This window comes from Pseudoxanthomonas sp. USHLN014 (genome assembly GCF_037153335.1).
GTDB lineage: Bacteria > Pseudomonadota > Gammaproteobacteria > Xanthomonadales > Xanthomonadaceae > Pseudoxanthomonas_A > Pseudoxanthomonas_A winnipegensis.
Genome location: NZ_JBBCKO010000015.1, coordinates 1 through 49,358 on the forward strand (window position 1 = coordinate 1; position 49,358 = coordinate 49,358).

At 67.5% G+C, this 49,358-nt stretch carries 63 protein-coding genes, 1 tRNA gene and 2 pseudogenes; 44 read left to right on the plus strand and 22 right to left on the minus strand.

Translation table 11 applies throughout. From position 1 onward, the window contains the following. Positions 1-132: 132 nt before the first annotated feature. The 17 genes and pseudogenes from WFQ05_RS19360 to WFQ05_RS19440 all read right to left on the minus strand — a co-directional run bounded on the left by WFQ05_RS19360 (position 133) and on the right by WFQ05_RS19440 (position 7,764). Positions 133-1,248, minus strand: coding sequence for a tyrosine-type recombinase/integrase (locus tag WFQ05_RS19360; RefSeq protein ID WP_337054983.1), 1,116 nt, complete (start codon positions 1,246-1,248; stop codon positions 133-135). 6 nt (positions 1,249-1,254) lie between these two features. Continuing rightward, complete coding sequence (locus WFQ05_RS19365) at positions 1,255-1,452, minus strand: hypothetical protein (RefSeq protein ID WP_337054984.1); 198 nt, start codon at positions 1,450-1,452, stop codon at positions 1,255-1,257. Further along, the gene (locus WFQ05_RS19370) at positions 1,452-1,628 is read right to left on the minus strand and encodes a hypothetical protein (RefSeq protein WP_337054985.1); all 177 of its coding nucleotides are present in this window, start codon (positions 1,626-1,628) and stop codon (positions 1,452-1,454) included. Before WFQ05_RS19370 ends, WFQ05_RS19365 begins: the two co-directional genes overlap by 1 nt. Beyond that, the gene (locus tag WFQ05_RS19375; RefSeq protein ID WP_337054986.1) at positions 1,621-2,346 is read right to left on the minus strand and encodes a phage antirepressor KilAC domain-containing protein; all 726 of its coding nucleotides are present in this window, start codon (positions 2,344-2,346) and stop codon (positions 1,621-1,623) included. Before WFQ05_RS19375 ends, WFQ05_RS19370 begins: the two co-directional genes overlap by 8 nt. After that, positions 2,334-2,771, minus strand: a complete 438-nt coding sequence (locus tag WFQ05_RS19380) for a hypothetical protein (protein ID WP_337054987.1) — start codon at positions 2,769-2,771, stop codon at positions 2,334-2,336. Before WFQ05_RS19380 ends, WFQ05_RS19375 begins: the two co-directional genes overlap by 13 nt. Then, positions 2,771-3,019 (minus strand): hypothetical protein, encoded by a 249-nt coding sequence (locus WFQ05_RS19385; RefSeq protein ID WP_337054988.1) that lies wholly within the window; start codon positions 3,017-3,019, stop codon positions 2,771-2,773. The genes WFQ05_RS19380 and WFQ05_RS19385 overlap by 1 nt, the downstream gene beginning before the upstream one ends. Then, the gene (locus WFQ05_RS19390) at positions 3,019-3,507 is read right to left on the minus strand and encodes a DUF1643 domain-containing protein (RefSeq protein ID WP_337054989.1); all 489 of its coding nucleotides are present in this window, start codon (positions 3,505-3,507) and stop codon (positions 3,019-3,021) included. The genes WFQ05_RS19385 and WFQ05_RS19390 overlap by 1 nt, the downstream gene beginning before the upstream one ends. Further along, positions 3,507-4,262, minus strand: coding sequence for a hypothetical protein (locus tag WFQ05_RS19395; protein WP_337054990.1), 756 nt, complete (start codon positions 4,260-4,262; stop codon positions 3,507-3,509). Before WFQ05_RS19395 ends, WFQ05_RS19390 begins: the two co-directional genes overlap by 1 nt. Positions 4,263-4,489: 227 nt before the next feature. Continuing rightward, positions 4,490-4,684, minus strand: a pseudogene (locus WFQ05_RS19400) (DNA translocase FtsK); the annotation flags it as partial. Positions 4,685-4,789: 105 nt separating this feature from the next. Continuing rightward, a pseudogene (locus WFQ05_RS19405) lies at positions 4,790-5,686 on the minus strand (recombination-associated protein RdgC); the annotation flags it as partial. Beyond that, entirely contained in the window at positions 5,686-5,832 is a 147-nt protein-coding gene (locus WFQ05_RS19410) for a hypothetical protein (protein ID WP_337054991.1), read from the minus strand. The pseudogene WFQ05_RS19405 and the gene WFQ05_RS19410, both read right to left, overlap by 1 nt. Beyond that, positions 5,829-6,080 carry a hypothetical protein gene (locus WFQ05_RS19415; RefSeq protein ID WP_337054992.1) on the minus strand — a complete coding sequence of 84 codons (252 nt, stop codon included), beginning with the start codon at positions 6,078-6,080 and terminating at the stop codon, positions 5,829-5,831. The genes WFQ05_RS19410 and WFQ05_RS19415 overlap by 4 nt, the downstream gene beginning before the upstream one ends. Then, entirely contained in the window at positions 6,068-6,283 is a 216-nt protein-coding gene (locus WFQ05_RS19420) for a hypothetical protein (protein WP_337054993.1), read from the minus strand. Before WFQ05_RS19420 ends, WFQ05_RS19415 begins: the two co-directional genes overlap by 13 nt. Next, on the minus strand, positions 6,280-6,639 hold the full coding sequence (locus WFQ05_RS19425; RefSeq protein ID WP_337054995.1) for a hypothetical protein: 360 nt from the start codon (positions 6,637-6,639) through the stop codon (positions 6,280-6,282). The genes WFQ05_RS19420 and WFQ05_RS19425 overlap by 4 nt, the downstream gene beginning before the upstream one ends. After that, positions 6,636-6,983, minus strand: coding sequence for a hypothetical protein (locus tag WFQ05_RS19430; protein ID WP_337054996.1), 348 nt, complete (start codon positions 6,981-6,983; stop codon positions 6,636-6,638). Before WFQ05_RS19430 ends, WFQ05_RS19425 begins: the two co-directional genes overlap by 4 nt. Further along, entirely contained in the window at positions 6,980-7,324 is a 345-nt protein-coding gene (locus WFQ05_RS19435) for a helix-turn-helix domain-containing protein (RefSeq protein WP_337054997.1), read from the minus strand. The genes WFQ05_RS19430 and WFQ05_RS19435 overlap by 4 nt, the downstream gene beginning before the upstream one ends. Continuing rightward, complete coding sequence (locus tag WFQ05_RS19440) at positions 7,321-7,764, minus strand: hypothetical protein (RefSeq protein WP_337054998.1); 444 nt, start codon at positions 7,762-7,764, stop codon at positions 7,321-7,323. Before WFQ05_RS19440 ends, WFQ05_RS19435 begins: the two co-directional genes overlap by 4 nt. Before the next feature lie 293 nt (positions 7,765-8,057). On the opposite strand from WFQ05_RS19440, the gene WFQ05_RS19445 reads away from it, so the two are divergent. Further along, positions 8,058-8,597, plus strand: a complete 540-nt coding sequence (locus WFQ05_RS19445) for a DUF4124 domain-containing protein (RefSeq protein ID WP_337054999.1) — start codon at positions 8,058-8,060, stop codon at positions 8,595-8,597. Here WFQ05_RS19445 and WFQ05_RS19450 read toward each other — a convergent pair. Beyond that, positions 8,594-8,950: a hypothetical protein gene (locus tag WFQ05_RS19450; RefSeq protein ID WP_337055000.1), complete on the minus strand. Its 357-nt coding sequence runs from the start codon at positions 8,948-8,950 to the stop codon at positions 8,594-8,596. The genes WFQ05_RS19445 and WFQ05_RS19450 overlap by 4 nt on opposite strands. A 17-nt stretch (positions 8,951-8,967) precedes the next feature. Continuing rightward, positions 8,968-9,720 carry a helix-turn-helix transcriptional regulator gene (locus WFQ05_RS19455; RefSeq protein WP_337055001.1) on the minus strand — a complete coding sequence of 251 codons (753 nt, stop codon included), beginning with the start codon at positions 9,718-9,720 and terminating at the stop codon, positions 8,968-8,970. 81 nt (positions 9,721-9,801) lie between these two features. On the opposite strand from WFQ05_RS19455, the gene WFQ05_RS19460 reads away from it, so the two are divergent. The 17 genes from WFQ05_RS19460 (at position 9,802) to WFQ05_RS19540 (ending at position 21,861) form a co-directional block, all read left to right on the plus strand. After that, a complete protein-coding gene (locus WFQ05_RS19460) occupies positions 9,802-10,020 on the plus strand; it encodes a hypothetical protein (RefSeq protein WP_337055002.1) in 219 nt (72 codons plus the stop codon). A gap of 121 nt (positions 10,021-10,141) precedes the next feature. Beyond that, positions 10,142-10,777: a hypothetical protein gene (locus tag WFQ05_RS19465; protein WP_337055003.1), complete on the plus strand. Its 636-nt coding sequence runs from the start codon at positions 10,142-10,144 to the stop codon at positions 10,775-10,777. 113 nt (positions 10,778-10,890) lie between these two features. Beyond that, positions 10,891-11,085 (plus strand): helix-turn-helix domain-containing protein, encoded by a 195-nt coding sequence (locus WFQ05_RS19470; protein ID WP_337055004.1) that lies wholly within the window; start codon positions 10,891-10,893, stop codon positions 11,083-11,085. Next, entirely contained in the window at positions 11,082-11,993 is a 912-nt protein-coding gene (locus tag WFQ05_RS19475) for a helix-turn-helix domain-containing protein (RefSeq protein ID WP_337055005.1), read from the plus strand. Before WFQ05_RS19470 ends, WFQ05_RS19475 begins: the two co-directional genes overlap by 4 nt. Then, on the plus strand, positions 11,990-12,715 hold the full coding sequence (locus tag WFQ05_RS19480; protein WP_337055006.1) for a DUF6475 domain-containing protein: 726 nt from the start codon (positions 11,990-11,992) through the stop codon (positions 12,713-12,715). The genes WFQ05_RS19475 and WFQ05_RS19480 overlap by 4 nt, the downstream gene beginning before the upstream one ends. After that, a complete protein-coding gene (locus WFQ05_RS19485) occupies positions 12,715-13,236 on the plus strand; it encodes a hypothetical protein (protein WP_337055008.1) in 522 nt (173 codons plus the stop codon). Before WFQ05_RS19480 ends, WFQ05_RS19485 begins: the two co-directional genes overlap by 1 nt. Beyond that, entirely contained in the window at positions 13,233-13,721 is a 489-nt protein-coding gene (locus WFQ05_RS19490; protein WP_337055009.1) for a hypothetical protein, read from the plus strand. Before WFQ05_RS19485 ends, WFQ05_RS19490 begins: the two co-directional genes overlap by 4 nt. Positions 13,722-13,807: 86 nt before the next feature. Then, a complete protein-coding gene (locus WFQ05_RS19495) occupies positions 13,808-14,377 on the plus strand; it encodes a hypothetical protein (RefSeq protein WP_337055011.1) in 570 nt (189 codons plus the stop codon). Then, on the plus strand, positions 14,370-16,208 hold the full coding sequence (locus WFQ05_RS19500) for a DNA cytosine methyltransferase (RefSeq protein WP_337055012.1): 1,839 nt from the start codon (positions 14,370-14,372) through the stop codon (positions 16,206-16,208). Before WFQ05_RS19495 ends, WFQ05_RS19500 begins: the two co-directional genes overlap by 8 nt. After that, positions 16,205-16,672, plus strand: a complete 468-nt coding sequence (locus WFQ05_RS19505; RefSeq protein ID WP_337055013.1) for a hypothetical protein — start codon at positions 16,205-16,207, stop codon at positions 16,670-16,672. Before WFQ05_RS19500 ends, WFQ05_RS19505 begins: the two co-directional genes overlap by 4 nt. Next, positions 16,669-17,520, plus strand: coding sequence for a DNA adenine methylase (locus tag WFQ05_RS19510; RefSeq protein WP_337055014.1), 852 nt, complete (start codon positions 16,669-16,671; stop codon positions 17,518-17,520). Before WFQ05_RS19505 ends, WFQ05_RS19510 begins: the two co-directional genes overlap by 4 nt. Then, positions 17,517-17,696 carry a hypothetical protein gene (locus tag WFQ05_RS19515; RefSeq protein WP_337055015.1) on the plus strand — a complete coding sequence of 60 codons (180 nt, stop codon included), beginning with the start codon at positions 17,517-17,519 and terminating at the stop codon, positions 17,694-17,696. The genes WFQ05_RS19510 and WFQ05_RS19515 overlap by 4 nt, the downstream gene beginning before the upstream one ends. After that, complete coding sequence (locus WFQ05_RS19520) at positions 17,693-18,622, plus strand: phosphoadenosine phosphosulfate reductase family protein (protein ID WP_337055016.1); 930 nt, start codon at positions 17,693-17,695, stop codon at positions 18,620-18,622. Before WFQ05_RS19515 ends, WFQ05_RS19520 begins: the two co-directional genes overlap by 4 nt. After that, on the plus strand, positions 18,622-18,936 hold the full coding sequence (locus WFQ05_RS19525) for a hypothetical protein (protein WP_337055017.1): 315 nt from the start codon (positions 18,622-18,624) through the stop codon (positions 18,934-18,936). Before WFQ05_RS19520 ends, WFQ05_RS19525 begins: the two co-directional genes overlap by 1 nt. Then, positions 18,936-19,358 carry a hypothetical protein gene (locus tag WFQ05_RS19530; RefSeq protein ID WP_337055018.1) on the plus strand — a complete coding sequence of 141 codons (423 nt, stop codon included), beginning with the start codon at positions 18,936-18,938 and terminating at the stop codon, positions 19,356-19,358. The genes WFQ05_RS19525 and WFQ05_RS19530 overlap by 1 nt, the downstream gene beginning before the upstream one ends. Further along, on the plus strand, positions 19,355-21,100 hold the full coding sequence (locus WFQ05_RS19535; protein ID WP_337055020.1) for a DEAD/DEAH box helicase: 1,746 nt from the start codon (positions 19,355-19,357) through the stop codon (positions 21,098-21,100). The genes WFQ05_RS19530 and WFQ05_RS19535 overlap by 4 nt, the downstream gene beginning before the upstream one ends. Continuing rightward, positions 21,097-21,861, plus strand: a complete 765-nt coding sequence (locus WFQ05_RS19540; RefSeq protein ID WP_337055021.1) for a hypothetical protein — start codon at positions 21,097-21,099, stop codon at positions 21,859-21,861. The genes WFQ05_RS19535 and WFQ05_RS19540 overlap by 4 nt, the downstream gene beginning before the upstream one ends. Here WFQ05_RS19540 and WFQ05_RS19545 read toward each other — a convergent pair. Continuing rightward, on the minus strand, positions 21,858-22,400 hold the full coding sequence (locus WFQ05_RS19545; RefSeq protein ID WP_337055022.1) for a YfbU family protein: 543 nt from the start codon (positions 22,398-22,400) through the stop codon (positions 21,858-21,860). The two genes, WFQ05_RS19540 and WFQ05_RS19545, sit on opposite strands and share 4 nt — an antisense overlap. Positions 22,401-22,664: 264 nt before the next feature. Here WFQ05_RS19545 and WFQ05_RS19550 point away from each other — a divergent pair. From WFQ05_RS19550 to WFQ05_RS19670, 25 genes are all read left to right on the plus strand, one after another. Further along, positions 22,665-22,741, plus strand: a tRNA-Met gene (locus tag WFQ05_RS19550). 108 nt (positions 22,742-22,849) lie between these two features. Further along, positions 22,850-23,410 carry a hypothetical protein gene (locus tag WFQ05_RS19555; protein WP_337055023.1) on the plus strand — a complete coding sequence of 187 codons (561 nt, stop codon included), beginning with the start codon at positions 22,850-22,852 and terminating at the stop codon, positions 23,408-23,410. Between the two features lie 8 nt (positions 23,411-23,418). Then, positions 23,419-23,724 carry a hypothetical protein gene (locus tag WFQ05_RS19560; RefSeq protein WP_337055024.1) on the plus strand — a complete coding sequence of 102 codons (306 nt, stop codon included), beginning with the start codon at positions 23,419-23,421 and terminating at the stop codon, positions 23,722-23,724. Further along, positions 23,721-24,161, plus strand: a complete 441-nt coding sequence (locus WFQ05_RS19565; protein WP_337055025.1) for a hypothetical protein — start codon at positions 23,721-23,723, stop codon at positions 24,159-24,161. The genes WFQ05_RS19560 and WFQ05_RS19565 overlap by 4 nt, the downstream gene beginning before the upstream one ends. Next, on the plus strand, positions 24,158-24,592 hold the full coding sequence (locus WFQ05_RS19570; protein WP_337055027.1) for a hypothetical protein: 435 nt from the start codon (positions 24,158-24,160) through the stop codon (positions 24,590-24,592). Before WFQ05_RS19565 ends, WFQ05_RS19570 begins: the two co-directional genes overlap by 4 nt. Before the next feature lie 8 nt (positions 24,593-24,600). Then, on the plus strand, positions 24,601-25,038 hold the full coding sequence (locus WFQ05_RS19575) for an XF1762 family protein (RefSeq protein WP_337055029.1): 438 nt from the start codon (positions 24,601-24,603) through the stop codon (positions 25,036-25,038). After that, complete coding sequence (locus WFQ05_RS19580) at positions 25,035-25,322, plus strand: hypothetical protein (protein WP_337055030.1); 288 nt, start codon at positions 25,035-25,037, stop codon at positions 25,320-25,322. The genes WFQ05_RS19575 and WFQ05_RS19580 overlap by 4 nt, the downstream gene beginning before the upstream one ends. A 224-nt stretch (positions 25,323-25,546) precedes the next feature. Continuing rightward, on the plus strand, positions 25,547-26,050 hold the full coding sequence (locus tag WFQ05_RS19585) for a DUF1441 family protein (RefSeq protein WP_130534499.1): 504 nt from the start codon (positions 25,547-25,549) through the stop codon (positions 26,048-26,050). Further along, positions 26,025-28,121, plus strand: a complete 2,097-nt coding sequence (locus WFQ05_RS19590) for a terminase gpA endonuclease subunit (protein WP_337055032.1) — start codon at positions 26,025-26,027, stop codon at positions 28,119-28,121. Before WFQ05_RS19585 ends, WFQ05_RS19590 begins: the two co-directional genes overlap by 26 nt. A gap of 3 nt (positions 28,122-28,124) precedes the next feature. Beyond that, the gene (locus tag WFQ05_RS19595) at positions 28,125-28,352 is read left to right on the plus strand and encodes a hypothetical protein (RefSeq protein WP_130534496.1); all 228 of its coding nucleotides are present in this window, start codon (positions 28,125-28,127) and stop codon (positions 28,350-28,352) included. Further along, positions 28,349-29,860: a phage portal protein gene (locus tag WFQ05_RS19600; protein WP_337055036.1), complete on the plus strand. Its 1,512-nt coding sequence runs from the start codon at positions 28,349-28,351 to the stop codon at positions 29,858-29,860. The genes WFQ05_RS19595 and WFQ05_RS19600 overlap by 4 nt, the downstream gene beginning before the upstream one ends. 3 nt (positions 29,861-29,863) lie before the next feature. Further along, positions 29,864-31,273 (plus strand): S49 family peptidase, encoded by a 1,410-nt coding sequence (locus WFQ05_RS19605; protein ID WP_337055038.1) that lies wholly within the window; start codon positions 29,864-29,866, stop codon positions 31,271-31,273. Beyond that, positions 31,264-31,956, plus strand: a complete 693-nt coding sequence (locus tag WFQ05_RS19610; protein ID WP_337055040.1) for a head decoration protein — start codon at positions 31,264-31,266, stop codon at positions 31,954-31,956. Before WFQ05_RS19605 ends, WFQ05_RS19610 begins: the two co-directional genes overlap by 10 nt. A 74-nt stretch (positions 31,957-32,030) precedes the next feature. Then, complete coding sequence (locus WFQ05_RS19615) at positions 32,031-33,029, plus strand: major capsid protein (RefSeq protein ID WP_337055042.1); 999 nt, start codon at positions 32,031-32,033, stop codon at positions 33,027-33,029. Positions 33,030-33,033: 4 nt separating this feature from the next. Further along, complete coding sequence (locus tag WFQ05_RS19620) at positions 33,034-33,420, plus strand: hypothetical protein (RefSeq protein WP_337055044.1); 387 nt, start codon at positions 33,034-33,036, stop codon at positions 33,418-33,420. Further along, complete coding sequence (locus WFQ05_RS19625) at positions 33,413-33,892, plus strand: hypothetical protein (RefSeq protein WP_337055046.1); 480 nt, start codon at positions 33,413-33,415, stop codon at positions 33,890-33,892. The genes WFQ05_RS19620 and WFQ05_RS19625 overlap by 8 nt, the downstream gene beginning before the upstream one ends. A gap of 15 nt (positions 33,893-33,907) precedes the next feature. Continuing rightward, on the plus strand, positions 33,908-34,705 hold the full coding sequence (locus WFQ05_RS19630) for a hypothetical protein (protein ID WP_337055048.1): 798 nt from the start codon (positions 33,908-33,910) through the stop codon (positions 34,703-34,705). Between the two features lie 77 nt (positions 34,706-34,782). Next, complete coding sequence (locus WFQ05_RS19635; RefSeq protein WP_337055049.1) at positions 34,783-35,397, plus strand: hypothetical protein; 615 nt, start codon at positions 34,783-34,785, stop codon at positions 35,395-35,397. Further along, positions 35,397-39,185 carry a tape measure protein gene (locus tag WFQ05_RS19640; RefSeq protein WP_337055051.1) on the plus strand — a complete coding sequence of 1,263 codons (3,789 nt, stop codon included), beginning with the start codon at positions 35,397-35,399 and terminating at the stop codon, positions 39,183-39,185. Before WFQ05_RS19635 ends, WFQ05_RS19640 begins: the two co-directional genes overlap by 1 nt. After that, positions 39,182-39,604, plus strand: coding sequence for a hypothetical protein (locus WFQ05_RS19645; protein WP_130534480.1), 423 nt, complete (start codon positions 39,182-39,184; stop codon positions 39,602-39,604). Before WFQ05_RS19640 ends, WFQ05_RS19645 begins: the two co-directional genes overlap by 4 nt. 3 nt (positions 39,605-39,607) lie before the next feature. Further along, positions 39,608-43,204, plus strand: coding sequence for a hypothetical protein (locus tag WFQ05_RS19650; RefSeq protein ID WP_337055054.1), 3,597 nt, complete (start codon positions 39,608-39,610; stop codon positions 43,202-43,204). Next, entirely contained in the window at positions 43,201-44,199 is a 999-nt protein-coding gene (locus WFQ05_RS19655; protein ID WP_337055056.1) for a hypothetical protein, read from the plus strand. Before WFQ05_RS19650 ends, WFQ05_RS19655 begins: the two co-directional genes overlap by 4 nt. Beyond that, positions 44,190-45,356, plus strand: a complete 1,167-nt coding sequence (locus WFQ05_RS19660) for a hypothetical protein (protein WP_337055058.1) — start codon at positions 44,190-44,192, stop codon at positions 45,354-45,356. Before WFQ05_RS19655 ends, WFQ05_RS19660 begins: the two co-directional genes overlap by 10 nt. 638 nt (positions 45,357-45,994) lie before the next feature. Beyond that, the gene (locus WFQ05_RS19665; protein ID WP_337055060.1) at positions 45,995-47,170 is read left to right on the plus strand and encodes a hypothetical protein; all 1,176 of its coding nucleotides are present in this window, start codon (positions 45,995-45,997) and stop codon (positions 47,168-47,170) included. Continuing rightward, positions 47,160-47,393 carry a hypothetical protein gene (locus WFQ05_RS19670; protein WP_337055062.1) on the plus strand — a complete coding sequence of 78 codons (234 nt, stop codon included), beginning with the start codon at positions 47,160-47,162 and terminating at the stop codon, positions 47,391-47,393. The genes WFQ05_RS19665 and WFQ05_RS19670 overlap by 11 nt, the downstream gene beginning before the upstream one ends. 205 nt (positions 47,394-47,598) lie before the next feature. Here WFQ05_RS19670 and WFQ05_RS19675 read toward each other — a convergent pair whose 3' ends face one another. Beyond that, on the minus strand, positions 47,599-48,333 hold the full coding sequence (locus WFQ05_RS19675) for an SOS response-associated peptidase (protein WP_337055064.1): 735 nt from the start codon (positions 48,331-48,333) through the stop codon (positions 47,599-47,601). Further along, positions 48,333-48,674, minus strand: coding sequence for a hypothetical protein (locus WFQ05_RS19680; protein WP_337055066.1), 342 nt, complete (start codon positions 48,672-48,674; stop codon positions 48,333-48,335). Before WFQ05_RS19680 ends, WFQ05_RS19675 begins: the two co-directional genes overlap by 1 nt. Positions 48,675-48,793: 119 nt before the next feature. Between WFQ05_RS19680 and WFQ05_RS19685 the strand changes: the two genes are divergently transcribed. Continuing rightward, entirely contained in the window at positions 48,794-49,138 is a 345-nt protein-coding gene (locus tag WFQ05_RS19685; RefSeq protein WP_337055068.1) for a hypothetical protein, read from the plus strand. Positions 49,139-49,358 lie beyond the last annotated feature (220 nt).

Below are 49,358 nucleotides of genomic sequence, written 5' to 3' on the forward strand. Positions count from 1 at the left end.
CTGCCTGGGGGGCAGAGGGTCGTCGGTTCAAATCCGGCCGTCCCGACCAATCGCAGCTTCAAAATCAAAGGGTTGCCGGTGCAACGCCGGCGGGCTGAAAGACCATCACCTTAATCTCACCCTATCTCCACCCTACGATATGCGCACCGCGCCGGTGCTGACCTCGCTCCACGGCACTTCGTGGCCGTCGAGATATACACGCGTCATTGCCTCCGAGCTGTGGCCCATCAGCGCCTGCACCTGCTTCTCGGTCCAACCCTTCTCGCTGCGCAGCAGCGCGCCGCCCAGGCTGCGGATCTCGTGGAACGTGGGCGGGTGGTCCTCGGGGATGTCGGCGCCGGCGGCGCGCGCGGCGTCCCGCGCTACGGCGAATGCGCGGCTGAGCTGCTCGGGCAGCACCTGGGTGTGGTGGTCCCGCTCCTTCGCGCGCTTGTCGCTCGGCCGGGCCTTTTCCGGTAGCCGGTGGACGATGTAGGGCGACACGACCGCGTCGCGCGCGCCCGCGATCAAGGCGGCCAGGTCCTGGTCCACGGCGATCTTGAGGCGCAGGCCTGTCGAGTCCTCGGTTTTCGCTGGCACGACCCAGAGGTGGCCATCTCGCTGGTCCGAGAACTTCAGCAGCACCACGTCCTCGCGGCGCAGGAGGGTCATCAGGCTGATGTCCATCGCCAGGCGCACCCACGCCGGCGCGGCGGCGTGGATCGCGCGATAGGTCTCCTTCGTCAGCCGCTCCCGCTTGCGCGTGTGGTGGAACTTGCGCGTCACCAACGCTGGGTTCGTGTCGATCCAGCCTTCCTCGACGGCGCAGGCCAGGATCCAGCCCAGCACGAGCCGGAACTGCTGTCGCCCGCGCTCGCTCTCGGTCACCTCGCGGATGAACGTCGCGCAGTCCTTGACGCTTAGCGTGTCCAGGGACATCGCGCCGAATCCCTTCCGGATCCGGTTGATGATGGAGGTGTAGTTCTCGGCCGTCTTCGGCGCCCAGTTCCGTGCCGGCACGTCATCCTTCAGGAACACATCGATCGCGTCGGCCACCGATGCGCCGGCGCCTGCGACCTTCGCGACCAGGTCCACCGACTGCTCGAGCAGGGCATTGAGCTGGCGCGCGGCGGCGAAAGCCTTAGCTTTGTCCCGGCCCATCCACGTCTCTTTTCGGGAGACCGGATGCCGGTACTTGTACCCGTCCCGATTGGGGTACAGGTTTGCGGGCCATCCTGCCCTGGTCTTTGATCGTGTGCGTCCCATCATCTGAAATTACCCCGTTTGCAGGACCCGGGCGACCAGTTCATCGCCGTTGGCCAGCCACGCGTGCTCGTCGACATACCATTCGCCGCCGATCTTGCGGCCGGGCACCTTCCCCGCGCGCATCCATCGCTGGGCCGTGATCTCGCACGGGCGGCTCTCCTCGGCGAAGTACTTTTGGACCCAGACGCGGAGCGTGATGAGCTTCATCAGGCCCCCTCGATCACCAGGCCGCGCAGCTCGGCCGGAAGGATGGCCGTGTCCGGGTCGAGCGGCACAGGCCAGAACCGGCCCACCTCCTGCCAACCGTCAGCGTGCTGTTCCTCACAGATCACGGTCCAGACGTCCACTTCGTCGCGGAAGTAGCGGCGCTCCTGCTCAGGCACGAGCCACCTCCGCGCGCTGAAGCAGCTCGGCCAGCCTGGCGAGGCCCTTCGGGGTCACCAGCACCTGCCCGAAGATCCTCGTCTCGGCGCCCTCGCCGCGCGGGATCACCTTGTGCACGAGCAGGCCGCTGGTGATCCGCGGCTGGTAGGCCAGCCAGGCGGTACCGGGCCGCTTGTGGATCCAGGCATGCTCCTGCATCCACCCGATCAGGTCGCTGGGGCGCATCTGCAGGGCCTTGGCCGCGTCGGTGAGGCACATGGCGCCGCGCGCCGCGGCCAGACGGTCCAGCGCCTCGACCTTCGGCGCCTGGGCGGCCAGCTGCTGCTGCAGGCCTTCCTCGCGCTCGGCGTACCGCGCCAGGAGACTGCGCAGAGCCGCCGGATCGTTCAGCACGGCCATCGGGTCGGCCTTTTGGGTGACCAGCGCGTCATAGGCGCGGATGACCGCCAGGTGGAAGGCGGCGCTGATCCACATGGCGTAAGCGTAGACCAGCTCTTTCACCACGTAGGTGCCCTGGTCGGCGCCGCCGCGGATGACCGATAGCGGATTTCCGCTATCGCCCAGCGCGGCGACCAGCTCTGTGGTCTGCTGGTTGGCCAGCCAGTAGCGCGGCTGGTGCCGCTGCTCGCCGCCGGCCGCGCGGTGCAGGTCGTTCAGGCTGTAGCGGCCGGTGCTGTCCTGCCGAATGGTGTTGCTGGCGATGATCAGGTTGGACACGGGCTCTCCTTCTCGCCCGGGCATCCGTTCCCTTCGTCGGCGGCCACCTCTGCGGCCGTGGCCAGGTGCGCGTGCTGCGCGACCCAGTCCGGGTTTTCGTCGCGCCAGCGCTGCCAGCTGTCGTCGGTCAGCTTCCACTGCACCCACTCCAGGTGATCGGCGCTGGGCTCGAACGGCAGTTCATTGCACCTGCAGCGCTCGCACAGCAGGACGTTGATGCGGCCTCGGCTCCGCCGGGCATAGGCTAGGTGCTGCTCGCAGAAAAACAGGCCGCAGCCGTGAGGCCCGCCGTATGGCTCTTCGCCGCACACGTGCGTCAGCCCACGATCGATCTCGGCGTTGCATCTGGGGTGATCGCAATGCGCCGGCACGCCGTAGCCGATGTCGCGGCTCCAGCGGGTGTCATATCCGATTGACCAGCCCATCAGGGAGCCTCCTGCGGTTGCGTATGCCCCGGGCATCCGTGCCCGCTGTAGTCGAAGCCTTCACAGGCGGGGCCGCAGGGGATGACTTCATGCCCCTGGGCGAGGTGGTCAAAGAGAACCTCCCGGCACTCGTCCGGGCTCAGGAGTTTTCCCGTCGACGCGCTCCGGAACATGCCCCGCAGCTCCCGCTTCGGCCAGCGCAACGCGCCGCGCACGGAGAGGTGGCAGTGGATGATCGTGTTGGTCATCAGACCCACTCCTGCGGCTCGGTCGCGGCGGCGAGGTAGAGCGGATGCTTGGGATGTCCATCTTTCGTCAGGCCGAGATGGTGCAGGCGATGTCCGGCGCCGGTGAGCATGGCGCGCACGCGCCCGGCGCGCTGCAGGTGGCGTCCGTTCACGCCCCAGGCGCACACGATGCGGTCAGCGCGCGCTGCAGCCGCGAGCAGGTGCGCGTTGTTCTCCGGCCCGATCGGGTCGAACGCATTGAGCATGGCCACGGGGTCCGTCGCGCGGAAAGCGAACAGGTTGGCCACCTCCAGGCGGTTGAAGCCCCAGCCGGCGGCGAAGCTGACGCACCGGCGGATCGTGGGGTCATCCACGTCGGCGTCTGCCGTGCTTGGATTGAGCATGACGAACAGGACCGTGCCCGAACCCAACAAGCCGGCCCGACCCAGCGAGTAGCGATAGCGGCCGCATGGGGAAACCATGGCGTCGCGGATGTGGAACTCGGCCATCAGCTTGCCTCCGGAAACAGGATGTCGCGCGCGCGCACCTGGCCGGCCTGGTACTCGACCAGTCCCAGCGTGCGCAGGCGACTGCGCGGGTTGTTGTAGGCACCGCCCTTGGGCGCGTAACCCGCGCGTGCGGCCAGCTCGTCGTTGGGCAAGCCACGCGGGTGGGCCTCGATCAGGACCGAGAGCAGCTTCCGCTCGGGCCCAGGCAGGCGCGCCATCACGGCTTCGTGCAGCGCCGCAGTGCCTGGCGCCACCTGCGGCGCGCGCGCAGCGGCGCGGCCGGCGTCGGTCAGCGTGAGCCCGACAGCGCTGTACTCGATCAGCCCCTTGGTACGCAGCGAGCTGCGCGGGTTGTTCCATGCGCCCCCGCCGATTGTGTAGCCGGCCATGAACGCGACGGCTGTCTGCTCGGGCTGGGGCACGCCGATGGCGTTCATCCACGCGATCGCGTCCAGGATGCGCTGCTCGGGACCGGTCAGCCCGGCCGCCGGCGCCGTGCGAGGCGCGCGCGCGGCGCGAGGGGGCGCGGCCGCCGCCGTCGCGGGCGCGGCAGGGCCGGCCGGCTGCTCGCAGCTGGCCAGGATCTGCTGAGCCAGCCCGGCGATGCGGCGCAGCGCGGCGGACCCATCGCCGGCGGCGCGCGGCGAGGCCGCGGCGACCGCCGCGCGGATTCTCTGCTGCACCTCGGCCTCCGAGACACCGGGAGCGCCGGAGGCTTTCTCCGCGCGGCGCAGTTGGACGGTCAGCTCGACCACGCCGCACGAGGGGCCGGCGTGCGGAGATGCACAGGGCGCCGCCGAACGTTGTGGCGTGACGCGCGGGATTGCGCTGCCAGTGCTTCCGGTCGAAGCCCACCGTGCTCACGCTCCCGTCCTCGCCATCGCGGGTGATGTAATGGGTCAGGTTGTGGTGGGCCACCAGCTTCTCGAGCAGGGGCCGCGCGCGCTTCGACAGCTTCTTGAGGATGCGGAGGTTCATCGGCTCAGGCCTCCACCAGCACGTGACGCTGGCCGCGCGCGTCATGGCGCGAGACGACGCCAGCAGCCTCGAGCGCTTCGATCAGCCAGGCCGCGCGGTTGTATCCGATCTTGAGTACGCGCATGAGGTTGCCGACGCTGGCTCTGCGAGTAGTGACGACGTGCGCGCGCGCCTCAGCCAGGAGCGGGTCGGACTGGTCCTGATCGAGGATTGAGGACGCCTTGCCGACGCGCGCCGGCGGCGCGGCGCCCGGCTCCCCCGCGGGGCGCGCAGCCGCACTCTGCGCGCTCCCCCGCGGTTCGACGTCGGCGCTGATGATCTTCAGCGCCGGTGCCAGCACCTCGAACAGCCTCCGGATCTCCGTCGCCATGAGGGCGAACTGGGCGTCGAGCTCGGCGCGGTGGTCGTCGATGTTGTCGTCCAGCTGCTCGACGGCGCCATCCAGGAACTTCAGCTTCCGGATGATCAGGTCCTCGCCCAGGACGAAGGACAGGTGGTCATCCAGGTTCAGCGCCAGGTGCGTGCACTGCTTGCCGGCCTCCAGGTGCTTGTCGATCTCCTCGCTGCGGATCTCCTGCCGCACGCACCGCACCGCGGCGCCGCCCTCGATCGGATCGGCGAGCTGGCACTCCTCGCCCAGGGTCAGGCCAGGCGGGAGCGGCTCGCCGGCGAGCCAGCCCGTAAGCACCGCCCGGGGCGACGTCTCCGCGCTGAGCGGCAGGGCCGGGAAGGAGCCCATGGCGGCGCGCAGCTCGGAGGCGACTTCCGCGGCGGTCTTGCGCGAGCTGCAGTCCACCGCGATGAAGCCATGACCGCAGTCGATCAGCGCGTCGGTGCGGGAGGGCTTAACGAACGCGCGCGGAAGCAGGTCGTGCAGCAGGTCGTCCTTGAGCCGCTTGCGCGTCTTGCCGCCGGGCCGGCGCCCCTCCTTGGCCTCGAGTTCGTCCAGCTTCCGGGCCAGCATGTCATTCACGACCGCGCCGGGCAGGAGCTTGTTCTCGCCGCCGACGCTGAGCCAGATCGCATCGCCGACGCGGTGCGTGGCGACCTCCTCGTTTCGGCCGAAGGGGCTGATGAAGCCGCGGGAGCTCATCTCCAGCGGGCCCACCGGCTTGAGCGGCGCCTGCGCCACCTGGTCGTCGATCTCGGAGAGGTCGAGCGTGGTCGGGAAGCGCAGCAGCACCAGGTTCTTGAAGAACATCAGAGCACCTCGATGGTGGAGCCGGCCGGCAGCGCGTGCAGGCCGAGATAACGGATGGCTTCGAGCTCGGCCGCGCCGAAGTCGGCGGCTGAGAACTCGAGCGGAAGAGCGCCGGGGACGGAAACCCGGAAGTTGCGGAAGTTCATAGGGGTGGCGCCCCCGTGGCCGCGTCGGCGCCCCCGGCGGCTGGCATACGGCCGGCGCGCAGGTCAGCACGCACGCGCTGCCCGGCCATGCGCCTGACGAACAGCGTCGCCGGCGCGCAGAGGGCGCATGCGAGCCGGTAGCGCTCGAGGCGCCGCTCTGGCGTCATGGTCCGCTCCGTGCCCCGGAAGACGATGGCATCCAGGCGCGGCTGTCCCTTGACGTGCGGCAGTAGCGTCACCTCAGGCATGCCGGCAGCTCCGCATCAGGGTCGTTCGCGCGCACCAGCGCGCGCAGCTCGCCTACGGTCAGTTCATCCACCGCCTTGCCCGTCCCGGCCACGACATGGCCGAGAGCCCTCGTCGCGGCGCCGTTGAACTCGCAGATGCAGCCGATGTCGCGCGACGCCTCGACCAGCTCGCGCTCGTTGGGCCCCCACTCGAACCCGCTCACGGCTGTACCGCCAGATATCCATGCCCCGGCCGGGTTTCCTCCTGCGCGGCCGGGCCTTCGCTTCCTCCAGCCTGTCGCAGTCCAGGCTGGCCGTCTTCGTATGGGGGTGTGCGCTGCGGCGCGCCTGTATCGGTATCCGGTTTTCCCGCAGCACTGACCGGATAGGCCTGACTCGCACCCGTGGGCACACCACGGTTAACCCCGCTCTGTGTGTTCGATTGATCCGCTGGCGACAGCGCGGCGCTCAGGCGCTGGCCGAAGCCGCCGGGCGACGTGTCGTCGAGCGCCAGGACGAAGCCCAGCGCCGCCAGCAGCACGCACGCCGCGAAGGTGTGGTTCTCGGTCCAGGCCTTCATGACGTCTGCTCCGCAGCATCCTGAAGCTGGGAGAGCCACGCTGCGAAGCGCGCCGCTTCCGGCCTCGTTACCGAGAACATGGAGCTGCCCAGAAACAGACACACGTCCGATTCCTCGGGTTGATAATCCAGGAGGCATGGCGCCTCGTCTGACCAGGCCCGACCCACTTCGTAGCCCTTCAACAGGCCATGCATTGCCTCAGTCGGGCGCAGGTGAAGCTTGGCGGTCCACGGCTTGTCGAGGAATTGCCGGGCGGAGTTCTTCGAGACCTCAAGCAGCAAGCCCTCGTAGGTCTCGAGCAAGATCCATGCGCGCAGCGGTCTGTCGTTGTCGGTGGCGTTCACGCGGCACCGTCCTGCGCGGCCTGCGCGTTCTGCTCGGACTTGGCCAGGCGGTAGCCTTGCTGCCTGTCGGTGGCGATGGTCCAGCCCTGCCTGGCGGCGGCCATCTTCTTGCGCAGGCGGCAGACCATCACCTGCGTCACGTTGCTGGTGACGTGCCCGTGGACCTGCGTGCCGTACATCGCCAGTTGCGTGGCGGCGTAGGCGACCGGCTGCTCCGGCGACTCCATGAGGCGGTCCAGGATGCGGCGCTCGAACTTGGTGAGCGGCTGAAGCGCATGCACGCGGTCGGCCAGGCCGGCGACTTCGGGGAAGTCCGGCGACGGGGTGTCGGTGGCGTTCAACGCGCACCTCCCGGCAGCGCCGCCGCGCGCGCAAAGCCACACGTGGCCGCGGCCTTGCCTTCGGACAGCGCGTCGCGCGCCGCGTCGACCAGCGCGAGCGATACCTGCCAGCGCGTGACGCTCAGGCCAGCCTTCACTGCGGCCTTCAGGGCCTGGCCGCAGTCGGGCAGCTGTCCACGGGCGTCGGCATGGCCCAGAGCCTCCAGGGCGCGCGCCGCGCGCTCTTCCCACGTCGGCTCGGTGCCCATGGCGTAGACCGCCACCGCCGCGCAGGTCCGCGCGTCCGTGACGGGCAGGGGGGAGATCTGGCCGGCCTTCACCGGCAGCGCGGTGCTGAGCACCAGGGCGGCCATGAAGATGGCGATGAACGCGAGGTCCTGGCGGGAGATCAGCGGGCGGCGCCGCTGCGGGTGTTGGTTGGGTGCTGCTGGGTGATGCATGGCCTGCCTCCGGGAGTTGAGGCGGGCGGCGGGCGATCAGGTGTGCGCACAGGGGAGGGTGCACACCCGGCGGCCCGCTCGCCGCCGCCGGCGTTCGCCGACGGTGAAAGTAAATCATCGTTTACCCAGAAGAGTCAACAACAATTTACTGAACGGAGCCGCTTCAGGGCCTTGGTAGGACAGCGCAGCTGCCGATTTGAGGATCAGGTCTCCTTGAACGAGGAGGGGCGGGGCGCGATGATCGCGGGAGCCGGGAGCAGCCGGGACGAGCGCATGGAGCGCACGGGGAGACGATGAAGCGATCAGCATTGGCCGCGGTGGCGGTCCTGGCATTCGTAGCTGGCGGCGCGCATGCGCAGGCGGTGTACAAGTGCAAGGGGAAGGACGGAGGCACTGCCTACCAGAGCAGCCCGTGCAGCCCGGACGCGCAACCGGTCAAGGTTCAAGGAACCCGCGCCGCGACCTTGACCGAAGGCGAGATCGCGAATCGGCAAGCCGTCTTCAAGTCCACGGACTTGAGCAGCGCGGGTATCGCAGAGCAGAACTGCCTCAGCGCGGCGAACAGCAGGATTTACGGTTCATCGAACCAGCGGGTGGCGGAGTACCAGGCGCAGATCTCGCGCCTCAACGCGCGCGCGGCCCGCGCCAACAACAACCTGGCCGGGGCCACTTTCGAAAGCGGCCTGCGCACGCAGATTGCCTCGCTTCAGCAGTCCATCGCGCAGGAGCGCTCCGCAGCGGACACGTCGATGAATGCGGAGCGCCAGAGGTGCGGAGACCAGCGCGCTGAGGCCGAGCGGGCGATCGAGAAGCGCTACGCGCCCGCCCACTAGGTCGCTGGCGGCGCGAAGGGCGAGCCGGCGCCGGTTTCAGCACACAGCTCGATCTGCCGCATGCTCTCGAGCAGAGACGCCAACTTGTCATCCGGCAAGTCGGTCACGGATGCCGCGTTCATCTTGTCCAAAGCCATAGTCAGTGCGATTTCGGCATTGCGCCACACCACGATGCGCATGATCTCGCGCACGGCTTTGGCCCGTGGCGACGTGTCCAGCGCGGGCTGAGCTGGTTCATTGGCAGCGAAATAGTCATACGCTCGCTCGGCCGCCTGCTGCGCGGCTGACGGCGCCTGTCGGCGCGGCGAGGCCTCCGCGATCAGTCGGCGGAGCTGTGAGACCTTCTCGTTCATGGCTTCCCTGTGGCGGCCTAGGCCGCTGCGGCACGGACGAACTGCAGCACTTTCGCCCTGGGCAATCCCTCAAGCAGCAGGTCATGCACGAGTAGCGTCACCTCGGCGTGCTTGGAGGGTGGCAGCATCAGATCCTCGCCGTCGAGGAAATCCGCCACCAGCTGGAAAGCCATCCTCCAGTGGTCGAGTTGCACCGACTGAGATTGCGCCACGGCGGTGTCGCGCTGCACTTCAGGTTCGCCGGTGAGCAGCTCATATCCGGTCATGTCGATCGCGTGGGCAACCTTGAAAAGCGTGATGGCTGACAGCTTTTCAAGGTCAGGCGATCCAGAGATCAGATACTGCACGGAGGCCGGATCTACTCCGGCTTCCGACGCCAGGCTCGCCGCATCGAAGCCGGCGCTGGCCATCCCGCGCTGCAGGCGTGAAGTGAACGCAGCTGCGGGAATCGACTGTGCATAGGCATCGCGCGCCGGCCGGGCTGGTCGCTCAGCTTCACGGGGGGCGAGCAGCTCAGTACCGCGACCAATGCGGTAATCCCCGGTCGGTTCCGAGACCGAGAACCGCGCGCCCGTGCCGGTGGCCAGCCATTGCTGCGTCACCCCGAAGTGGCGCGCCCAGGCTTCCATCATCAGGCCGTTTGGCACCTGGTTGGTGCCATTCTCGAGTTGGGACACGTACTGCTTGGTCGTGCCGGCAATCGCGCCCATGGCCGCCTGGGTCAATCCAGCAGCCTTCCGCAGTTCCATCAACCGCTCGCCGATGCTCATGTCAACCATGGTTGACGAGAATCAGTAAATAGCGGTTGACCCCCATTGACCGCAAAAGTAAACGATGATTTACTTCGGCGCATGGACATCACCAAGCGGCAGGCCAAGCAGCGGCTCGCTATCGAACGCGATAGCGAGCTTGCCACTTTCTTCTCGACGACCCGGCAGGCGGTCAGCCGCTGGCCGGAGGACGAGCCTCTTCCCGAGGGGCGGCAGTGGGAGCTGATGGCCAAGCGCCCGGACCTGTTTCCCGAAGAGCTCGGCGCTGCTCGCGCCGGCGCTGAGGGCAGGGCGGCCTGACCCACGTGGCCGGCCCGCTCACCCGCGGCGCTTCCCTGCGCCTCGCCTTCCTGGCGATTCCCCATTTTCCGACTCCGTGTCGCTTCGTCCTTGGCGCACAGCTTCCTTCCAGAGCGAGTTCATGTACATGACGCCCAATCCTCATAAGCCGAGTGAGCCACGCTCCCGGATCATCTTCCGGCACACCGAGGCGACCTTCCGCGCGACCGGCCTGACGATGCAGGCGTTCGCGAGCCGCGTGGCGGACGAATACCAGGCGCGCGTGGCCGCGCCGGACCGCATCGTCGAATTCCACAAGGGCACCACGGTCGACTCGATAGTCAAGGCCGAGAAAGCCAACCTCCAGATCGTCACGCGCTTCCTGCGTGGTCAGGTGAAGCTGCCGGCCGACCTGGAGGAGAGCTGGGTCGCGGCGCTGCCGCCTCAGCATCGGCTGGACTGCGAGCGCGAATTGGCGCAGCGGTACGGGTTCCTCGGCGCCAAGGCCCCGGCCTCGCAGCGCGCCGCGCGCGCGCTGTGCACCGCCCGCGCGACGATCGAGTTTGGCCAGATGCTGCAGGCGATCGCGGAGGTCATGGCCGACGACCAGGTCACGGCCGAGGACCTGCCGCAGCTGCTCGCCGCGCAGAAGGAGTACGGCGACCTGACCGCCGAGCTGGCGACGTTCGCCGCGTCACTCAGCCACGCCATCCAGTCCGTCACCCAGCACGGCGCGGCGGATCCGGCCCAGGCCAGGAACGTGAGGGCGATCCGGTGAACACGGAGCTGCGGGCTTCCCTGGGCCGCGCCATTGCTCGCACGAAGGCGAACGAGAAGACATGGAGCGCGTCTGCGAATCCGTCCGTTTCGAGGGGTAAGCCGAGGCACACGATGGCCGGATACGGCCGCATCGCGATCGCCATGAAGTTCGTGATGTGGGTGATCCAGCAGGATCAGTTTCCCACCGTCGGCGCGGTGATGACGCATTTCGGGTGCTCCGAGGCGACTGCGTATCGCTGGACGGCCGCATACGCGGAAGCCTGCGGCATCGATCCACACAACCGCCACGGGGGCCTGCCCCTGTGAGCATCAAGCTCATGCAACTGGTGTGGGACGCCGATGTGCCGGCGAGCCGCAAGATGGTGCTCCTGTCGCTCGCCGACCAGGCCAACGACAACGGCGAATGCTACCCGCGCATCGCGACGATCGAGCGCCGCTGCAGTATGGGCCGGCGTACCGTTTTCCAGTGCCTCGCCGATCTGGAGACCGAAGGCTTCCTGACCCGCACGGAGATGTCAGGCCAACGTGTGCTCTTCCGGCTGGACGAGCGACTGCTGCGCCAGCTGAGCCTCGACGTCGATGGGATCGAGCACAACCGCGTGCTGGCCGCGGACAGCTTCAAGGCTGCGCAGGCCCGCTCTACCGGTGCGAAATCGGCACCGGTGCAGGATCTGCACCAGCGCGAAATCGGCACCGGTGCGGGTGATGCACTGACCGGTGCGGCAGCGGCACCGGACCGGTGCGGCAGCGGCACCGGACCGGTGCAGGATCTGCACCCCTATAAAGCAACCCCCATTGAACCCAAAGGGAACCCCCAAGAACCCTCAGATCCGCAAGGTGGCGCGCAGGCGCACGACGCTGCCGTCGGTGACAGCAGCGAGCTGACGCCAGGGCGCGTCGTGGTCGCGCTTCGGCGCCGCCACCCGAGCATGCGGCTCAACGCGATGAACCCAAAGCTGATCGCGGCGGTCGCAGCCGGCACGCCGCTCGAGCACTTCGTCGCGATGGCTGACCTGTACCCCGACAAGTCGGCGGGCTACATCGTCGCCGCGGCCCTCAGCCAGTTCCTGGAAGGCAGTGCGCCGGCGCCGGTGTCGCCTCCGCAGGCAAGGGCCGGGCGGCGCGGTGGCCGGCAGACCGGCGCAGCGCTACAGCAAAGCAACCGCTCCGTTGCCGCCGAGTGGCTGGACCAGCAGCACGAGGAGCGGCCATGAACGCGGCCGACCGCCCTCGCTTCGCCGAGCTCATCACCGAGGTCCTGGCGTTTTTCGACAAGCCGGTCACGACGTTCGGCCTGTCGGTGTGGTGGGAGGCGTGCAGGCCGTTCTCGCTGCAGGACGTCCAGCGCGCGCTGAGCCGCCACACCACGAACCCGGAGCGCGGCCAGTTCGCACCGAAGCCGGCTGACCTGGTGCGCGAACTGCAGGGCACCGCCAGCGACCGCGCCTCGCGCGCCTGGAGCCTGGTGTTCGACGCCTGCAGCCGCGTGGGTGCCTACACCGACGTCGTGTTCGACGACCCGATCATTCACGCGGTCATCGAAGACCTCGGCGGCTGGCCGGCGACGTGCCGGACCGAAGCCGACAAGCTCAGCTACGCCCAGCATCGGTTCATCACGGCATACAGCGGCTACGTCAACCGCGGCGACCTCGGTGAGTTCCCGCGCCGCCTCGCCGGCGATCGGTCACCAGACGCGGTCTACGCACAGATCGGTCTGCCGCCGCCGCCACCGGTGCTGGTGGGCGACGCCGAGGGCGCGCGGCTGGTCCTGGCCAACGGCTCAGCGTCGTCGCGTCACGCCCTCACCAAGCTCGATCCCGCGCCGGCCGCCGCCGCGCCACGCCTGTCCTCGCCGGCGGGCGCTCGGGCCGAGATGCCGTCCTGGGCAGGGGTCCTCCAGCAGATCTCCACCACAGCCCGTGAGGACGCCGCCTGATGGCCATCGAGCCGGTCAACCTCCGCCCGTACCACCGCGAGCTGGTGCTCTGGGCGCTGCACAACGCAACCGACGCCATCAGCGCGGCGGAGATCCATGAGCAGGCCGGGGGCCAAGCCCTGCTGAAGCACGGCAAGGAAGGCCTGGACGGTTGGCAGGGCCCGCGCGTGGGCGGCCTGCTGAAGGAACTGAAGGGGCAGGGCATGGTGGCCGACCAGTACCGGCACAACCCGCGCAGCGGCCGCTCCGAGCCCGTGTGGACGCTGGTCGGCCACCGCGCCGCCGGCTATCCCTTCCCGAAGCCGCCGCAGGACCAGCAGCCCCTGCAGGCGGCGCTGCCGATCGGCGATGAAGACCTCATGCCGCTGGTCGAGGGGATCGCGCGCACCCAGGCCTCGCTCGAGACGCTGCGCAGCGCGACCGAAGTGGTCGCCGCGGAGCTGGACAAGCTGCGCGAGCAGGCGCGCAGCCAGTTCGAGCGGCTCGCGCAGTCGCGCCGGGCCCGCGGTGCCAGCCGATGAGCGGGAAGCGCGCCCTGAGATACGCGACCCGGGCCGACATGCCGCCGGGCGTGGCACGCGCCGTGGACGCGCACGACGCGCGCCAGGCTGCCTCCCCGCGCCCGTACAAGCCGGTGCCAGCGGCGAAGCAGGGTGGAGATCTGGCCGCCGGCAAGACCGTGGCCCGCGCGCGGCCGCGCCACGTCGCCGGAGAAATGAACAAGACCGAGGCCGCCTACGCCCAGTACCTGGACGCGCGCATCGCCACCGGCGAGGTGCTCTGGTGGAAGTTCGAGGCCATCCGCCTGCAGCTCGCCCCGAAGACCACGCTGACCGTGGACTTCTTCGTGCAGCTGGCCAACAGCGAGCTTGAGGCGCACGAGGTTAAGGGCTACTGGGAGGAGGACGCGCGGGTCAAGGTCAAGGTGGCCGCCGCGCTCTTCCCGTTCCGATTCATCGCCGTCCAGAAGGACGGCAGCAGCTGGAAGTTCGAGGACTTCGGCTGACCGCACTCATCCCCGACCGGCTCGCACGCGCGCGCCGCTCCCTTCCTGCGGCCTACGCGCCGCGCTATCCGACATGGACTCCCGACATGGCAGATCAACCAACCCCAATCAGCATCGAGCAACTGGTCTCGACGATTGGTAGCGAGAACATCAGCGTTCAGAACCTGAATCAGGCTCTCGACGGCAACCAGCATGCAGTCGCGGGGCTCTCGCGCCTGACGTTCATGACGAAGGTTCCGCTGCTCGAAGTCACCGAGAGCAACGCGACCACCGGCCTGATCCTCTGGATCAAAACCGCGAAGGTGGTCGAGGCGGTCCTCGCACTGAAGTCTGGCGCTGCTGGCGCTGCTGGCGCAGGTGGCCGGGTGCTGATGTGCGTCTACTGCGGCATGCAGTACCCGCAGGGCACGCCGGCGGCCGGGGACCAGGTACTGACCGACCACATCCGCGTGTGCGAGAAGCACCCGCTCCGTGATGCTGAGGCCAAGGTGACGCGCCTGCGCGGCGCGCTGTATGGGCTGCTTGGACTGGACGGGCCGGAGCGGCTGAACGATATGGCACTGATCGTTCGCTCGATGCCAGGCGACGCCAGCGACATCGCGGCCACGCTCGAGGCGATCCGCGCGCTTCAGAGCCTGGAGGTGGCCCATGGCTGACGGCTCACTGCCTGCTCAGATCGTCGTCGCGCCGCGTGCGAAGACCAAGCCGCTCTTGGTCGCAGACCTGTTCTGCGGCGCCGGCGGCATGAGCAACGGCGCTGCGCGCGCGGTCCGTGAGCTGGGCCTGACGATGAAGCTGGTGGGCGTCAACCACTGGCCCGTCGCGATCGAGACGAACCGCCGCAACCACCCCGAGCATGCGGAGCGCATCGCCTGCGCGAACCTGGAGACGGCGCTGCCGCTGGACCATGTTCCGGAGGGCTACCTCGATCTGCTGGTCGCCGCGCCGTCCTGCGTGTTCCACAGCCGCGCGCGCGGCGGTCGGCCGGTGCACGACCAGCAGCGCATGGACCCGTGGCACGTCGTGCGCTGGTGCACCGAGCTGCGCGTGAAGCGGATCATCGTCGAGAACGTCCCGGAATTTATGGACTGGGGCCCGTGCTCGCTCGTGACCGGCCGACCGATCAAGTCGCGCCGCGGCGAATACTTCCGCGCCTGGATTGCGGCGCTGCAGGCCGTTGGCTTCCGCCTGGAATGGCGCGTGCTCTGCTGCGCCGACTACGGCGACCCGACCACGCGTCGCCGGTTCTTCCTCATTGGCCGCAGCGACCGCGGCCCGCTGGAGTGGCCTGAGGCGACACATGCGCGCGCCGCCACGACGGATCTGCTGGGAACCCGCGAGAAGTGGCGCGGGGCGCGGGAGGTCATCGACTGGACGAAGACGGGCGCCAGCATCTTCACGCGGGCCAAGCCGCTGAAGCCGAACACCATCCGCCGGATCCTCGCCGGCGCGGTCCGGTATCGCTGGCCGCAGCCTTACGTTGACGCGCTCCAGGCGCTGCTGGATGGCCGCGCGCCGCGCCTGGTGTTCAGCCGCGCCGAGGCCGTTGAGATGGGCCTGGCCGCGCAGGACGGAACCGGCCTGGTCTTGGCGACGGGCAGCGGCGGCGCAGCTCGCGACCTCGACCAGCCCCTTCCAACCATCACCACCGGCGGCGCCGGCGGCGCGCGCCCGGGTTGCGCGCGGCCGCAGCTGGTAGAGCCGCTCCTGGTCATGCGGACGAACAGCGACGGCGGCCGCACCTCCCGCCCGATCGATGAGCCCCTGCCCACCATCTGCACCGCCGGCGGCGGCTTCCTCGCCGATCCTCTGATCGTGCCGCTCTCGAACAGCAGCAGCGCGGGCGTGCCGCGGTCGGCCGACGACCCCATCCGCACAGTCACGACCGCGAAGGGCGGCGACCAGGGCGTCGCCGTGCCCCTGGTGGCGCCGTACTACGGCGGCGGATCCGGCCTGACAGCTTCGTCTGTCGCGGAGCCGGTGCCGAGCGTGACCACCAAGGCGCGCTTTGGCCTGGCCGAGCCGGTCGTGATGCGGGGCAACGTTGGCGCTGGCCGCACCCGCGACATGCGGCCGGTGAGCGATCCGATCGCCACGATCACGACCTCGGAATCGCTGGCGCTGGCCTCGCCTTTCCTGGTGCCCAACTTCGGCGAGGCTCCAGGCCAGGCGCCGCGCGTGCATGACTTCGACCAGCCCGTCCCGACCATCACCGCCAGCGGCCATGTCCAGCTCGCGGCGCCTGCGGCCGAGATCACCGATCAGGTCCGCATCGACATCAACTACCGGATGCTTCACTGGCGCGAGCTGGCGCGCGCCTCCTCCTTCGACGACGAAGGCCAGGTCTACGACTTCGCCGGCACGGCCACGGAGATCACGAAGCAGATCGGGAACGCCGTGCCGAACCGCACCGCGAAGGCGCTGTCCATGGCGCTGCTGCGCGACGCCGTGCCGGCTGCCCACACCGCGTCGCGGAGCGGGGAATGAACGCCCTCAGCCAGCACGCCGTTGCACTGGCCAGGAATGGGCACTGGCAGCTGATCGACGCTCTTGAGCTGATCGAGAGGTGTCGACAGGACAAGACGCTGGGTGGAATTTTGCACGCCGTCGGCTCTCCTGCGCTCCTGGGCTTCGTCACGCCCCCGGGCGCAGATGATGACGAGGACTGCGTCGCCTGCGGCGGCGATGGCGAGGTCGAGTGCTGCTGCTGCGGCGCAATGAAAGACTGCAGCGAATGTGACGGCACCGGCCGGCAGGCGATCAAGGCCGATGGCAAGGTCCAGCTCAGCGACGTGCTGACGTGGCGAACGCTCAATGGCGAGGGGCCGGTCGTCGCTTCTGCCGCCTTGCGGTCGGATGGGCCGTGGATGGACCTGCACACCGCTCGCGACCTGGTCACGCACTACCGGAGGCTGGTGGCTGTGCTCTGGGCTCAGGCGGGTGTTCCATGACCCCGCCACGTCGCCCCCTCATTCGCTACCACGGAGGCAAGTGGATGCTCGCGCCGTGGATCATCGAGCACTTCGGCCCCCACCACACCTACGTCGAGCCCTACGGCGGCGGCGGGTCGGTGCTGCTGCGCAAGCCGAGGTGCTACGCGGAGGTCTACAACGACCTCGACGATGAGGTCGTGAACCTGTTCACGGTGGCCCGCGATCGCGGCGAGGAGCTAAGGCGCGCGCTCGAGCTCACCCCCTTTAGCCGGGCCGAGTTCGACATGAGCTACCAGCCGTCCGGAGATCCGCTGGAGAGGGCGCGGCGCATGGTCGTCCGAAGCTTCCAGGGCTTCGGAAGTGCGGCGGCCTGCGGCGAAAAATCAGGCTTCCGAAGCACATCTTCCAGATCGGGCACGACGCCAGCCATGGACTGGATGCACTACCCGGAGGCCCTGGAGGCGGTGGTCGGGCGGCTCAAGGGAGTGGTCATCGAGAACCGGGATGCGATGGCCGTCATGGCGCACCACGACCGGCCGAACACGCTGCATTACGTTGATCCGCCTTACGTGCACAGCACGCGCTCGCTCAAGGTGAATCACAGCGACCACCGGAAGTCCTATAAGCACGAGATGACCGACCAGCAGCACGAGGAGCTGGCGGCGTTCCTGCAGACCCTCGCCGGAGCGGTGGTTATTTCCGGCTACGCCTCGCCGCTGTATGAGCGCCTGTACGGGGAGTGGCATCGGGTCGACCGGCTCGCGCTGGCTGACGGCGCGCGGCCGCGCATCGAGAGCCTCTGGCTTAACGCCAACGCCGAGCGGGGCATCGCGCAGGCGTCCCTGCAGCTGGAGCTATCCGCATGAAGCGGCGGCCGCTCCCGAAGAAGGACCCGAATCCGGGCTATGAGCGCAGCCCGGCCCAGACGGTGCAGACGAAATCCGGCCAGAAGGTCACCTGGATCGACGGGATGGTGCTGGTCGACCTGCGCGAAGAGTACCGGCGAGCGGGCCTGAGCTGGCCAGGAGAGGAGAGCAAGTGATCCAGCACCTGGTGAACGTGAGCGGCGGCAAGGACAGCACCGCGACATACCTGCTCGCGCTGGAGAGCGGGCGGCCGTTCCGCGCCGTGTTCGCTGACACCGGCAACGAGCATCCGCTGACCTTGGAGTACGTGGCGACCCTCGCCTCCAGGACCGGCGGGCCCGAGGTGGAGACCGTGCGCGCGGACTTCAGCGTCGCCCTGGCGCGACACCGCGAGTACGTGCTACGCGTCTGGCCCACCCAGGGCATCCCGCAATCAATCGTTGACGAGGCTGCCGCGCTACACGAGCCCACGGGCAATCCCTTTCTCGACCTCTGCATCAGCAAGGGGCGGTTCCCAAGCCGCATGGCTCAGTTCTGCACGGAAGAGCTCAAGACGATCCCGATCACGACGCAGGTCGTGGGGACGATGCTCCGCGCGGGCCAGGTGCTCCAGTGGTTGGGCATCCGAGCCGACGAAAGCCGAAACCGCGCGGCGCAACCTCGGTTCAACCGCCACGAGTCTGGATCGATGGTCTGGCGGCCGATTTTCAGGTGGTCGGTCGAGGAGGTGTGGCGGCAGCATAGCCGGCACGGGATCCTCCCTAATCCGCTTTATGCCATGGGCATGGGGCGGGTCGGCTGTATGCCATGCGTCAACTGCCAGAAGAGCGAATTGCGCGCGATCGCTGATCGCTTCCCGGAGCACATCGAGAGGATCGCGGCCTGGGAGGACGTCGTATCCCGCGCCAACAAGCGCCGCTCGGCGACCTTCTTCCCCGCGGTGACGGACCCGACCGACATCGATCGGCCCGGGACCTACTCGAGGATCCACACCCTCGTGGAGTGGAGCAGGACGGCCCGCGGCGGCCGGCAGTTCGACCTCTTTTTTCAACAGCAGGCCGGCGGCGGGTGCACGTCGGACCTGGCCCTGTGCGAGACCTGATGATGAACGTAGCAGTGAGAAACCTACCCCAGGCAGAGCTGGAGGCGCAGTTCGAGGCGCTGAAGTCGGAGATGGAGAGGCGCGCGGAAGCGCAGCGCAAGGCGACGTGGGCGCGATCGATGGCGAAGGAGTGTTTGAAGCGCGCCGGCGAGATCGAGGTGACGCCCACCCACGGGCGCGTGGGCAAGCAAGGGCGGAAGGACCGAGCCGCGAACTACGCCCGCGCCGAGGCGCGCGACTGGGAGGCGAAGGCGCGGCGCTACGAGGAAGAGGCCGGCCTGGTTCAGGCGGACGACTACGAGGGCCCGTTCTGATGAACAAGACCCCAGGCCTACGCCGGCCGCAGCCGGTGCGCGCCGGCGCGCCATCGGAATGGCAGCTCAAGCTGAACTCGCTCGGCCGCCTGCTGGGCGGTGTGCGGTATCGCTACGGGAGCGAGGTGCAGCTGCACGAGGTGATGGCCCAGGTCCTGGCCGGCACCGGCTTCCAGCGCGAGTACCGCCTCGACGCCAAGAATCGTGCCGACTTCTGGCTCGACGGCCTGGTGATCGAGGTCAAGGTCGACGGCTCGGCCGGCGACGCGCTGCGCCAGGTGGGACGGTACATCGAGCTCCCGCACGTGCAGGCCGTGCTGCTGGCCGGCACCCCGATGTGGGCATCCACGCCGCTGCCGAAGCGGCCCGAATGGGGCGGCAAGCCCTTCGCAATGATCCGCCTCCAGAGACAGGCCCTATGAACTACGGACGCATCGAGCACTCCCACGGCAACTGGTACATCTGGTGCGAGCCCCAGGTGCGCGCGCGCCTGAAGCGCGTGTTCCCCCGGGCGCCGCAGCACGCCTCCGACCGCATCCCCCTCAAGGCCTCACCGGAGAACAGCCGCGAGCTGAAGTGGTTCCTGGATCGCTACCCGATGGAGTTCAAGGGCGAAGGCGCCGAGCTGCTCGAGCGCCTGGCCCGGCAGCACGTCCAGATGGAGGTGGACCTGCGCGAGCTGGCGGCGGGCCGTCGTGAGATCCCCGCATTCGCCCTGGCCAAGCCGCCGCGCGAGTATCAGCGCGTGGCCGCCGCCCAGACCGCAATTCGCGGCGGCCTGCTGGTGGCCGACGACCTCGGCCTGGGCAAGACGGTCACCGGCATGTGCCCGATGGCCGAGCCCGGGAATCTGCCAGCGGTGGTGGTGTACCCGGCGGCGCTGCCGAACCACTGGCCGGAAAAGCTGGCCGAGTTCGCGCCGAACCTGCGCGTTCACCGCATCCGGAAGGGCAGGCCCTATCCGCTGACCCGGCAGCCGCGCCAGCGGCTGCAAGATCTCTGGGACACGCCCCCTGACGTGATCCTGATCAGCTACCACATGCTGCGCGGCTGGGCCGAGACCCTGGCCGAGTTCGCGCGCTATGTCGTGTTCGAGGAGTGCCAGCAGCTGCGCACCGCGGGCACCGACCTGTACGCCGCCGCGGAATACCTGGCCCATCGCGTGCCGCTGCGCATGGGGCTGACGGCCACGCCGATCTACAACTACGGGACCGAGTTCTTCCACGTGGTGAGCGCGCTCCTGCCGGACTGCCTGGGCGGCTACGACGAGTTCGTGCGGGAATGGTGCATCAGCGCGCCGGGGGAGAAGTCCCGCCTGAAGGACGCCGAGCTGTTCGGGTCCTACCTGCGCCGCGAGGGGATCATGCTGCGCCGGACGCGCAAGGAGGTCGGCCGGGAGCTGCCCGAGCTCCAGAAGATCCCGCACGAGATCGAAGCGGACGAGCGCGCGCTGGACAGCATCGCCGGCGACGCCACCGCGCTGGCGCGCGTGATCCTGGGGGCAAACGAGCGCTGGCGCGGCGAGAAGATGCAGGCCGGCGGCGAGTTCGACCGCCTCGTGCGGCAGGCCACCGGCCTGGCCAAGGCGCCCTATGTCGCCGAGTTCGTGCGGCTGCTGGTGGAGAGCGGGCAGCAGGTGCTGCTGTTCGGCTGGCACCGGGAGGTCTACAGCATCTGGCGGGAGAAGCTGGCCGCGTTCAACCCGGTGATGTACACGGGCAGCGAGTCGCCGAGCCAGAAGCAGGCCGCGAAGGACGCGTTCATCGCAGGCGAGTCCAAGGTCATGCTGATCAGCCTGCGCGCCGGCGCGGGCATCGACGGCCTGCAGCACGTCTGCAGCACGGTGGTCTTCGGCGAGCTGGACTGGAGCCCGGGCGTGCACGAGCAGTGCATCGGGCGCGTGCACCGCGACGGGCAAACCGAGCCGGTGATGGCTTACTTCCTGATCAGCGACCACGGCAGCGACCCGATCGTGTCCGAGGTCCTGGGCGTCAAGCGCGAGCAGATCGAGGGCGTGCGAAACCCGGGCGAGCACCTGGTCGAGCGCGTCGACATCGGCGAGAACCAGCTCCGGCGGCTGGCTCAGCAGTTCCTGGCCGCCCAGGGCGAAGCCCCGCCCGTGGCGACAACGCCGACACCTCTATTTCCGGAGCAGATGCTATGAATGTGGTGGCAAGTGACAGCGCCGGGCTTGTCGCCTGCGCGCGATGCGGTAGCGAGACGGGCCCCAAGATTCGGACGCGCTCGGAGGCCGCATATCGCGTGGTGTGCGACGCCTGCGGCGCGATGGGTTCCGAGCAATCAGCCACCCGCGAGGCGGCGGAATCGGTGTGGCGCAGACGTCCGCCTGTGTGGCAGGCCGCTCCGGCAGCGCCTCCGTCTGCGCCGGAAGTGGCAAAGAGTGCCAAAGCGGCCGCGCCGCGTGTGGCGTCCGAGCCGCCGGATGTCCTGGAGCTGCTGGGGCGCTTGCTGGTGGGCACCAGCTACAAGGTGCCGGTCGAAGGTAGGGGGTCGAAGCCCGGCCTGCAGCCCGCTGACATCGCTGGCGCGGCCGGCATGATGACCGATCCGCTGGCGCGCGAAGTGGCGTTGGCTGTGGCTCAGCGCTTGGATGAGCGCAGCTGCGCGCCTCGCATCGTCCAACTGTCCTATGCGCGTGTCGCCTATGCGGTCGTCCGAATGAGGCCACGCGCCTTAGACCTCAAAGAGCCGGCGGACTGCCACCGGCTGCGCTTGGTCATCTATGACGCGGCTGAAGCTCTTGTGTCGCCCTCCAGAAGGACACCTGCAGGAGGCCTCGCAAAGGCTGCGAACATGCGGAAAGACGCATACCTACGCGTTCAGAAAATCGCCACAGCGGAATTGCAAGCAGCACTCAGCGAGGCCGGCGTCGAGCTTCGCCGCAAGATCTTCGCGCCCGCTTAGGATGCCTTGAGTACCGAGATAATCTCATCGGCAGAGAGAAAAACGTCCGCGGTGAAAGCCTTGGATTCTCGAATCGGAGCGAAGACCGATAGCATGTTCTGGTAGCGATGCACGTAGGGGGCATGGGAATTAAGGTTGCGCCCCTTGAACTCTTCGAATCGGCCCATGTGCTCAGTAAGCATGCGAATCACGGTGATGTATTCGCCCTCGTGATTCCCGTCAAAGCCGGGGAACTTTGGATTCTTTCCGTATCCGTACGGGACCTCGGCTGCGATCCTGTCTTTATCAGTCTGGTCCAGCTTTCCGTATGAAACCTCGATAAAACTCCACATATCTAGGACGTCACAGACGAAGCCCACGTGATCTGGGGTGTTCTGGCCGCTGAGGAGGAATCCGTGTTCCCAGTGAATAGCCCACTCCGAATCGTTCCACAGGGCGGAAGCTACGAGCTTCGAATCAACGTCGCCGTCCTTGACTGTCTGCTTGTGAATATCGGCAAGCATCGCCGCAATGAGCTTCAGATAGCTTTTCTCGTCCATCCATGTTCCCCATACGTTTAGCCGCCACCTGCGGCGAGTTAACATTAACGGGTGAACGCGCCACTTCCAAGTAGCGCGTCAATCCACCTGTGGCAGGTGTGGAGGCTTTTTCCTTCCACACCTGATCCACAGTTGCGCCGGGAACCAGGAATAGGCTTAAATCGCCAGCGTGCAGAGTTGCCTGCGTAGCGCGGCACTCAGCGAACCAAGGCCATCGCCAGCCACCGGACGGGAGTTCCGATGGCCGGCGGTGGCCTTCTTGTTTGCGGCGTAGAGCAATTCGGCAGCTCGCTGGGCTCATAACCCGGAGGTTGCGGGTTCGAGTCCCGTCGCCGCTACCACTTCGATCACTACACCGGCCGGTGCCTGTTCGGTCCCGTCGTGAGACGCCGCCGCGGGCAGCGCTTGGAAGGGCGTAGGGAGCCGCAACCGGTGGTGATCGATTCTTAATGGAGATGGCCGTGGCTTCCGTCGCTGCAGAACTTGCGAGGGGCATTAACCGGAGCGCCATCACGCCGGCAATGAAGCTGCTGCCGGCGCGCATGGACACGCTCACTGCTCGGGTGGTGATGGTGGCCATCAGCGGACAGGAGGCCGACTTCCGGCACCGCTGGCAGGTGATCGATCCCGGCCGCCCGGATGTGCGCGGGCCCGCGCGCGGGCTGTGGCAGTTCGAGCGCGGCGGCGGTGTTCGCGGTGTGCTGCTTCATCCGCAGTGCGCGGCCGCGGCCGCCCAACTGTGCAGCGCTCGAGGTGTGGCGCCGGACGCGGCCGCTGTGCATGCGGCGCTGGCCGGCGACGATGTGCTCGCAGCCGGCTTCGCCCGCCTGCTGCTGTGGAGCGATCCGGCGCCGCTGCCGGCCGTCGGCGACGCCGGCGCGGCCTGGCAGCTCTACCTGCGGACCTGGCGGCCTGGCGCCTACACCGACGGTACGCCCGCGGCGCGCGTGCGCCTTCGGGGCAAGTGGACCGGCTACTACGCCACGGCGCGCGAAGCGCTGACGGGATGAGCGTGGACATGCAGCCGGAACAGGACGGGCGGGCAAGGATCACCCTCGGCCCAATCGAGAAGGCGATCGCGAGCGCAATCGGCGCCGCGCTGGTCGTGGGCTTCTACTGGCTGGTGGCGTCAGTGCAGTCGATGCTGACCCAGCAGCAGGTGACCGCCCAGCAGTTGGCCGCGATGAACCAGCAGCTGCAAACCATCAACACGCAGCTGGCCGACGTGCCGGCGCTGAAGCTGGAAGTGGCGAAGACGCAGATCAAGGTCGACCAGCACGACCAGGAAATTAGAGAGCTGCGACAGCTCAGGGGTGTGAAGTGAAAGTTCAGCTGATCGAGGACTGGCGAGCCGCGTGGCGCCTGTGGTCCGTGCGCTATGCCGTGGCGCTGGCAGCCCTGCCGGAGCTGCTGTACCAGGTCGCACAGGGGCTGGGCCAGGTGCTACCTCAGCTGCCGGCCGTGGCGCTGGACTACCTGCCACCGTGGCTGCGCGCCGCGTGCGCTGTGCTGTCGCTGATCGCGGTGGCTCTGCGCGTGCTGCGTCAGCCTGCAGCCCCATGCGCGTCGGCTAGCGCGGATCCACGCACGCCGTCCGAGAGCAGTGACAGCGCGAGCAACGCGGACAGCCACTCAATGCAGCTCGATGGCCGCAGCGGAATCACGTACTGCACTCGCTGCGGCGAGCTGGCGCCCGGGACCAAACGGTCATGTGCTGAGCGACTGGCCTTGTTCGATAAGGCGCGGGGGCGCGCGCCGTGAACATCCCGGATCCTCTGGCACCCTACGTGGGCCTGATCCGGCTGGTCCTGTGGTGCGCTGTGGGCGGGGCGATCTTCATCGGCGGCTGCAAGCACGGCGCGGCGAGCAAGCTGGCCGAAGCCGAGCGGACGGTGACCGCTGCCCAGGGCGAGCGGGATAAGGCCAAGGAGAACTCGGCCTCGTACCTGGCATCGGCGAACGCATGCGGCGCCTCGCTGGCCAACGTCAACCGCGAGACCGAGCTGGCGCAGCAGCGCGCCGCCGAGTGGAAGCGGGCCGCTGACATCGCTGACGCCCGAGCCGCGCAAGCGCGCGCCGATGCTGCCGCGGCAGCCGCGAAGGCCGACAAGGCGCTGCAGGCCGCGAAGGCGAAGCCAGCATGCGCCTCGCAGCTCGCAATGCAGCTGTGCCCCGAGATACCCCTGCTGTAGGCCGCGCCATGCTCTCGATCGTGCCCTGCACGCTTCGCCAGGCAAAGGCATACGTCGCGGAGCATCACCGCCACCACCGGCCGCCACAGGGTGGGTTGTTAGCGATGGCGGTGCTGGCAGGCGACCGTCTGTGTGGTGTGGCGATCATTGGCCGTCCAGTAGCGCGTGCGCTCGACGATGGGCGGACGGTCGAAGTGACCAGGCTCTGCACTGACGGGACGCGCAACGCGTGCTCTGCGCTCTACGCCCGCGCGCGTCGCGCGGCTTTGGCTCTGGGGTACACGAGGGTGCTGACGTACACGCTTGAGGAAGAGTGCGGGGCGAGCCTGCGCGGCGCCGGATGGACTGCTGTTGCAACCACCCGGGGTGGTTCATGGGACACGCCTTCCCGGCGCCGATTCGACAACCACCCGCTTCAACGCAAAGTCAGATGGGAGACCGCATGAACCGCCTGCTGCTGATCGTCGTGCTCCTGCCGCTGGCCGGCTGGGGCGGCTGCTCCCGCGTGGTGAAGCCGACCATCCCCGAGACGGTGTACGTCAAGGTCGAGGTGCCGGCGAAGCTGCCGGAAACGCTGACCGCACCGTGCCCGCCAGTGCGCGCAGCGACTCGGACCGTCGAGGCGGTGGTCCGAGCCTACAACGCGAACCTGCCGGCGCAGACCGACTGCGACCAGCGCATGGGCGAGATCCGCAAGCTGACGGCCCCGGCCTTGAAAGCGAGTCCGTAGCGCCGTAGGTGTGAAGGCAAATGTTAAGCCCGCGCGCCCGATCCAGTCTGTTCAGCTTTATGAACGACAGGGCGGGGGCCCCTGGCGGTCGTGAGCCTCAACCGCGGGGGAGGACCGGCGCGGTTTTCGAGAATTTTTCGGGCCTCCATGGTCCTCCACCACAGGTGGAACTTCACAGCCATTTTTAAGGGGTTTGGCGCTGCGCACGCTGCGCATAGGTGAGCATGGGCGAGGTCAGCGCATTCCAGGCAGGGTGGTCTATCGCCCGCCTCGCCGACGAGTTCCGCATGGACCGGCGGACCGCGACAAAGAGGATCCGCGAAGCCGGCGTGGCGCCGCTCGGCAAGAGGGGCGGCCACGATGTCTACCGCCTGGCCGACGTCGCGCCCGCACTGGTCGATCCGTTGCCGAGTCCGGCCGGGGATGAGGGGGTCATCGATCCCCACAACCTGCCGCCGCCGGATCGGCTGAAGTGGTTCCAGTCGGAAAACGAGCGGCTGAAGCTCGAATCGAGCATGGGCCTGCTGGTGCCGGCGCTCGAGGTCGAGGCGCGTTTCGCCGAGCTCGTGAAGACGCTGGTGATGTTCATGGACACGCTGCCCGACGTGCTGGAGCGCGACGTGGCCCTGTCCCCGAAGCAGGTGCAGGCGGTGCAGGAAAGCTGCGACCGCGTGCGGCAGGAGATGTACGAGCGGGTGGTCGATGGCGACGTTCGCGACAGCGCGTGAGGTGATGCTCGGCACGGCCGAGATGATCCGACCGCCGCGGCGCATCGACGTCGTCGAGGGCGCGAAGGCGCTCCAGGTGGTCAATCCGGCCGGCAGCATGGGGCCGTGGAACCCTGCCGTCAGCCCTTACATGGTCGAGCCGTTGAACCTGACGGCCAGCCGTCTCTATGAGGCTGTGGTGTTCGTGGGGCCTGCGCGGTCTGGCAAGACAATCGCCCTTGTCGACGGGCGGCTCGCCTACACGATCACCTGCAATCCGTCGGACACGCTGATCGTCCATACGAGCCAGCTCGGCGCGGAGGACTTCAGCAAGACGCGCATCAGTCGCGCGATCAAGGAAAGCCCGAAGCTGCGGGCGGCGCTGAGCACCCGCGGGCACGACGACAACGTGCTCATGAAGATCTTCCGGTCCGGAATGGTCTTGCGCATGGGGTGGCCGTCGCTGTCGGTGCTGTCGAGCAAGGACATCCACGACGTCCTGATGACGGATGTGGACAACTTCACCGGCGACATGAGCATCGACGAAGCGTTCGGCGCCGCGTTGAAGCGCATCCAGACGTTCATGTCGGCTGGGATCATCGTGGCCGAGTCGAGCCCGGCGAAGGACTACACCGACGGCAAGTGGAAGCCGACCACGCCGCACGAGGGGCCGCCGGCGCCGGGCATCAGCGCGCTCTACAACCGCGGCGACCGGCGGCGCTGGTACTGGCCGTGCCCGGAATGCAAGCAGCCGTTCCAGGCGGCACCGGGACTCGAGCGGTTCTTGCTCCCGCCGATGGAAGAGCTGAAGGAGCGAGTGCTGGTCGACAACACGCTGGCTTTGGCCAGACGGTTCTCGATCCTCTACTGCCCGCACTGCGGCAACGGGATCGAGCAGCAGTGGAAGAAGGAGATGAACGCGGCCGGCCGCTGGGCTGGTGACGGTCAGGTCGTCCACCCGGATGGCTCGATCGAAGGCGCGCTCCTCGAGAGCAAGACGGCGAGTTTCTGGCTCGGCGGCGTAGCCGCCGCGTTTCAGTCGTGGGAGTCGCTCGTCGAGCGGTACCTGCAGGCGCTCAAGTCATACCGGACCAACGGCGACGAGAAGGCGCTCAAGACCACGACCAACGTGGATCAGGCGCTTCCCTACGTGCCGATGGCGGCGCGGTCGGAGATCGATCCGGGGGACATGCAGCAGCGCGCCGAGGACTGGCCCATGGGCATGGTCCCGCGCGGCGTGCGCTTCCTGACCGCGACGGTCGACGTCCAGGCCAACCGCTTCGTGATCCTCGTGATCGGCTGGGGCGTCGGCATCACCGGCGCGCTGGAGCGCTGGGTGATCGACTGGTTCACCCTGCGCACCTCCGCGCGGCCTGACGGTTCTGGTGGGTTCCTTGGCCTGGAGCCGGCGAGCTACCTGGAGGACTGGGACCGACTGGTCGACAAGGTCATCCAGCGCCGGTACCAGCTGCACGACGACAGCGGACGCACGATGCCGGTGCGCGCGGTCGGCATCGACTGGGGCGGCAAGGCCGGCACCGCCCCCCGCGCGCTGGAGTTCTGGCGCAGCCTGAAGGCGCGCAGCCTGCACTGGCGCGTGCGTCTGGTGAAGGGCGACGGCAACCGCAACAAAAACGGCCCGGTCTTCAGGGAGACCAGGCCCGACGCCAGCAAGCGAAAGGACCGCAACTCTGGGTCCGCCGGCGACGTCCCTCAGCTGCTGCTCAACACGAACCGGCTGAAGGACACGGTCGCGGCGAACACCGCGCGCGCCGAGCCCGGGGTCGGCTACTACCACTTCCCGGATTGGCTGCCGACCAGCTTTTACGACGAGCTGACCGCAGAGACGCGGCTGCCGGATGGCTGGAAGAACCTCGCCAACGCGCGAAACGAGGCTTTCGACCTCAGCGGCTACAACGAGGCGCTGGCGCTCTGGCTGAAGGTGCCAGCCGTCAATCTCGCCAACCCGCCGAGCTGGGCGGCCGATTGGGATCACAACCCGGACGTCGTGCACGGCGGCGCCGCGCCGGTGCCCAAGCCGCGCCCGGTGAAGCGCCGGCGCGTCGTCCGCAGCAACTACTTGGGGCGGTAACTCATGGCATTCACGCAGGACCAGGTCACGGCTCTGGAGAAGGCGATTGCGTCCGGCACGCTGCGCGTGAGCTATGCGGACGGCGTCGGCACGCGCGAGGTGACCTACCAGAGCCTCAGCGCGATGCGTGCGCTGCTGCGCCAGATGCGCAACGAACTGAACCCGCAGCCGGCCTGCGCGCGCAAGCGCCGCGGTCTGGTGCGCCTGACCCAGACGGGGACCGGACTTTGAACCTCGAAGTCGCCATGCCGCTGCCGGCGTTCCGCGCCTCTGGCAATGGCCGCCGCCTCAAGATGTTCACCGCCAGCACGCTGGGCCCGAATGCCTCGCAGCTGTACGGCAAGCCGACGGTGCTGGCGCGTGCACGCCACCTGGCGCGCAACGACCCCTGGGCTGTGGCTGCGCTCAACAAGTCGGTCAGCAACGCGATTGCCACGGGCATTCAGGCCAAGCCGGTTTGGGGAACAAAGGAGCACAAGGCCGAAGTCCAGAAGTGGTGGAACAGCTGGATGAAGGTCAGCGACGCCGACGGCGTCCTGCACTGGTACGCGCAGCAGGCGCTGGGCTACCGCAGTTGGAAGGAGGGCGGCGAGGTCTTCATCCGCCTCCGGTACCGTCGCCTCAGCGACGGCCTGCCGGTGCCGCTGCAGGTCCAGCTGATCGAATCCGAGCAGTGTCCGCAGCACTACTACGCCACGCTCAGCAACGGCAACGTGGTGCGCCGCGGCATCGAGTTCGACAAGATCGGCCGCCGGGTCGCGTACTGGATGTACCGCACCCACCCGGGCGACTTCGAACCGGGAGTGGTGAACGCCGGCGATCTGCTGCGCATCCCGGCCGAGCAGATCCGCCACCTGTACCGTCCGTCGCGCCCGGGCGAGATCCGGGGCATGCCGGCATCGGCCTCGGTCATCGTGCGCATGTTCAACCTGGACAGGTTGGACGACGCAGTGCTGGAGCGCCAGGCGATCGCAAACCTGTTCGCGGCGTTCTACACCCAGAAGACGGTGGTGGAGAGCGACGACCCGAACCGCGAGCCGGCCGATGGCGTGGTCACCGACATGGAGTCGGGCGTTGACGAGAACGGCGAGCCGCTGGCAGGCCTGGAGCCGGGCACGGCCCAGGAGCTGCCACCGGGCTACGACGTCAAATTCAGCGCGCCGCCTGGTGCTGGCACCGACTATGCCGAATTCCTGCGCGGCCATTTGATGGCCATCGCGGCGGCGCACGACATCCCGTACGAGGTGCTGACCGGCGACCTGCGCAATGTCAGCGATCGCGCACTGAAGCTGATCCTCAACGAATTCCGCCGCGTCATCGAGGCGGACCAGTGGCTCTACCTGATCCCGCAGATGTGCCAGTTCGTGCGCGAGGCCTGGTACGACCAGGCCGTGTTGGCGGGACGGCTAGATGTGCCTGGCTACGCCGATCTCCGCGAGGAGGTCACCGAAACGCTGTGGGTGCCTCAGGGCTGGCCGTGGTCGCATCCCGTGCAGGACGTCCAGGCCGAGAAGCAGGCGGTGCGCGCAGGGTTCAGGCCGCGCAGCGCGGTGGTTCTGTCTTCGGGCGAAGACCCCGAAGAGGTGATGAACCAGATCGAGCAGGACAACGCCGAGGCAGACCGCCGGGGCATGACGTTCGACAGCGACGCGCGCCGGACGAACGCCAGCGGCGTCGCGCAGCCCGACGTCGACGAACCGGCTGCGGCCGGCGACCGCACTTCCGAGAATCAGGAGTAAACGATGAACAAGCCGACCCTGCTGGCCAGGATCTTCGGTCGCAGCAAGAACCCGGTGGTGGCGTCGCTGGCCAGCGCCGCACTCAACCGGCCGCTGCTGGTCCACCAGGCCATGGGCGAGGCGCTGATCAGCGCCTACCTGCATGCCGACGTGACCAGCGCGGACACCGAGCTTTCCGTCGACCGCTTCTGGACCTGCGATGGGTCTCCGGTCCAGATCGAGGCATCCGACGGTGACGCGACGGCCAGCGCGGTCGCGGCTGATAAGCCGGAGGGCATGTTCGCCGTGATCAACATCAGTGGGGGCCTGGTGAACCGACCGATGCCCGGCCCCAGCGGCGGCGGCCCGCAGAGCTACGTGGCGCTGCGTGACGCCTTCGACGAGGCGATGGACGATCCCCGCGTCGAGGCCGTGGTACTCCGCATCGAGTCGCCGGGCGGCATGGCCTCGGGCAACTTCGACCTGGTGGACCGCATCTTCGAGCGCCGCGGCGAGAAGCCGGTTCATGCGCTGGTGGACGACTATGCCTACTCGGCAGCCTTCGCGATCGCCTCGGCCTGTGACCGGATCTGGGTGAGCCGCACGGGCGGCGTCGGCTCTGTGGGCGTGGTCGGCTATCACGTGGACTGGAGCGCCGCGGCGGAGATGGCCGGTGCGAAGGTCACCGCGATCTATGCCGGCGCGAAGAAGATCGATTTCAGCCCGCACTTCCCGCTCAGCGAGTCGGCGAAGGAGGACGCTCAGCTCGAGATCAACGGTCTCTACTCGCTGTTCACGAATACCGTGGCGCGCAACCTGGGCATCGACGTGGAAGCCGTGGTTGCAACCCAGGCCGGCACCTTCAACGGCCAGGCCGCGATCGACGTCGGGTTCGCCACTGACCTGGGCACCTGGGACGACCTGGTGAGCTTCCTCGGGGCCGAGAACACGAAGGAGCCGCCCGCTCCCGGCGGTGAGGGGGACGGCGGCGACCAGCTTGACGCTGACCTGCCCGAGCAGAACCCACCGGCCATCGAGCAGGGTGCCGCGGCGCCCCCAAGCCCGGCAGAGCTGGATGCCGCCTATACCGCGGCCGTGCTCGCAGCCGACGTTCCCACCGACGTCTCGATGGCGCTCCTGCGCCGCGGGCGGCTCACGCAGGATGCGCCGGCCGCGCTGGCCTACGCGCGGTCGGTGCGGGACGCGTGCGCGGCAGCCGGAGGCGGCCTGATCGACCTGGCCGCCGACTACATCAAATCGAACACCGACATCTCTGTCGTCCGCACGCAGCTTGCCGCTGCGAAGGCCGAGGACAAGGAGATCGTCACCGCACTTCCGGCGGACGCCGCCGCGAAGCAGGGGCTCGGTGCCAAAGCCAAGACCCTCAATCCCACCTCCATCTACGAGAACCGGAGACCTGAAAAATGGAGCTGAACACCAACGGCGTCCGCACTGGCGCATTCATTCTGTCTGAGGCGAACGGTCAGCGGAGCCGTGAGCTGATCATCATCCCGGGCGGCCAGGGCAAGCTCACTGCCGGCACCCTGCTGAACACCGATAACGAGGTGGCCACGGACTTCAACGAAGCCATCAAGGTGCTGTACGACTTCGTCGACACCGGTGAACCGCCCGAGCAGGGTGAGACCGCCGTCGCGGTCAAGGGCGTGGCGATCAACTACGACGCGGAGGTTCATGGCGAGCTTCTGGCCTGGCCGGAGGGCACGACCGATGACCAGAAGTTGATCGCGGCCAACGCGCTGGATGCGGCCGGCATCGTGACGCGCTGGACGGAGCAGCCGGTGGCATCCGGCGATGCGCACCACATCGAGTTCATCAGCTATCCCGGCTCCGCGACCGCTGGCGTTGCCGCTGGCACCGTCGTCGCGCACGTGAAGACCGTGTTCGGCGGGCTGGTCACCGGCAGTACCGCTTCGGTGACGCTGACCAAGGCCACCGGCCCGGGCACGCTCAGCGGAGGCGGTGCGAAGGCCGCCGTCGATGGCGTAGTGACCTGGGAGGGCGTCACCTTCAGCGCCGCCGGCACGGTCACGCTCAGCGCTGCTGCCACCGGACTCACCTCCGCCGTGTCCGACGACATCACGGTCGTCGCGGCGTAACTCGCGCCAGGTAACTGGCTCCCGCATCCAGCCCCGCTTCGGCGGGGTTTTTTAATTCCAGAGAGGACAGAACAATGGATCTGCAGGAACTGGTCAACAACGGCGTGCTGAGTGCGCCCCAGGTGACCGCAACGATCAACAACCTTCCGGCGACGCCGACCCGCCTTGCGCAGATGGGTCTGTTCCAGGAAGAAGGCCTGCTCGGCACGGACGTGCTGTCGGTTGCCATCAACGGGCACACCCTGACGCTGGTGCCGAACGTCCCGCGTGGCGCGCCGGCCCAGCCCAAGACGCTGAAGGCGGGTGAGTTCGAGACCTTCAAGGCCTGCCATCTGCCGCAGCGGTCCAACCTCATGGCGGACACGCTCAAGAAGGCCTTCGCCCCGGATCTGGACCCGTCTCAGGGCACCGCCGAGCGCGTCATCAGCAACCTGCTCCAGGTGCACCGTCGCGACAACGACTACACGATGGAGTATCACCGCCTGGGTGCGCTCAAGGGGCTGATCCTGGACTCGGATGGTTCCGTGATTCTGAACCTCCACGAGAAGTTCAAGGTGGAGCCGATCGAGATCTCGATGGGCCTCAACGTCGCTGGCGCGAAGATGCGGGCAAAGGTGTTGGGTATCAAGCGCGCGATCGAGGATCAGCTCGGCGGCGTGCCGTACACCGGGATCCACGTCTTCACCGGCAGCGACTTCTTCGACAGTTTCACGGGACACGCCTCGGTCGAGAAGGCGTATGACCGGTGGCAGGAGGGCGCGGCGCTGCGCGACGACAACCGCACTGACTTCCGCATGGCAGGCGTGATGTTCGAGGAGCTCTCGGGCGGATTCGGCGCGGGCAAGCCCTACATCGCGTCCGACGAGGCGCTGGCGTTCCCCATCGGCGTGCCGGATCAGTACATCACGCGCTTCGCGCCCGCTGACTACATCGAGACCGTGACTGGCGAAGGTCTGCCGTACTACTCGAAGTCGCATCCGATGGAGTTCAACAAGGGCGTGCAGCTCGAGAGTCAGTCGAACCCCATCAACCTGAATCTGCGGCCGCGCACGGCAATCAGGCTCAAGAAGTAAACCCATGCCCGGCCGGCTCCGGCCGGCCGGGCCAGAGGTCAGCATGTCCAATCGAGAATTTCAGCGGCATCTCGACGAGCAGGTGTTCGTTGCGTTGCCCGAGGGAATGGTCAGTCGCGGCGTGTTGCTGCCGAAGGACGCCCCACCGGATGAGCCCGGCGCGCCGTGCCGCGGCTACGTCAACGTCGACACGCAGACGGTGGGCCCTGCGCAGCAGCGCTCCGCTAGCAACTACGAGATTTCGCTCTTCCTCGCAGATGCCACGCCCAGGCAAGGGATGGTCTACGTCGTGGAGGGTGAGCGCTATGAGCTGCAGAAGCGCCTGGGTCAGGACTTCTCGGTGAGCAGGTGGGCCGCTGTGCTTGCGCCGCAGGTGACGGGCAATGGCTGACCAGGAAGAGCCCGCAAGCTGGCAGCTGCTCGAGTTCTTGAAGCAGCGCGTTCAGCTCATCCAGGGCGCAGGCTTCCGCACGCAGATCGGCGCGGGCGTGATCATTCTCGACGACACCGAGGTGCCAGACGATCCGACTGTCGCCGCCACAATCATCGAGGCAGGAGATGCGTCCGCCACCGGCGGAAGCGGCGTGCACGTGAAGTCCGACATGGACGTCACGATCGAGTACAGCATCCCCCGCGGCCAGGGCACCAAAAATCCGAAGCTGCAGACACACCGCGCTCGCGCGGACCTGATGAAGGTCCTGATCGTGAAGAGCCGCGAGCTGCCGCAGTTCATCTCAACCCTCTCGATCGTCTCTGCCTCGTTGGGCAGCACGGCCGATCAGGAAACCGGCGTCTCTTACGTCATCGCTCAGGTCACGGTGCGGGCCGGCCTGGTCGACATCACGCCTCCCGCCAATTCTTAACAGGAGAACCACACCATGGCAGCCCCCAAGGTCCGCCAGTACGCCGGTGACATCCGCATGTTCCGCAAGGCGCCGGATGGCACGCTCACTCCGGTCATTCCCGAAGCCGCCGACCCCTATGGCAACCAGCCTGTGGAAGCGGACGCGATGTCCTTCAGCTACGAGGCCGGCGACGAGGTCAGCGTCGTCTCGAAGCGCCTGGGCGCCCGCTACAACCAGAAGGTCTACTCGGACGTCCTGCCGGGCGCCGCGTCGATCTCGCTGACCCTGCTCGAAATCCCGACCGCGCTGCTGGCGCGCATCATGTTCGCCGAGCAGGCCGACACGTCGGTGCAGTCGGGCAATGTCGCATCCGTCGCCTACACCATGCCGGCGAGCGGCGCACCGCTGCAGCTGCCGCACCGCTTCATCTCGGCGCTGGTCGTGAAGAAGGGCACCGACACGCTGGAAGCTGGCGTGGACTACGTCGACTCGCCGGATCTGCTGCGCCGCGGCCAGGTCGTGGCCAAGGCCGGCGGTGATCTGGACCCGGCGGACGAGATCACGGTCAGTTACACCCACCCCGCCGTGACCAGCACGCGGTTCCTGGGCGGCGCCGTGCCGACCGAGACCTTCTACATCACCGGCGACATGCAGGACCGCATCAGCTTGGAGCGCGGCGAATTTACCGTGTACGAGGTGAAGCTGACGGTCGATGGCGACGTGGACTGGCTGTCCTCCGAGCCGATCAGCCCGGTGCTCACCGGCGAGGCCGTGGTCGCCGACGGCGCCCCCGCCGCCTACACCTTCGAGGCGTACAGCCAGGCGGCGTAACCAAGGCCCGGCGTTCTGCCGGAGCCCCTGCCGGCGGCGTTCTGCCGCCGGCTCTTCCCCCAATTTTTGGATGATCGATGGCCGAGTTCGGAGCCAGCTCTGTGCGCGCGCGCGCGAACGCCGCGGCGTTGGACCGTATCGCAGCACGCCTCGACGGCGTGAGCGAAGCGAAGATCGCGGCCGCCGACAAGCGCGCGCTGGCGACTGTTCGCCGGCGTGTCGAGCCGATCGTGAAGCGGGCGATTCGCGAGGTCTACAGCGTCCCGGTGCGCGAGCTGTCGGGCAAGTTCCAGGTGCGAACCACCAGCGACGGCGCCGGCGAAGGCCTGGAGCTGTTCGCGGCCACGAAGCGCGTGCCCCTGGTCGAGTTCAACGCACGGTGGAGCGGGCGGAAGAGCGCCGGCGCCCGTGCGTCGATCCTCCGCGGAAAGTCCAAGGTCTACAAGTCGGCGTTCATCGCCACCGTCGGCGGCCGTCGCGAGGTCGTGGCGCGCCAGTTCTCCAACGACAGCAACAGCCCATCCGGTCGCCACCCGCGCTCGCACCTGCAGCGCCTGCGCGGCCCCAGCCCCCTCGAGATGACCAAGGGCCTGGACGGCCAGAACGTCGTGCGCATCGGCGACGAGATCGTGCGCTTCGCCGCGACCGAGCGTGCCCGCCAGCTGCAGCTGGCCAGGAAAGGAAAGATCTGATGGCCACCGGCAGCAACGTGTTCGAGGAAGTCCTGCGGCTGGTCCTGGAGACCCAAGGTCAGGAAGGGCTGGACAGGCTGCGCGTGGCGCTTGCCGAGGTTGGCGACGTCTCCGACGAGACCGTGGCCCAGACCACCAAGCTGATCGACGGCCTGGCCGAGCTCAACCGGAAGGCGGGTGCCGCGGCTGAGTTCGATGCCCTCAGCGAGTCGATCGGGCAGACCGAGGTGCAGCTCGACGAGGCGCAGAAGCGCGCCTATCAGCTGACGCTCGCTCTGGGCGCGACCGAGAAACCCTCCCGCGAGCTGCAGAAGGCCCAGGCCGACGCCAAGGCCGAAGTCGAGCGCCTCGAGAAGGCGTTCGCCGGCCAATGGGCTGGCCTGCTGAAGATCGAGGGCGCGCTCAGCGCCGCCGGCGTCGACACGCGCAACCTTGGCACCCTCCAGCAGGATCTGCGCGCGCAGGTTGCCGACGCGACTGCAGCGGTGGAGCGCCAGGCCAGGGCCGTTAAGGACGAGGCGACCGCGCACGCGCAGCTCAAGCAGCGGCTGGAGGAAGGGGACGAGCAGTTCCGCAAGCAGGCGAAGGCCAGCCGCGACGCCGCCGAGTCGCTGGAGGCGTACCGCGCGCGCGCCGCTGCTGCAGATGCGCAAACCCGGAAGCTGGTCGATTCCAGTCGCATCGTCGATAACACGATGGGGCGCCTGCGGGGCGTGCTCGCGGGCGTGGCCGGCCTGTTCTCGTTCCGCGCGGCTGTCGAGGGAACCAAGAACATCCTCGGCCTGGGCGACGCGGCCGAGATCGCGCGAAAGCGTCTGGACCGGCTCTACGGCGCAGGCAACGGCCAGGCGGCGTTCGACCAGATCCGTCAGCTCGCGCGCGACTCGGGCGCTCAGTTCGACGCGATGCTGCAATCCGCGCTCAAGCTGAAGACCTTCGGCCTCGAGCCGCTGGACGGCACGCTCAAGGGGCTGATCGACCAGAACGCCCTGCTGGGCGGCTCGATGGAGAGCCTTGACGGGATCATCCTGGCCGTTGGCCAGGCCTGGTCCAAGCAGAAGCTGCAGGGCGAGGAGATCATGCAGCTGGTCGAGCGCGGCGTCCCGGTCTGGGACTTGCTGGCCAAGGCCACCGGCAAGAACGTCACCGAGCTGCAGCGACTCTCCTCGGCCGGCCAGCTCGGCAAGGACGTCATCCGCGAGCTGCTCGACGAGATGGCCAAGTCGAGCAGCGGCGCGGCGGCGGACAGCATCAACATGCTGTCCAGGCTGTGGACAGCCTTCGTCGATCGCGTCCAGGGATTCGCGCGCGATATCGCCAGCAGAGGCGCGCTGGACTACTTCAAGCGCCAGCTGAGCGAGATCAGCGCCGCGATCGACGCGATGGCTGCAAGCGGCGACCTGCAGCGCTACGCCAAGCGCGTCTCCGACGCGATCGTGGCCATCGCCGAGGCGATCAAGTCCACGACCATCTTCCTCAGCCAGCACACCACCGCGCTGGTGGCCATTGGCCGGGCCTATGCCGCGCTGAAGCTGGCGAAGTGGGCTGTCGAGCTGAACGCGTTGCGCCAGCGGTGGACGGCATTGGCCGGCGCCGCGTTGGAGTCGGCCGGCGCGTTCGACAAGGCCGCTGGCCGCGCGTCGCGCATGGGCTCGGTGCTGAAAGCAATCCCGACCGATATCAGGATTGCTGTGCTGCTGGTCGGGCTGGACCTGGCCATCGCCGGCGCCAAGAAGCTGGGCGAGGCGCTTGGCGCCACCAGCGAGGCCGCCGAGGAGCTCGGGCGCGTCCAGGAGGCCATGCGCGAGCAGATGCGCAGGGAGGCTCAGGCGCGCGCGGAGCAGGCCGCCCAGTACGCCACTTACCGCGACCAGCTGGTGCTTACGGCCGAGCAGGTCTCCAAGATGTCGGCCGAAGAGGTAGAGGCCTACCGTCAGCGCCTGGATGGCCTGCGCAAGTACCTGGCCGCGCAGTACGGCTACCTCCTCCGGCAGAAAGAGCTCGGCCTGGCCACCCAGGAGCAGCTCGCCCAGCTTGCCCAGCTCCCGGGGCGGCTCAAGGCAGTCCGGGATGGGTTCGACGACGTCGCGGCGGGCGTGAAGCGCGCCGCTGACGCGCTGAAGACCAGCATCAGCCCCGCTGCCCAGAAGATCATCGATCAGCTGCAAGGGATCGACGCAGACGCCAAGAGCGCCGCGGCGTCGATCAAGAAGCTGTTCGATGGGCTGAACTTCGCTGAGGACATCAAGCTCGGTGATGTCGGCCTGGCGCTGGCGAGCATCGCGTCGCAGTCCGCCGGCGCGAACAAGAACGTCCGGGACGGCCTGCTCGCGACCCTCGAACAGCTGACCGGCGACCAGCTCGCACGGTTCCAGGCGGCCGCCACAGCGGCGTTCGACGCGTTCAACACCGCGCCGGCGCAAGCGGCGGCCATCCTGGACAGCACGCTATACGCAGCGCTGGAAAAGCTGGGCGTCTCGGCGGACCGCATGGGCACGCGGTTCACAGTTGCTGGGCGAGATGCCGTCGCGGCTTTCGGTGCGATCGTCGAGAACGCCAACGCGACCAGCCAGCAGGTCGAGGCGGCGTTCAATGCCGCCCTGGGCAAGGTCTCGACGCTGGATGACGCGCGCGCACTGGGCGATGTGCTGCGGTCCGCCGGCGAGCAGGGCAGGATCGGCTTCGACCAGGCGGAAAGGTCGGCCGCCGCGCTCGCCGCCCGCATCAGCGGCATCACCGCCGCGATGGATCCGCTAGCCGACGCCTTCAGCGCGCTGGGCATCCAGTCGCAGGCGGCGCTGAATGCCGCCCGCGATGCGTCGAAGGCCGCGTTCGAGGCCATCCGCCAGGGCGCCGCCAGCGGCAAAGCCAGCGTGGACGACGTGCGTCGCGCTCTGGACGCCTACAGCCGGACTGCGAAGGCGGCCGTCGCGGACAGCGACAGCACTGCCAAGGCGCGCGTGGAAAGCGAGCTGGCTGTGCTGGATGCGATCTACAAGGTCAACGACAACCTCGATGACATGGGGCGCAAGGGGCGCGCCGCCGGCAAGGACATCCGCCAGGGCGCTGACGAAGCTACGGAGGCGCTGGGCCAAACGGCCGCTGCTGCCAGCCAGGCAGCAGCCTCTACGGGCGAAGCCGCCGAGATGAACATCAATGCAGCCGGCGCCATGGCGAAGGCAGGGGCTTCTGCGTCGGCCCTCACCTTCAGCCTAGGCGAGGTGAGTCAGGCGTGGATGGAGGCGTTCGACACGATTGGCAAGAACGCGGTCGCCGGTTCCCCCGTTGTCCAGTGGTTCGCCGACATCACGAACGAGCTGACCCGCCAGCGTGAACAAGTCCGTGGGCTGATCGCCGAACAGCAGCAGCTTCTGGCGAGCTACGACGAGGATGCAAGCCGACGCGAGCAGCTGAAGCAGCAATTCAGCTTTGTCGGCGACAGCGAGATCGAGCAACTCTTGCAGGCCGAAAAGCAGGTCAAGGCCGCGGAGGAGGCTCGCATTCAGCGCAAGCGACAGGATGCCGAGGCGCAGAACCAGGCGGACCTGAAACGCATCGAGGCCGCCAAGGAGCTGGCTAAGGCCGAGGGTGACGCGAGCGCGGGGGTTTCCGGCGGCGAGCAAACGCTCGTCATCGACTGGCGAGCGCCCAGCCGCGCCACCGCCGCAAGCGTCACCGCCGCTGAGGCCGAACAGGCCGATCGGATCGCCGATCTGGTCGCTCCGCGGGTGCTCAGGAAGCTGCAGCAGAGCAAAGCAATCAGCAACGTCCGGATCAGGCCACGATGAGCGAAGAGATCACCCTCGGCGGCGTCACGCTCTCCGCCGATCTGGATTGGACCGACGAGTTCACCGCCTGGCGCGTCGGGCAGAACGTGCGCACCAGCCTGACCGGCGCGCAGATCATCCAGGAGGCGGCGCTGCAATCCGGGCGACCAATCACCCTGGAATCTGGCCAGGACGCTGGCGGGAGCTACTACGGCGTGCTCACGCTGGCGCAGGTGCGCGCGCTGCAGGCGCTGGAGCAGGTCCCCGGCTCGGCGCCGATGTTGCTCACCATGCCGGCGCACAACTCTGGTGACCGCTCCTTCGACGTGATCTGGCGCCGGACCGATGGCGCCGCGATCGAGGCGAGGCAGATCCAGCGCCGCTGGCCACAGCTCGATGACGACTTCTACACCGTAACCCTCCGCCTGATGACGGCCTGACCCATGACGATCACTGCACTAGACATCAAGCTGCGCCAATCGCAGCGCCTGACCGACAACGCTGACGGCGGCGGCCGGATGGTCGCTACCGAGATCGTCGATGGCCAGATGAACAACCTGTTCCCCGACATCGGCGACGAAGAGCGCACGACCGGCCGCACCACGCTGCGCAAGATGTTTGTCCACGTGGACACGCCGACCACGGACGTGCTGAAGGACGCGATCGGCATCATCGTCAACCCGCCGACCGATAGCCACGTGAACATGTGCATGTTCGCGACCGGCAGCTACAGCGACGTGCGCAGCGACGCGCGCGATGTAGTCGAGCGCTACATCACCAAGGGCGTGGAGAGCCGCTTCGTGCTGATGGGCGACCACTTCGTGGGCCAGCAGACGATCAGCGTCTATGCGCAGTCCGACGCTCCGACCCCGGACGTCAACGACAATCTTGCCCTATCCTCCTCGCCTGACCAAGGCGGGGCAGAGCAGTACATCAGGGTGAAGTCGCTGCTGTCACGCACGACCGAGACCTTCTACGACGACGCGGGTGCTTTCGAGCGCGATGTTCTCGTGATCGAGCTGGTTACGGCGCTTTTACACAACTTCTTTGGACAGGAGCCCGCCCGGCTTACCGGCAAGAAGCCGGCGACCCTCGTCTACACCACCAACACGGTCGACGCCGCCAGCTACTACAGCGTCAAGTCGCTGGCGCAGGCGGCTGAACCCGGGGATCTGACAGTACAAGTTGGCTCGCCGTACGTTCCGATCGTGCCGGCGACGACGGCTGAAACCCCGGTCGTGGACGTCCTAGCCGGCATGGGCACGATCAGCTACGTCCAGGCGGGGCCCACCGACAGCCTAGCGGACAACTTCTACGGCACTTTCGCACCGGGCATTGGGCAGACCCGATTCCTCGGCAACCCGGTCGTGCGCGGTAGCGTCAAGGTGACGGCCGGCTCAGTGCAGCTCACCGACGACGGTAGCGGCAACCTGCAGTCCGCAGCTGTGTCCCCCTGGGGCGGTTCGATTGACTACATGACAGGCAGCGTCACGATCTCGCATAGCACGGGCGCCGGGCAATCGATTTCCATCATTGCGACCCCGGCCGGACCTGTCAGCGACCAGGGCTATACAGTCAAGACGGACATCACATCCAACAATCAGGGCTACAACTACGTGCTGCAGCTGCGGCCGCTGCCAGCGCCAGGGACTGTGACGATCGACTATCGCGCCTTGGGCAAGTGGATCCGGCTCACCGACAACGGCACGGGCCAGATCGTTGGCAACGCGGGGCAGGGCGCCGGCACGGTCAACTACACCACCGGTTCTGTCGTGGTCACCCTGGGCGCGCTGCCGGATCTCGACAGCCCGCTGCTGTGCAACTTCGGCACCGGGGTCATCGCCACCGCTCGCGCCGGCGACACTGACATCAAGGCGCCTTCGTTGAGCTTTCTGCTGTCTAATCCTCCCAAGCCCGGAACGCTCTCGATCGCGTTCCAGGCGGGCGGGAGCCTGGTCACGGCGTCTGACGACGGCGCGGGCTCGCTGATAATCGGAGGCGTCGCCCGCGGGACCGTGGTGTACGCGACGGGGGAGGTCGCCATCAGACCGGTCACGTTGCCCGACTCCAACTCGACACTGCAGTGCGAATACAACTGGGCGGCCGCGTTGACCACAAGCACGATGCCGGCGCCGGACGGGAACGGCGTGGTGTCCTTCAGCCTCCCAACCGTTCCGGTTGGCGCCGGGAGCCTGCATCTCGAATGGCTTACTAGCATCGTGCCCGCGGACGAAGGCTTGGGCTCCGGTTCGTTAGCCGCGCGCGTCGTGGCCAAGGACGACGGGGCAGGTAATATCGTCGCGCTCAGCGCTGGCGGCCAGGTCCTGAGCGTAACTCTTGGCACCGTGGACTATGCGTCCGGCGCGGTGACACTCAAAGCCGGCGACATCAGCATTCCCAGCTTTCCCGTGCCCATCTACGAGTTGGCGTTCAACGGCAGGTATCGCTACGTCCGCACCCAGCGCAACCCGGTGGTCGCGCGGTTCTCGGCTGGGACACTGATATCGACGCAGTGGCAACAGGGTGGATCGTCATCCACAGCGGCGAGCGAGGAGTTCACCCTCCCGCCGGTCACGCTGGATCTGACGCCGGCGATCAGCGACACCATCGTGCCGGGCAGCGTGCGCTTCGTGTTCCGGGGGCGCACGTACGTGGATCGGTCCGGCTCGCTGTATTACGACGTCGATCCCGCCACCGGCGCCGGCACCTTCGCGGGCACGCTGGATTACGAGAGCGGACTGGCCACCGTGAGTCAATGGGCTCCCGGCGGCGCCAACAGCGTGACCGTCAGCGCGCTGCTGACGCGCGTTTTCGATCCTGGGATTTCCGATATCTCCTTCCGCACAACGGGTGCTCCGCTGCGCGCCGGCGCTTTCACTCTCCGGGCGACGACGCTAAACGGCGAGCAGACCACCGCGACCGCAGACGTCAACGGCGATGTGACGGGCGACTTCGTGCGCGGCGCTGTCGATTGGGAGAGCGGCGCAGTGGACCTACGCTTCGGTCGGTACGTGGCTGCCGCGGGCAATGAGAACGAGCCCTGGTACAGCGCCGACAACGTCGTCGGCAACCAGGTGTGGAAGCCATACTTTGTCATCGCCAGCACCATCTACTTCGGGACCGTGGTCTACCGCTCGATCCCCCTGTCGTCTGTCGTGATCGGCCTGGACAGCATCCGCTTGCCGAGCGACGGACGCGTGCCGGCTTTCAAGCCTGGGCAGACTGTTTTGGTCCATCACACTGCACAGCACGACGTAGCGACCCCCACTGCGGGGCAAGTGATCGACTTCGGGAGGTCTGGCATCGCGCAGTCTGAGGTGCGCGACAGCTCTGGGGTACCGATCGACGGTGTCTGGTACACCCAGGACTTGGATGCCGGCAGATTGACCTTTAGCGATCCTCTGAATCTGGCCGCTTACCAGCTGCCGGTGGTGATCCGAGAGCGAGTTGAGGACCGCCGTCTCGTGGCCGGTGTGCAGATCACGGGCGAGATCCAGCTCAACAGTGGGCTCACGCATCACTATCCGGCCGGGGAGGCTCTAGTGAGCACCGCGCTGCGCCTTGGCGAGGCCAACGGGAGCCTGGATCTTCAGGCACGCGTCGAAAACCTCTTTGACCAAGGCAACTGGGCAAATGGTTGGAGCGATCAGCTAGACGGAGCATCCGCGGCCGGTACCTACAACGACACCGACTACCCCTTACTCGTGACAAATGCTGATGCAATCACCGAGAGGTGGGCGATTCGCTTCACAAGCGCGACACAGTTCGAGGTGATCGGCGAGACGGTCGGCACGATAGCGAACGGAAGTACCACTGCCGACTGCGTACCAGTCAATCCTCGTACAGGGGAGCCTTACTTCACAATTCGTCGAGAGGGCTGGGGCGGCGGTTGGTCCGTCGGCAACGCGGTTAGGTTCAACACAATTGGTGGATTGGCGCCAATCTGGATGGTTCGCACAACGCTGCCAGGACTTCCGGAACAAATGACCGACTCATTTCGCTTTCAGGTGATCGGGAACATCGCAGGAGGCGCACAGTGAGTCTGATGCCCACCATCTACTCGAGCACGGACGGGGGTTCGCCGGCGCTGACGGGCCAGCCCGGCTCACTGGCCGCGCTGCTGGACGCGTGCCTGGTGAGCGGGTATGGCGCGGGTTCTTCGGCCAAGGCGCCGTTGGGCTGGACTCGTAGTTTCACGGGTGGCAACGTGCGCGTCTATCGCAACGAACCAGTGGCTGGCTCGGGGTACTCGCTCCGTGTCGACGACAGCGGCGTGATCGGCAACGCGCGGCACGCCTTCCTGCGGGCCTACGAAACGATGAGCGGCCTCGACACGGGCGTCGGCCCGACGCCACTGGCAGCTGACCGAACAGATGGGTGCCTGTGGCCGAAATCCACCGAAGTGTCAACCGCCGCGCGTGCCTGGTGGCTGATCGGCAACGACCGGTGCTTTTACTTGTTCGTCGCCATCGATGGCTCCTCGATCGATCAGGCCGTGCCGTACTTCGCTGGTGATATCGACTCACAGATGCCCTCGGATCAGCATTGCTTCGTTGTGTCGGATAGCGGTTTGCAGACGTACGACGGATCCATCTCGGCCAATGTCTCTGCCCTGATGACGTTCCCAGCAAACGGGTACGCGGCTGCGTATCCGGCCGTTCTCCCGGCCGGATTCATCGGCCGGCGCCATGATCGCGTCGTCGGTGCGGTCGCGATCGACGGCAGATCTTGCCCTCTGCAGCAATCGAATGCTGGAACGTGGGGCGGGAGCGGCGTGCCGTATCCACACCCAGTAAACGGCGGCATGCTGTTGGCGCGCGGGCAGGTGTGCGATCTGGGCGGCATCGGCCCGCGGGGGCATATGCCTGGACTCTACGTGCCTCAGCACGATCATCCGCTGATGGACCTGCAGACGATCGGAGGGCTGACAGTCATTCCCGGGGCAACCCTGGTCGCCAAGTCGTTCAGGACAGGGCGACTGTCCTCACCCTCGAATGGGCAGGTACTGTTTCTGGTCGATGGAGAATGGGTGTGATCATTGGTCTGCTTTCCCAGCGGAGCGTGGAATGGCTCGGAGACGGCTTCGTCGCCGGCGAGGCCCCAGCTGATGCAGAGAGCCCGGACGGCCGTTTTCGGATACTCAACGTGCCTTCCCGTGGTCGCATCGTCGTGTTGGACCGGTCAAGCCTGAGTGTTGTGGCCGCTACCCTGAGCGCTGCAGATGGAACGTGGCGGATCGCCGGCTTGGATCGCACCCGCCGTTATGTCGTAGCTGGGTTCGATGACCGTGGCACGACCAATATGGCAAGCCAGGACTGGATCGAGCCTGCTGAGGTGACTGATCCGCGCCAACCGCTGCAGCTGCGAGGACTCCTGCCCAGCGCCGCAGTAATCGGCGCGGCATACGCGGGGACACTGGTGTCTTCCGGTGCGTTCGGCCCGGTTGTGTGGTCGGTCTCGGGCCTTCCTGAAGGTCTTCAGGCGTCAGCCACTGACGCGGTGCTCCGCATCTCTGGCGTTGCCACGGCGGTCGCCGCCGCAGCTGTGCATGTCACCGCGCTCGACGGCGCTGGCAGGACAGTCTCACAGACCTATCCAGTGGCGTCGGTGCCCGACACGCCTCCGTGGGACGCCACTACGGTCCCGGCCGGCGTGGCGATCAGCGGCGATGGGTATGTACTCGCCAGCACCAGCAACGGAACCTCCTACAAGACTCGCAAGGTGTATAGCCAGGGACAACACGCCACCGGCCGCTACGCCATCCGCTTCCGGATTTCAGCCCGTGATGGCAACGGCAACGCGGGTGGAGTGGGCCTCCTAGCAGGAGAGAGCGAGCAAGACTTGAGCTGGTCGAACACCTCCTATTCGCTCTGGATCGAGCGAGGGCGCCTGCTGGCGTATCGCAACGCGATCGCGACCGACATCGGTCCGGCGCCGACGGGGACCGATACCGTCGAGGGCATGATCGAGATCGACCTAGCCGCACAGAAGGTATGGATCGGATTCAACGGATGGTGGTACGGCGATGGAGATCCGGCAGCTGGCGTGAATCCGACCTTCAGCGGTGATTTCGGGGGCGAACCATACCGCCTCGTCACCGATTTCTATTATGCCGGCATCGTCCGCCTGTTGCGCCCCCAGGAGGTCGCCTTCGGCGCGACGCCAGGGTTCGTCCTTGGTTGGCCGGATTGATGGCAGGGGCCACGATCCAACTCAACCTGGGGCCGTTGCCTTCATCCGGCTCGCGATGGGTCGGCCTCAATCTTGGAGTCAATTGGGACAGTGGCGGAGGTGGTGACCCGGATCCGGAGCCGATTAGCAGAGGTGTTCGGGCATCAATCTCAGCATCCTGGTCGAAAACCGCAGAACTTTCCTCTCGCGTGGGGACCGCGTGGCGACAAGCTGGACGAGTAACCCAGCGAGCATCATCGGCATGGGGTTTCGCGGTCAGGCTCGATGCATCGGAGACCTTGAAATGGGATCTGGCGCCAAAGCTGGAGCATCAGGCGGCGGCGACCTGGGCCGGCAGCATGCGCATTCTCGGGATTGCCTGGTCCAGCGGTTTCGTGACGCTGCCAAACGGGAGGCGATCAGCGCGTTATTTTTGGAGCCAGGCGCTTGCTCTGACATCTCACCCCATCGCCACGCCTTGGCTGGCTGAAGAGCTGACGCAGCGATCTGGTCGCGCCGCCTGGATGGGGGCGCCGACAGTTTGGATGAAAGCGAGGGAGGCGAGATGGAGGGCTCTTCCTAATTCTCGGTGGCAGGCGCGCTTTCCTTGGGGCAAAGCGCGACCAGTTCCGTGGATCGTAGTTCCTGAGAAGCCACCGGTGCCCGAGCCTCCTGCGGATCCATTCCCTGCGGGCAACGTCGTCGGGCTTTCTCTCGCGTGCACCCCGATTCGCATCGCCGGCGTCGCCCCTCTCAACCTTGGCGTGACCGCCTGTTATGCCGCACGGCCACATCGGAAGACCTATATCGTGCTCAATACTATCAACGTGGTTCGCTTACCCGATCGCACACCGATCGAAGTCGAGTCGATCAGTATCGCCGGCGACAAGCAATCGTGGGGCTACTCCCTGCAGCTGACGCTCGCAGATCCGTCGCAGCTCTCGCTGCTCAAGCCTACTGCGGCGGGCCCGCGGCAGCTCGAGGTGGCGATCAACGGCTACCTCTGGACCTTCCTTGCCGAAAGCTACGCCGTGAACCGCGAGTGGGGCGGCGGCGGCGTTTCGGTCACCGGGCGCAGCCGCACCGCGCTGCTGGCGGCGCCCTATGCGCCGGCGCGGGCAAAGGCAACGACGCAGGCCTGGTCCATGGCGCAGCTGGCGGCCCAGGAAGTCCAGGACACCGGCTACCAAGTCACCTACGACACGGTGGACTGGCAGGTGCCGGCCGGGGCCTGGTACTACGACGGCCTGGCGCCACTTGACGCGCTCACGCGGCTGGCCGAGGCGAGCGGGGCCGTGGTCCAGTCCGACCCGGCCGAACTGGAGCTGCGCATCAGCGCCGGCTACCCGGTGAGTCCTTGGGCCTGGCCCACCACCGTGCCGGCGGCGATCGTGCAGGACGACATCGTTCTTGCCACCAGTCTTCAAGTCCGTAGCGTGCCGCAGTACGACGCGGTCGTCGTGACCGGCGAGCTGCAGGGAAAGGGTGTCACTGCCGTGGTCCGGCGCGCAGGCGAGGGCGGAACCCTGTTCGCGCCGCAGGCGAGCGATCAGCTGATCAATGTCGCGGCCGCGGCGAGCGAGCGCGGGCGGAACATCCTGTGCGATCGCGGCGAGCAAGCCAGCATCGACCACACGCTGCCGCTGTTCCCGGCTGGCTCGCCGGCCGGCCAGACCGGGCGCGTCCTGCCCCTGGACCTGGTCGAAGTGCGTGAGGCTGAGGGAACGTGGCAGGGCCTGTGCACCGCAATCAGCATCTCCGCGCGCCGCGACGACAAGGCAGTGGTCGTCGAGCAAACGCTCACGATCGAGAGGCATTACACCGATGCGAACTGATCTCTGGAGCCAGTTCGGCGACCTGGTGGCTGGCAGCCCGCGCTTGCTGGCCACCGTGACGGCGCACAACTCCGACGGCACCAGCAGCCTGACGACGGCCGAGGGCGCGCAGATCAGGTCGCGCGGGCAGCTGGGCGGCGTGATTCCCTACAACGTCTGGGTCCAGGATGGGCGCGTGGTCGAAACGGCGCCGAACCTGCCTATCGTCCAGCTCACCGTCTAGCGGTCTCGGACAGCCGCACTCGCCGCGCCATTCGGAATCGTCCTACACGCCGGAGCGGCGCAATCTGATCGCTGCGGTGCCGCGCGCCGGCGATGCTGGCCAGGCCCTCCCGGCAGCACGCCTTCGCACCGGCAACGGATGCCGCTCTGCACGACCAGTTGGCGCGGCCTTAAGCAAGCCGCTTAGCTATGCCGGGAGGGCAGCTTCATTCGTCCGGCGGCAACAGCTCGTTGGCCTCGAGCATCGCGTTGAGCCGGCCATCTAGGTGTGCGATGTCGGCGGGCGCGGTCACGTCGCGAATGGGCTCGGCGCGCCCGGCGAAGGCCTCCATTACGCAGTCGGCCTCCTCAGTCGCGATGATCTGAGGAAGATCAGCCTCGAGCTGGTCAAGGAGGGCGTCTGCCAGGGCGGGCGGGATCACGACCGGATTGCGGTTGTGCAGCGCTGCTGCTGGGCCGGCCGCCTCCTGGGTGACGATGGTGTAGGTCAGCTTCGCGTCCTCGTCCTGGCCCCAGCGCTCCCAGAGGCCCGCGAACAGCATCACCGGCTGGTCGGGCAGGTAGATGAAGTGCGGCCGCTTCTCCGACTTGTCGTTGCTCGGGTCCAGCTTCTGCCATTCGTAGTACCCGCTCGCCGGCACCAGACAGCGGCGCTTGGCGAAGGGGCCGCGGAAGATCCTCGACGTCGCGGCCGTCTCCGCGCGCGCATTGATCGTGCTGAAGCCGGATTTGCCGTCCTTGGACCAGGGCGGCACCAGGCCCCAGACCATCTGACCCGCCTTGGCGCCCTCGGCGCCGTCGGTTGCTAGCACCCAGCCGCGCTGGGTCGGGGCAAGGTTGAACTGCGGGGTCGGGTCAGCGTCCGGAAGCGCCAGCGGCATATCTGCGAGCGCCAGCGCGATCTGGGCCCAGTCGAAGTTGACCACGTAGCGGCCGCACATCAGCGCTCGTCCTCCGGACGCCAGTCGTAGGGGTAATCCTCGGTCGCCTGGCTCTCGGCCGCCTCGACGTCAAGCGCGTGCAGCTCTGCATCGGTCAGCTGGCGCCACTGGCCGGCAGGGTAGGTGAAGGCCTGGGGCGCGACGCCGTCGGCTTCGACCAGGTACAGGAGGCTCCCATCGTTCTGCTCCCAGGCGGACTCCCTGACCGCCTGCGGGCTGAGCAGCCCTTTGCCGTACCGGGCGCGGCCTATCGCTAGGTTCACCTGGGCGTTCAGGTCCACTTCCAGCGGGAAGACCCGCTCGACCGGGATGGGCATGCCGCGGGGGCGCGTCTGGCTCATCCCGTGACCCTATCATCGCGGCATCCGGCGGAATGCGAAGCCGGCGTGACTGCCACGGCCGGCCGAAGATCAAGCCGGCGTCTCAACGATCTGCGACACGCCCCCGTTAATCTCGGCCCATGGAACTGGAGCCTGCAGAGCCGATCTGGATCAAGACCGCGGAGCGCGCGCAGTTGCGGTACCGCCATGCGCCGCTTGCCGACTACGAGGTCCACCCCGATCACGTCGCCGTGACCACCCGGTCGTACAGCACTGGGTTCAGACCGACGTTGCGCTTCGCTTCCGAGGAGGTCGCGCGCCGCTACATCCTCGCCTGGATGAAGAAGTGGGGTGAACGCGCGATGGCGGACATTGACGCCCAGGCCATGGAGGGCCTGCGTGCCCAAGAGGCACGGCTGGCTGAACGTCCACCCCTCGACTTCACGGTGCCGAAGCGGCCCCTCCGGAGGCCGCGACGGGGGTGATGGAGCAGCCGTCAGCGACCGGCGATGGCTGCGCGAGCACGTGCGCCGCTCCACCCTATTGGCATGTATGTCATTGTTCTATAAGGTGTCGCTTAGGCCATTTTGGGCGAGGCGAAATCGACTGGATTTCGCTAAAAATCAATGACATAAGCCAGATTAGGCCACTGCCTGGGGGGCAGAGGGTCGTCGGTTCAAATCCGGCCGTCCCGACCAATCGCAG

Excerpts from the sequence above, each read along its gene's own strand:
- WFQ05_RS19625 (WP_337055046.1), top strand. The coding sequence starts at position 33,413 with ATGGCTGACCAGGAAGAGCCCGCAAGCTGGCAGCTGCTCGAGTTCTTG.
- WFQ05_RS19530 (WP_337055018.1), top strand. The coding sequence starts at position 18,936 with ATGAACAAGACCCCAGGCCTACGCCGGCCGCAGCCGGTGCGCGCCGGC.
- WFQ05_RS19410 (WP_337054991.1), bottom strand. The coding sequence starts at position 5,832 with ATGAACTTCCGCAACTTCCGGGTTTCCGTCCCCGGCGCTCTTCCGCTC.
- WFQ05_RS19450 (WP_337055000.1), bottom strand. The coding sequence starts at position 8,950 with ATGAACGAGAAGGTCTCACAGCTCCGCCGACTGATCGCGGAGGCCTCG.
- WFQ05_RS19415 (WP_337054992.1), bottom strand. The coding sequence starts at position 6,080 with ATGCCTGAGGTGACGCTACTGCCGCACGTCAAGGGACAGCCGCGCCTG.
- WFQ05_RS19630 (WP_337055048.1), top strand. The coding sequence starts at position 33,908 with ATGGCAGCCCCCAAGGTCCGCCAGTACGCCGGTGACATCCGCATGTTC.
- WFQ05_RS19425 (WP_337054995.1), bottom strand. The coding sequence starts at position 6,639 with ATGAAGGCCTGGACCGAGAACCACACCTTCGCGGCGTGCGTGCTGCTG.
- WFQ05_RS19680 (WP_337055066.1), bottom strand. The coding sequence starts at position 48,674 with ATGAGCCAGACGCGCCCCCGCGGCATGCCCATCCCGGTCGAGCGGGTC.
- WFQ05_RS19515 (WP_337055015.1), top strand. The coding sequence starts at position 17,517 with ATGAAGCGGCGGCCGCTCCCGAAGAAGGACCCGAATCCGGGCTATGAG.
- WFQ05_RS19675 (WP_337055064.1), bottom strand. The coding sequence starts at position 48,333 with ATGTGCGGCCGCTACGTGGTCAACTTCGACTGGGCCCAGATCGCGCTG.
- WFQ05_RS19510 (WP_337055014.1), top strand. The coding sequence starts at position 16,669 with ATGACCCCGCCACGTCGCCCCCTCATTCGCTACCACGGAGGCAAGTGG.
- WFQ05_RS19575 (WP_337055029.1), top strand. The coding sequence starts at position 24,601 with ATGCTCTCGATCGTGCCCTGCACGCTTCGCCAGGCAAAGGCATACGTC.
- WFQ05_RS19605 (WP_337055038.1), top strand. The coding sequence starts at position 29,864 with ATGAACAAGCCGACCCTGCTGGCCAGGATCTTCGGTCGCAGCAAGAAC.
- WFQ05_RS19620 (WP_337055044.1), top strand. The coding sequence starts at position 33,034 with ATGCCCGGCCGGCTCCGGCCGGCCGGGCCAGAGGTCAGCATGTCCAAT.
- WFQ05_RS19590 (WP_337055032.1), top strand. The coding sequence starts at position 26,025 with ATGGCGACGTTCGCGACAGCGCGTGAGGTGATGCTCGGCACGGCCGAG.
- WFQ05_RS19640 (WP_337055051.1), top strand. The coding sequence starts at position 35,397 with ATGGCCACCGGCAGCAACGTGTTCGAGGAAGTCCTGCGGCTGGTCCTG.
- WFQ05_RS19445 (WP_337054999.1), top strand. The coding sequence starts at position 8,058 with ATGAAGCGATCAGCATTGGCCGCGGTGGCGGTCCTGGCATTCGTAGCT.
- WFQ05_RS19505 (WP_337055013.1), top strand. The coding sequence starts at position 16,205 with ATGAACGCCCTCAGCCAGCACGCCGTTGCACTGGCCAGGAATGGGCAC.
- WFQ05_RS19670 (WP_337055062.1), top strand. The coding sequence starts at position 47,160 with ATGCGAACTGATCTCTGGAGCCAGTTCGGCGACCTGGTGGCTGGCAGC.
- WFQ05_RS19500 (WP_337055012.1), top strand. The coding sequence starts at position 14,370 with ATGGCTGACGGCTCACTGCCTGCTCAGATCGTCGTCGCGCCGCGTGCG.
- WFQ05_RS19555 (WP_337055023.1), top strand. The coding sequence starts at position 22,850 with ATGGAGATGGCCGTGGCTTCCGTCGCTGCAGAACTTGCGAGGGGCATT.
- WFQ05_RS19360 (WP_337054983.1), bottom strand. The coding sequence starts at position 1,248 with ATGATGGGACGCACACGATCAAAGACCAGGGCAGGATGGCCCGCAAAC.
- WFQ05_RS19650 (WP_337055054.1), top strand. The coding sequence starts at position 39,608 with ATGACGATCACTGCACTAGACATCAAGCTGCGCCAATCGCAGCGCCTG.
- WFQ05_RS19455 (WP_337055001.1), bottom strand. The coding sequence starts at position 9,720 with ATGAGCATCGGCGAGCGGTTGATGGAACTGCGGAAGGCTGCTGGATTG.
- WFQ05_RS19485 (WP_337055008.1), top strand. The coding sequence starts at position 12,715 with ATGGCCATCGAGCCGGTCAACCTCCGCCCGTACCACCGCGAGCTGGTG.
- WFQ05_RS19560 (WP_337055024.1), top strand. The coding sequence starts at position 23,419 with ATGCAGCCGGAACAGGACGGGCGGGCAAGGATCACCCTCGGCCCAATC.
- WFQ05_RS19685 (WP_337055068.1), top strand. The coding sequence starts at position 48,794 with ATGGAACTGGAGCCTGCAGAGCCGATCTGGATCAAGACCGCGGAGCGC.
- WFQ05_RS19615 (WP_337055042.1), top strand. The coding sequence starts at position 32,031 with ATGGATCTGCAGGAACTGGTCAACAACGGCGTGCTGAGTGCGCCCCAG.
- WFQ05_RS19480 (WP_337055006.1), top strand. The coding sequence starts at position 11,990 with ATGAACGCGGCCGACCGCCCTCGCTTCGCCGAGCTCATCACCGAGGTC.
- WFQ05_RS19545 (WP_337055022.1), bottom strand. The coding sequence starts at position 22,400 with ATGGACGAGAAAAGCTATCTGAAGCTCATTGCGGCGATGCTTGCCGAT.
- WFQ05_RS19490 (WP_337055009.1), top strand. The coding sequence starts at position 13,233 with ATGAGCGGGAAGCGCGCCCTGAGATACGCGACCCGGGCCGACATGCCG.
- WFQ05_RS19440 (WP_337054998.1), bottom strand. The coding sequence starts at position 7,764 with ATGCATCACCCAGCAGCACCCAACCAACACCCGCAGCGGCGCCGCCCG.
- WFQ05_RS19645 (WP_130534480.1), top strand. The coding sequence starts at position 39,182 with ATGAGCGAAGAGATCACCCTCGGCGGCGTCACGCTCTCCGCCGATCTG.
- WFQ05_RS19460 (WP_337055002.1), top strand. The coding sequence starts at position 9,802 with ATGGACATCACCAAGCGGCAGGCCAAGCAGCGGCTCGCTATCGAACGC.
- WFQ05_RS19495 (WP_337055011.1), top strand. The coding sequence starts at position 13,808 with ATGGCAGATCAACCAACCCCAATCAGCATCGAGCAACTGGTCTCGACG.
- WFQ05_RS19470 (WP_337055004.1), top strand. The coding sequence starts at position 10,891 with ATGGCCGGATACGGCCGCATCGCGATCGCCATGAAGTTCGTGATGTGG.
- WFQ05_RS19635 (WP_337055049.1), top strand. The coding sequence starts at position 34,783 with ATGGCCGAGTTCGGAGCCAGCTCTGTGCGCGCGCGCGCGAACGCCGCG.
- WFQ05_RS19380 (WP_337054987.1), bottom strand. The coding sequence starts at position 2,771 with ATGGGCTGGTCAATCGGATATGACACCCGCTGGAGCCGCGACATCGGC.
- WFQ05_RS19660 (WP_337055058.1), top strand. The coding sequence starts at position 44,190 with ATGGGTGTGATCATTGGTCTGCTTTCCCAGCGGAGCGTGGAATGGCTC.
- WFQ05_RS19365 (WP_337054984.1), bottom strand. The coding sequence starts at position 1,452 with ATGAAGCTCATCACGCTCCGCGTCTGGGTCCAAAAGTACTTCGCCGAG.
- WFQ05_RS19535 (WP_337055020.1), top strand. The coding sequence starts at position 19,355 with ATGAACTACGGACGCATCGAGCACTCCCACGGCAACTGGTACATCTGG.
- WFQ05_RS19525 (WP_337055017.1), top strand. The coding sequence starts at position 18,622 with ATGATGAACGTAGCAGTGAGAAACCTACCCCAGGCAGAGCTGGAGGCG.
- WFQ05_RS19540 (WP_337055021.1), top strand. The coding sequence starts at position 21,097 with ATGAATGTGGTGGCAAGTGACAGCGCCGGGCTTGTCGCCTGCGCGCGA.
- WFQ05_RS19580 (WP_337055030.1), top strand. The coding sequence starts at position 25,035 with ATGAACCGCCTGCTGCTGATCGTCGTGCTCCTGCCGCTGGCCGGCTGG.
- WFQ05_RS19585 (WP_130534499.1), top strand. The coding sequence starts at position 25,547 with ATGGGCGAGGTCAGCGCATTCCAGGCAGGGTGGTCTATCGCCCGCCTC.
- WFQ05_RS19465 (WP_337055003.1), top strand. The coding sequence starts at position 10,142 with ATGTACATGACGCCCAATCCTCATAAGCCGAGTGAGCCACGCTCCCGG.
- WFQ05_RS19610 (WP_337055040.1), top strand. The coding sequence starts at position 31,264 with ATGGAGCTGAACACCAACGGCGTCCGCACTGGCGCATTCATTCTGTCT.
- WFQ05_RS19385 (WP_337054988.1), bottom strand. The coding sequence starts at position 3,019 with ATGACCAACACGATCATCCACTGCCACCTCTCCGTGCGCGGCGCGTTG.
- WFQ05_RS19390 (WP_337054989.1), bottom strand. The coding sequence starts at position 3,507 with ATGGCCGAGTTCCACATCCGCGACGCCATGGTTTCCCCATGCGGCCGC.
- WFQ05_RS19595 (WP_130534496.1), top strand. The coding sequence starts at position 28,125 with ATGGCATTCACGCAGGACCAGGTCACGGCTCTGGAGAAGGCGATTGCG.